We start from the raw sequence: 56,630 nt of genomic DNA, 5'->3' as shown, positions 1-56,630 counted from the left end.
TTCGAGGCGACGAGGGCGCCCCAACCCTCAACCGGTCGTTAACCATAATTGTTTTAACTCCATTAACGATAGTTCCCGCCGATCGGCTGGATGATCGCGAAAGTGTTTGATTTCGTTGGAGTTCTTCCATCGTGGGGTCGTCTCCAGGCACGAGCCGGAGCAAGCGCGCGCATTTTCTGCGCGCGGCTTTGCCGTGCTTTGCGCTGACGGTCCTCGGAAGCGCCCCCGGGGCGGCCCAGAGCCTCACCCCCGATCTGTTCAGTCCTAACCGCGGTGGCTTCGCATCGCCCGACACGCTGCCGACGCGCCGGACCGCGGGCGTGCCGCAGGCACCGTCGGATGCACTGCCGACGCTGCCAGATCCCAATGCCGATTTGCGCAAGCGCCAGCAGGCGCCGGCGCGCCCGGGCCAGAACCCGAACAGCCAAAACCCGACCAACCCAAACCCGACCAACCAGGTCCCGATCTACGGCCTGCCTGCCGCCAATGGCGCCAGCGCCTCCGGCTACGATTCGCTCAACCGCAAGCGACAGCAGCCGAAGCTCTATCCCGGACAGCCGAAGCCGAAGCGCCCGGTCGGCCCCGGCTCGCCGGTGCCGCCGGCAACGCCGGAGCGAACGCTCGGCCCGCCGCGCATCGCGCCGCCGCCCTCCGAGACCGCGCACAAGACACCGGTGCCGCCGGCGCTGGCCGGCAACGTGCCCGGCCAGCCGCTGCGCCGCCGCCTCAAGCTCGACGAGGATGCGTTCGGCGCGGTCGGCGACTATGCCGGCAGCTTCCTGATCAAGGGCGGGCTCGAGCTCTCCACAGGCTACGACACCAACCCGGCGCGCTTGAACAAGCCGGTCGGCTCGCCGGCCTATGTCGTCGCGCCCGACCTGCTCGTGGCGTCCGATTGGGAGCGCCACGCGCTGGTCGCGGATCTGCGCGGCTCGTTCTCGGGCTACACCAACAACATGCCGGCGACGATCGACGGCTTTGCCTCGCCCTCGCCGGTCGAGGTCGACCGCCCCGATTTCACCGGCCATGTCGACGGCCGCATCGACGTCAATCGCGATCTCAAGCTGACCTCGCAGCTGCGCCTGCGGCTCGCCACCGATAATCCCGGCAGCCCGAACGTGCAGGCCGGCCTGCAGAAATTTCCTGTTTATGCCACCTATGGCACGACCGTCGGCTTCGACCAGACCTTCAACCGCTTCCAGGTCGCGGCTGGCGCGACCGTCGATCGCACCGCCTACACCAACTCGAAACTCACCGACGGCTCGACCTTCAGCAACGATGACCGCGACTTCAACCAGTATGGCGGCGTGGGGCGTTTCTCCTACGAATTGAAGCCGGGCTTGAAGCCGTTCGTCGAGATCCAGGGCGACACCCGCGTGCACGACCAAGCCGCCGACCGCAACGGCTTCTTCCGCGATTCGAACGGCGGCTACGCCAAGGTCGGCACGTCCTTCGAGTTCTCGCGCATCCTGACCGGCGAGGTCTCGGTCGGCTATTCCGCACGCAACTATGTCGATCCGCGCCTGAGCCAGCTCTCCGGCTTCCTGACCTCGGGCTCGCTGATCTGGAACGCAAGCGGCCTCACCACGGTGAAATTCGCCACCGACACGCAGATCGCCGAGACCACTATCCCCGGCTCCTCCGGCGTGCTGGTGCATACCTACGCCGCCGAGGTCGATCACGATTTCCGCCGCTGGCTCACGGCAGTCGGCAAATTCACCTACGGCACCTACGACTACCAGGGCCAGAATCGCAACGACAAGACCTACTCGTTCGAAAGCAACCTGATCTACAAGCTCAACCGCAACATCTGGATCAAGGGCACGCTGCGCCACGACATCCTGGATTCGAACCAGGCGGGGTCAAGCTCGCAGGGCACGGTGGCGATGGTCGGGGTGAGGCTGCAGAATTAGCGCGTGTGGCCGTTGCCATTGGCGATACCAAGCCCGAGGTGTCGTCCTGGCGAAAGCCAGGACCCATTACCCCAGGGAGTAGTTTGGCGAAGACTCGTCGTTTGGTACTGCGACCGGCCAACGATCGAGGGATCACGCGGTATGGGTCCTGGCTTTCGCCAGGACGACAGCGGATTTATTGCCTGACTCCGAGCTTGCGCGGCTCGCGCAAAGTTCAGCGCGGCAGATCCGTCTTCCCCATCAGGAACGTATCGATCGACCTGGCGCACAGCCGGCCCTCGCGGATGGCCCAGACCACCAGCGATTGGCCGCGGCGCATGTCGCCGGCGGTGAACACGTTCGGGCGTGAGGTCTGGTAGTCGAGCGTGTTGGCCTTGACGTTGCCGCGCGGGTCGAGCTCGACCGACAGCAGCTTCAAAAGGCCCTCGTGCACGGGATGGACGAAGCCCATCGCGAGCAGGACGAGGTCGGCGTCGAGCTCGAACTCGGTGCCGGCGATCGGCTTGAACTTGTCGTCGACGCGCACGCAATGCAGCTTCTTGACCTTGCCGTTATCGCCCGAAAACTTCTGCGTCAGCACGGCGAATTCGCGGACCGCGCCTTCGGCCTGGCTCGAGGACGTCCGCATCTTCAGCGGCCAGTTCGGCCACGTCAGGCCCTTGTTCTCGTGCTCGGGCGGAGCGGGCATGATCTCGAGCTGGGTCACGGAGAGCGCGCCCTGGCGCAGCGAGGTGCCGATGCAGTCGGATCCCGTGTCGCCGCCGCCGATGACGACGACATGCTTGCCGCCGGCCAGAATCTCCTGGACGCCGTTCAACGGTTCATTGGACACGCGGCGGTTCTGCTGCGGCAGGAAATCCATCGCGTAGTGGATGCCGGCGAGGTCGCGGCCGGGGATCGGCAGGTCGCGCGGGGCTTCGGCGCCGCCGGTCAGCGCGACGGCGTCGTACTCGTTGAGCATCTCGCGCGGATCGACATTGCCGTCGACGCCGACATGGCTGTTGTAGTGGAAGGTGACGCCTTCGCCTTCCATCTGCGTGACGCGGCGGTCGATGACGCCCTTTTCCATCTTGAAGTCGGGGATGCCGTAGCGCAGCAGGCCGCCGGCCTTGGCGAACTTCTCGAACAGATGCACGTCGTGGCCGGCGCGTGCGAGCTGCTGCGCGCAGGCCATGCCGGCCGGACCCGAGCCGATCACCGCGACCTTCTTGCCGGTCTTGTGGGCGGCGACCTCGGGCTTCAGCCAGCCATTGTCCCAGGCGCGGTCGACGATCGCGCATTCGATGGTCTTGATGGTGACGGGGTTGTCGTCGATGTTGAGCGTGCAGGAGGCTTCGCACGGCGCCGGACAGATGCGCCCCGTGAACTCCGGGAAATTGTTGGTCGAGTGCAGATTGCGCGAGGCCTCTTCCCAGTTGCCCTGGTAGACGAGGTCGTTCCAGTCCGGGATCTGGTTGTTGACCGGGCAGCCCGGTGTACCAGGCGAGACCGAGCCGGTGCCGTGGCAATAGGGAATGCCGCAGTTCATGCAGCGCGCGGCCTGGTCGCGCGTTTCCTTTTCGGAGAGGGGAACGACGAACTCGTGGAAATGCTTCACGCGCTCGGCGACCGGGGTGTACTTGCGGTCATGCCGTTCGATTTCGAGAAAACCCGTGATCTTGCCCATTAAACCCGAAGTCCCTGCCGCTTAAATTCGTTTGCTTTCTCTCCCCTCATCCTGAGGAGCGGCGCGCTTGGCGCCGCGTCTCGAAGGATGAAGGCCCCCGCTGTGGTTTCATGGTTCGAGACGCGCTTCGCGCTCCTCACCATGAGGCTTTTCTTAGCTAAGCCCCGATCGCGATTTTCGGCTCGGCGTCCGCGTTGGCGGCCATCTCGCGCAGCGCGCGCCGGTATTCGACCGGCATCACCTTGCGGAATTTGGGCAGCCAGTCCTTCCAGTTGGCCAGGATGTCGGCAGCGCGCCTGGAGCCGGTCGCCTTGGCATGGCGGGTGATCAGGACATGCAGCCGCTCGACGTCGGAGGCGAGCAGGTCCTTGAACACGTCGACCCGGCCGTGCGCCTCGAGGTCACCGGAGTGGTGATAGGTGCCGGCGTTGATCAGCTCTTCCGACAGCACCGGCTCGAGCTCGACCATCGCCATGTTGCACAGCCTGTCGAAGTCGCCGGTCTCGTCCAGCACATAGGCGATGCCGCCGGACATGCCGGCCGCGAAGTTGCGCCCGGTCTTGCCGAGCACGACCACGATGCCGCCGGTCATGTATTCGCAGCAATGGTCGCCCGCGCCCTCGACCACCGCCACGGCGCCGGAATTGCGCACGGCAAAGCGCTCGCCCGCGATGCCGCGGAAGTAGCACTCGCCTTGAATGGCGCCGTACATCACGGTGTTGCCGACGATGATGCTCTCTTCCGGCACGATGCCGCTGTTGGCCGGCGGCTTGACGATGATCTTGCCGCCCGAGAGGCCCTTGCCGACATAATCGTTGGCCTCGCCTTCGAGCTCGAAGGTGACGCCTTGCGCCAGCCACGCGCCGAAGGCCTGGCCGGCGGTGCCCTTGAGGCTGACATGGATGGTCTCATGCGGCAGGCCGGCATGGCCGTAGATCTTGGCGACCGCACCCGACAGCATCGCGCCCGCGGAGCGGTTGGTGCTGTTGATCTTGGCCTCGATCTTCACCGGCGCACCGCGGTCGAGCGCAGGCGTCGCCTGCTCGATCAGCGTGCGGTCGAGCACCGCTTCCAGATGATGGTTCTGGCGCTCGGAGTGATAGATCTTCTGGCCCTTCTCTTCCTTCTGCTTGACGAACAGCTTGGAGAAGTCGAGGCCCTTGGCCTTCCAGTGCGCGACCAGCTTGGTCTGGTCGAGCAGCTGCACCTGGCCGATCATCTCGTTGAAGCTGCGGAAGCCGAGCGAGGCCATGATCTCGCGGACCTCCTCGGCGACGAAGAAGAAGTAGTTGATCACATGCTCGGGCTGGCCGGTGAAGCGCTTGCGCAGGACCGGGTCCTGGGTCGCGACGCCGACTGGGCAGGTGTTGAGGTGGCACTTGCGCATCATGATGCAGCCGGCCGCGATCAAGGGCGCGGTGGCGAAGCCGAACTCGTCGGCACCGAGCAGCGCGCCGATCACGACGTCGCGGCCGGTGCGGAAACCGCCGTCGACCTGGACCACGATGCGGCTGCGCAGCCGCTCGCGCACCAGCGTCTGGTGGGTTTCGGCGAGGCCGATCTCCCACGGTGATCCCGCGTGCTTGATCGAGGTGAGCGGCGAAGCGCCGGTGCCGCCCTCGAAGCCCGCGATGGTGACATGGTCGGCGCGCGCCTTGGCGACGCCCGCGGCCACCGTGCCGACGCCGATCTCCGAGACGAGCTTGACCGAGACCGCGCCGTCGGGATTGACGTTCTTGAGGTCGTAGATGAGCTGCGCCAGATCCTCGATCGAGTAGATGTCGTGGTGCGGCGGCGGCGAGATCAGGCCGACGCCCGGCGTCGAATGCCGGACCTTTGCGATGGTCGCATCGACCTTGTGGCCGGGCAGCTGGCCGCCTTCGCCGGGCTTGGCACCCTGCGCCATCTTGATCTGCATCATGTCGGAGTTGACGAGATACTCCGTGGTGACGCCGAAGCGGCCCGAGGCGACCTGCTTGATCGCCGAGCGCATGGAATCGCCGTTCGGCAGCGGCTTGAAGCGGTCGGCTTCCTCGCCGCCCTCGCCGGTGTTCGACTTGCCGCCGATCCGGTTCATGGCGATCGCGAGCGTGGTGTGCGCCTCGCGCGAGATCGAGCCGAAGCTCATCGCGCCGGTGGCGAAACGCTTGACGATGTCCTTGGCCGGCTCGACCTGGTCGAGCGGCACCGGCTTGCGCTTCTCTTCGTCCGCGTTCTTGATCCGGAACAGGCCGCGCAGCGTCAGGAGACGCTCCGACTGCTCGTTGAGGATCTTGGCGAAAGCGCGGTAGCGTTCCAGCGAATTGCCGCGCGCGGCGTGCTGCAGCAGCCCCACCGACTCGGCGGTCCATGCATGGTCCTCGCCGCGGCTGCGATAGGCATATTCGCCGCCGACATCGAGCGAGGTCTTGTAAACGAGCGCATCGCCGAACGCGTCGGCATGACGGCGCACCGCCTCTTCGGCAATCTCGCCAAGACCGACGCCCTCGACGCGGGTATGCGTGCCGGCGAAGAATTTTCCGACGAATTCCGCCTTCAGGCCGATGGCGTCGAAGATCTGCGCGCCGCAATAGGATTGGTAGGTCGAGATGCCCATCTTGGACATCACCTTGAGCAGGCCCTTGCCGATCGACTTGATGTAGCGCTTGACGATCTCATAGTCGTCGAGCGAGCCGGGCAGGCGGTCCTTCATCGCGATGATGGTCTCGAACGCCAGATACGGATTGATCGCTTCCGCGCCGTAGCCGGCCAGACAGGCGAAGTGATGCACTTCGCGCGGTTCGCCGGATTCGACGACGAGGCCGACCGACGTGCGCAAGCCGGTGCGGATCAGATGATGATGCACGGCGGCGCAGGCCAGCAGCGACGGGATCGGAACCCGGTCGGTGCCGACCATGCGGTCGGACAGGATGATGATGTTGACGCCCTCGCGCACCGCGCTCTCGGCGCGCGCGCAGAGCTCGTCCAGCACCTGGTCCATGCCGGCCGCGCCGAGGCCGGCGTGGAAGGTGGTGTCCAGCGTGCGCGACTTGAAATGCGACTCGGCGACCTCGGAGATCGAGCGGATCTTTTCGAGGTCCGCGTCGGTCAGGATCGGCTGGCGTGCTTCGAGGCGCTTGGTGGTGGCAAGGCCTTGCAGGTCGAACAGGTTCGGCCGCGGTCCGATGATGGAGACGAGGCTCATCACCAGCTCCTCGCGGATCGGGTCGATCGGCGGGTTGGTGACCTGCGCAAAGTTCTGCTTGAAATAGGTGAACAGCGGCTTGGCCTTGGCCGACAGCGCCGAGATCGGCGTGTCGTTGCCCATCGAGCCTGCGGCTTCCTCGCCGGTGGAGGCCATCGGCGTCATCAGGATGGTGATGTCTTCCTGGCTGTAGCCGAACGCCTGCTGGCGATCGAGCAGCGACAGGTTGGAGCGCACGCCGGTGGTCGGCACCTTCGGCAGCTCTTCGAGCACGATCTGGGTCCGCTCCAGCCACTCGGTGTAGGGATGGCTCCTGGCGAGCTCGGCCTTGATCTCGTCGTCGGGGATGAGGCGGCCCTGTTCGAGGTCGACCAGCAGCATCTTGCCGGGCTGCAAGCGCCACTTGGTGATGATCTGGTCCTCGGGAATCGTCAGCACGCCCATCTCGGACGCCATCACGATGCGGTCGTCCTTGGTCACGAGATAGCGCGCGGGACGAAGGCCGTTGCGGTCGAGCGTGGCGCCGATCTGGCGGCCGTCGGTGAAGGCGATCGCGGCGGGGCCGTCCCACGGCTCCATCAGGGCGGCATGATATTCGTAGAAGGCGCGGCGCTTCTCATCCATCAAGGGATTGCCGGCCCACGCCTCCGGAATCATCATCATGACGGCGTGTGGCAGCGAGTAGCCGCCCTGCACCAGGAATTCGAGCGCGTTGTCGAAGCAGGCGGTGTCCGACTGGCCTTCGTAGGAGATCGGCCAGAGCCGGTTGATGTCCTTGCCGTACAACTCGGAGCTCACCGAGGCCTGGCGCGCCGCCATCCAGTTGGTGTTGCCGCGCAGCGTGTTGATCTCGCCGTTATGCGCGATCATGCGGTAGGGATGCGCCAGCGACCACGCCGGGAAGGTATTGGTCGAGAAACGCTGGTGAACGAGCGCCAGCGCGCTCTCGAAATCCTTTTCGTGCAGATCGGGATAGTACTTGCCGAGCTGATCGGCGAGGAACATGCCCTTGTAGATCACGGTGCGGCACGACATCGAGCAAGGATAATAGCCGGCGAGGCCGCGGTCGCGGCGCTGATAGATCGCTTGCGAAATCGACTTGCGCAGGATGTAGAGCCGGCGCTCGAAATCGTCCTCGGTCTTGGCGGTGCCGTTGCGGCCGATGAACACCTGCATGCAGGCGGGCTCGGTCGGCTTCACGGTGACGCCGAGCGAGGAATTGTCGGTCGGCACGTCGCGCCAGCCGAGCAGCGTCAGGCCCTCTTCCTTGATCTGGTCGGCGATGATGCTCTTGATGACGTTGCGCCAGGCGGTGTCGCGCGGCATGAACAGCGCGCCGATGGCGTATTCGCCGGGATTGGGCAGCGCGAAGCCGAGTTCCTTCGCCTTGCGGCTGAAGAAAGCATGCGGGATCTGCACCAGAATGCCGGCGCCGTCACCGGCGCGCGGGTCGGCGCCGACGGCGCCGCGGTGCTCGAGGTTGCACAGGATGCTGAGCGCGTCCGCGACGATCTCGTGCGACTTCTTGCCCCTGATGTTGGCGATGAAGCCGACGCCGCAGGAATCCTTTTCCAGGCTCGGATCGTACAAGCCTACGGCCGGCGGGCGTGAATTGTGTTCCTGAATCGGATCAGTCGTTTTCGAGGCGACCGTCGCCGACAGTTGCTCTGCCACGATGTTTCCGCGCTCGACTTGCGACCCGTTCATGTCCTCGTCCTCTCCATGCGGCAAGCTGCCTCACCGCCATCTTCGGCGCACCTTGGGCGTCCCGCGGCACCCGCTTCTGGGTCACCGCTCGTCCGCTCGCGAGCCGCATTTTCTTAAATTCAGGCCAAGGCGTTCTTCGTCCCCGAGAACGGCTTTGCCTGTTGCCTTCTTGGCGCTCGAAAGCACCGACTTTCGTTGCAATCCCTATGCCGGAACCGCAAGCAAAATTGAGACAGTCTTCCTGTCCTAACCGCCACCTTGCCAAATTTTTGTCTATCACACAAGCGCGCGCAAGTCCCGATTCCCCATAGATCAATCGATCCCTTTGCAAAAGTTGCGCGGCCCCGCTTTTGAAGCAAACGCGCCCTGATCCGGCCCCGCCGACGCCGGAATCCCCAATGAAGCTTCTGATCACCCCTTCGGAAGCCGCGCCACGCCGCAAGAAGCGAAAGAGTGCGATCCATCCGGGGGCCTGACAGGAGCGTCTCGATCATGAAGTTTTTCACAGGATGGATGGCTGCCGCCGCGCTGGCGCTGGCCGCGACCGCCGCACAAGCGCAAGTTCCAGCGCGAGGGGCGATGATCGCGGTCTCGGATTTCGACGGGCCCTATGCGCCGCCGGAGGCCGCGCCGCCCCCGCCGCCGCGCTATGGCTACGAAGAACGCGGGCCGGCCCCGGTGCTGCTGCCATCGACCGAGGTCTACGCGGTGCTGCGCGAAAACGGCTTTTCTCCATTGGGCATCCCGCGCCTGCGCGGCGGCGTCTACACCATCGCGGTGATTGACCGCCGGGGCGAGGACGGCCGGCTGGTGATCGATGCCCGCGACGGAAGGATTTTGCGCTTCATGCCGGCTGCCGACGCCTACGGTATGGCGCCGGGCTACGAGCAGCCTGCGGTTGCGCCTTACCGCCCGCAAAGCGCGCTACCGCCGCCAACCATGATCCGCAATGGTCCGCCACGCCCACCGGCCCCGATCCCACATGTCGCCAGCCGCTCCGTCCCGCTCCCGAAGGCGGCTCCGCCACGCGAGGCGCCGGTCGCCGCCAAGCCAGCCGAACCCGCGGCGGCGCAGGCAGCGCAGGCTCAACCTACCACGCAGACCGTGGCGGCCGTGCCGACAAAGCCCGCTGAGGTCCCACCGCAAGCCGCCGCGCCGACCGTAGGTCAGGCCAAGCCTGCCGCGACGATCCTGCCGACACAGGAGATGCCGGCGGCACAAGGGCTGGACTAAGCGTGGGCGTTTGATGCGGTGGCCCGCATCACACCAACGGTGTCGCCCTGGCGAAGGCCAGGACTCATACCGCGAGGTCCCTCGGTTATTCGTGGTAGGAGTACCGAACGGCAAGTCTTCGCCACACTACTCCCTGTGGTTATGGGTCCCGGCCTTCGCCGGGACGACATAAAAAAACGCCCCGGGGCACCGGGGCGTTTTCGCAACTTGGAAGTGGCCGACGTGATTTACGCGGCTACCGAGTTCTCGATCACCTGTGCGCCTTGCGCACCGGTGTTGATCGCGATCTGGCGTGGCTTCTTCGCTTCGGGAATCTCACGGACGAGGTCGACGTGAAGCAGCCCGTTCTCGAGCGAGGCGTTCTTCACTTGCACGAAGTCGGCAAGCTGGAAGGCGCGCTCGAAGGCACGCGCGGCGATTCCGCGGTACAGCACTTCGGCCTTCGAGTTCTCGTTGGCGACTTTCTCGCCCTTGATCGTCAGCGTGTTTTCCTTCGCGACGATGGAGAGCTCATCCTTGGCAAAGCCCGAAACCGCAACGGTGATGCGGTAGTCGTTCTCGCCGGTGCGCTCGATATTGTAGGGGGGATAACCGGGGCTGCCGTCCGAACCGGCCTGGTCAAGCAGGTTGAAGAGGCGGTCGAAGCCGACGGTGGAACGGTAGAAGGGGGTCAGGTCGTAGGTACGCATGGTCAAGTCCTCCATTGAGCGACTGTTGGTAACCCGCCCGCCAATCGGGCCGGGCTTTCGTCTGTGTGCAGCCTGATGTTCCGGTTCCGAAACACTGGTAGCGGCCTGCACCAAGGTGATATGGGTTGAGGAGAACGGCGTTCAAGAGGGCGGATACTTAGCCTTTTCGGCGCTCCCGCCCCCTGATTTGCAGCACTTCGTGCCCAAGCCCTCCCCATCATGACGCTGGTCTCGATACCATCCAATCCCGTTCCCGAAGACGTCGTCAGCGGTACCATCAAGACCCCCGATGGCGTCGAGCTGCGCTTTGCGCGCTGGGCGCCACCGGCGAACCGCAAGGGCACGGTCTGCGTCTTCACCGGGCGCAGCGAGCAGATCGAGAAATATTTCGAGACCGTGCGCGATTTGCGCGACCGCGGCTTTGCGGTGGCGATGATCGACTGGCGCGGGCAGGGCCACTCCTCGCGCCGCCTGCGCGATCCGCGCAAGGGCTATGTCCGCGACTTCGCCGATTTCGAGATCGACGTCGAGACCTTCGTGCAGCAGGTGGTGCTGCCGGATTGCCCGCCGCCCTTCTTCGCGCTCGCCCACTCCATGGGCGGCACCGTGATGCTGCGGGTGGCGCATGCGGGCAAGCGCTGGTTCGACCGCATGGTGTTGTCGGCGCCGATGATCGACCTACCCGGCCGCGCCACCTCGTTTCCGGCGCGGGCTCTGCTGAAGACAATGCGCGTGTTGGGGATGGGCGGCCGCTATGTCCCCGGCGGCAGCGACCAGATCACCGGGCTCAATCCCTTCATCAACAATCCGCTGACCAGCGATCCCGTGCGCTATGCGCGCAATGCCGCCATCCTGGAGGAGGATCCGACTCTCGGGCTGGCGTCACCGACGGTCGCCTGGGCCGATACCGCTTTCCGCGCGATGAACACCTTCAGGGGCAAAAACTACCCGTCCGAGATCCGTCAGCCGATCCTGATGCTGGCGGCCTCCAGCGACACCGTGGTCTCGATCGCGGCGATCGAGGAGTTCGCCTATCATTTGCGCGCCGGCTCCCATCTCGTGATCGCCGGCGCCAAGCACGAGATCCTCCAGGAGCAGGACCGCTACCGTTCCCAATTCTGGGCCGCCTTCGACGCCTTCGTGCCGGGCACGCCGCTGTTCAAGTGAGGATTTGAAGTGAATGGCTGCTGCGCGCGAGGTGCGCTCCCTCGCCCCGCTTAGTTCGCAAGACCCTCATGGTGAGGAGCGCGGAACGCGCGTCTCGAACCATGAAGGCCCGGCTCTCGCCCGCGGCCATCGTTCGAGACGCCTGCTTTGCGCGGGCTCCTCAGGATGAGGGCGGCCTGCTTAGGACAGAGCTCGACTACAGCGTCTTGAGATACTCGATCAGATCGTAGCGCTCGTTGTCGTCCTTGAACACGCGGCCGATGACGCCGGGACGTTTTTCCTCGCCCGGTTTGCGCTCGAAGGAATGGCCGAGCACGCTGTTGCCCTGGATCGGATCCTTGTCCGACCCCGCCGAGAACTCGGTTTCACCCGTCTTGCACTTCTCGTTGGCGGTGACCGCAAAGCCGACGGTTACGGGATCATAGTCGCGGCGGCCCATGCAGAATTTTTGCGGGCGCTCGCTTGCAGGCTTCAGCAACCAGTAGAGAGAGGGCACCGAACCGTTGTGCAGATAGGGCGCGGTGGCCCAGATGCCGTTCAGCGGCCGTGCCCGATAGCGTGCTCCCCCCACCGGATTGAGGCAGTTCTTGCGCGCGAGATTCCACAATTTCGCCCGCTCGGCGTCCGGTGTCTTCTCATCGTCCATCCATTTGCGGGCAACGAGGTCCACCACCGTCATGAGCCCGAGCGCATACACCATCTCGGTCGGCGAGCTCTCGGTCGAGACGTCGCATTGCCACCATTTCTGGAGGTCGGCCGTATTCACCTTCAGGAAGCCGGGCAAATCGACGATCCTGTTGCTGAGCACGAGCGACTGTTCGGGATCCGTCTTGATCTCGTCGAGGGGGATCGTCACCGCGTTCAGCACCTTGCTGTCGCCGCTCGGCTCCCAATGTCCCGAAGACCAGAAAGCCGGGGTGTCGATCGCCGGCAAATGGCATCCGGAACACATCTCAGCGTAGATCTTGCGGCCATTGTCGACCTTCTTCTGATCGAGCCTCCAATTGTCGCCGAGGATTTGCGAGGGCCATTTCGGCGCCAGCAGGCCGGCGAACTTCGGACCGGTGGAGGGATTTGCCGTCTTGAACGGATCTGGCCCCCTGAGCATGTCCTCGATCCAGCCGAGCGTGTTGATATGAACCGAGGAGCGCCACAACCTGTCCTCCGGGTAGGCGTCGGACAGGTTGAGCAGCGCCGTCACGCCGAGGGCTTCGCCCGCGTTGCGGATCAGCGGCTGCTCGATCGAGGCGTCGTATTGGGCGAACTTGAACCAGGGCACGGTCCAGATCGGGGGATAGCTGACCGGGGCGTCCTGGGCGTGCAGGTTCTTTTCGAATCCCTTGATCCCGCTCAGCGCGAGATCCTGTGAAAAGACCTGATTGCCGATGCGATTGAGGGCGTCGAGGCGACCAAACCCTTCCTCGGTGTCACTCTGCTGTCTGCCGTTCCAGGTCTTCTTGCCTTCAATCGTCTTTTGCTGAGTTTGCGCCCAGTCGATCAGGAAGTTGCCGATCGCGCTGAGCTTCTGCTTGAGCGCGGCGCGGTCAGCCTTGCTGGCATCGGGGCCGAGCACGCGATCAGCGAAGCGCTGGAAGCGGAACGGCACGTAAAGCGTGTAGGCGATCGACAGGCCGGTGGAGAGTTCGAGCTTCTTCAGATCGGTCATGGCCGGACCGCCGTCGAAACGCACGTCCACGCCCTGGTAGTGGATCTGGCCGGTATGGCAGGCCGCGCAGGTCAGTCCGATCTTGTCCTCTTCGCGACGGCCCGTCGCGGGATCGCTGACCCCGGTCATTCGTGCGAAGCCGACCGGCAGGCCGTCGACGTTCTCCGCCGGCGTCCACCTCGTCGACCAGTCCGGCACCTGCGTCGTCTCGTAGACATTGGCGTAGCCGAAGCGGCGCAGTGACGTCGCGTCGGTCTGGATCGACTGCGGGCTCGGGATGAACCCGAAGCGCTCGAGATAGGCGCTGTCCGTCATCATGCCCGGCCGCGAGAACAGATGCAGGCGCGGCTGCTCCAGGGCCATGAACCATTCATAGGGCACCGGGAAGGTCGCGGTGCCCTGGCTGGCATGGTGAAACCAGTGCCTGTCCTTCAGCGACCAGTTCTGTTCGAGCCAAAAGGCCGCCTTGGTCTCGGGGACCGCGGGCAAGGGCGGCGGCAGGAGATTCACGAGAATTCCCTTTTGCGGCAGCATGGCGCGCACCTGGTCGGGGAATTCGGCGACCGCAACGAGCAAGGCGAGACCGAGGGCGACGAGCAGGGCCGCAACCTTGAGGGCGCCCCGCACCACGCGCTGGCAGATCGACAGCACCGGCTGCGAGACGAGCCGCTGATTGATGCGAGCAGGGAATTGCCGCTCGTTGAACAGAGTGCGCACGTCGGCCACGCTGAGATAGCGGTCCTCACCCGCGCCCTTGCCCACGATCTTCAGGAGGATCGGCCATTCGAACTTCATCAGCAGGGGGTAGTACCAGCGCGCGGCGCTGCCGGCGCGCTTGAGGTTGTCGCGCATGAAGACGCCGATTTCCGAGGCGTTGAGACCGGGCTCAGAGCCGCCGCCGTTCGGATCCTGGTAGGTCCGGCCGAAGCTCGCAAACCGCGCGAGCTCGTCCTCATCGACCGTGCCGTCGACGCCGAGGACGCGTGAGCCGGCACCGCGCTTGTCGAGAGGGCCGCCACGCAACGCGTCGAGCTGCGCGCCGGAAAATATGCTCTTCAGGATGTGACCAAGACCGTTGGCGATAAGCGCGACGCCGCGGACCTGGATGCGGGCCGAGACCTTCTTCAGCCCGGTCTCGCCGCTTGCATTCGCGATCGTTTGCGACAGCGTGCCGAGCGGGACGGTTCCGCCGTCAACAAACCCTTCGCCGACGAGGCCGCGGAGGAATGGACACGGATTGTTCGGCGAGACCTGGATCGAGGGGGCGAAGGGGGGCTTCGGAGCGGAGTCATGCATGGCCCAAAATCCTGAAAACGGCGAATCGTGAAATACAGACGCGGCGATAGAGCGCGGAAAGTCCTGACAAACCGACAACACGTTATACTACTTCAGCGTGTAGCGGAGTGTGGCTGAATTCACTGTCGTGTCAATAAAGGCGGAGGGGACATTGCCGCGTGGCCGCGGCTGGCCCTCAGGATTCGGCGACGCGTTTGACGTCACTCGAGACCAGGGTCAGTTTCCCGAGCGGCACGCCCGCATTCAAGAGTCCGGCGCGGTAATGGGCGAGGTCCTCGGGCCGCTTCCAGTGGAAATTGCGCAAATGGCGGTCGACATTGAGTGTCGGGTAATTAGCCATGAGCACGCGGGTCGCCTCGACCGCCTCGTCGCCCCGCCCCAATTGCGCCAGCGCCGCGGCGCGGATTGCCAGCGCCTGCAAATGGTTCGGGTTGATGTAGAGTTGCTCTCGAGCCCATGACAGGGTCGCGTCATATTGGCCCAGCAAATAATGGCTGAAGGCGTTCAGTGCGGCCCATTGGTAGCGCGGATCGCTGTTGTCGCGCTGTGCGGCCATCGAGAACAGCTCGATCGCCTCGCGGTGCTCGCCGACGGCGAAATGGCAGATGCCGAGCACGCCGCGCGCGCCGTTGTCGTAGGGGTTGAGCGCGACGGCGCGTTTGGCGGCATCCATCGCGGCCTCGTAATGGCCCTCCAGCGCGTGGGTCCAGGACAGGATCGAGAACGCAAATGACGAGCGCGGGTCGAGCCGGACGCTGGTTTCGGCAAGCTTCATCGCCTCGGCCCACATCTCGCGCGTGCCCTTGACCCAGCCGAAATGGATACTCTGGATCTGGATCGTGGCGAGATAGGCATGCGCAATCGACAGCTTGGGCTCGAGCCTGATGGCCTCCCGGAACAGGTCGACGGCGATGGCCAGGTCTTCCTTGGTTTGCCGATAATAGTGCGACAGCCCTTTGAGGAAGCGGTCCCAGGCGGTGACGTCGGTCGACAGCCGCGCCGGCGCCGAGGCCTCGGCCCGGACGATCTCGGTGGCGATGGCGGCGGACAGGTTGGTAGTGATCTCGTCCTGCATCGCGAAGAGATCGCCGATGTCGCGGTCGTAGCGGCCAGTCCAGAGCTGCTCGCCGGTCTCCGGCGCGATCAGCTCTGCGGTGACGCGGATCTTGGCTCCGGCACGCCGCACCGAACCCTGGATCAGATAGCTAGCGTCGATCTCCCGCGCGATCAGGCGGGTGCTGACGTTGTTGCCCTTGAACACGAACGTCGAGTTGCGGCTCAGCACGCGATAGAAGGATTGCAGCGACAGCGCGTGAATCAAATCTTCGGTCAGGCCATCGGAGAAATACTCGTCCTGGGCGTCGCTGAGATTGGCAAAAGGCAGCACGCCGACGATCGCGGTGCGGTACTGCTGCGAGAGGGCGGATGCCTCCCTCAGCGCGGGCGCAAGCGCCGGTGCACCCTCAGGCGTCCAGGTCCAGACCCCGATCGGATCCTTGATGTTCTTGAAGCGGTGGTTGCCGGCATCGACCAGCGGCACGGTGAGATGCTTGCCGGCCTCCTTGTAGGCCTTGGCCGAGATCGCGAAGCCGCCGGGGCTCGCCACGGCTTCGAGGCGGACGGCAATGTTGACATCGTCACCGAAGACCTCGTCCTCGTCGGCGATGACATCACCCATATGGATCCCGAGGCGGAACTGCATGGCGCGATCGGCGGGCAGATGGTGATTGCGCTCCGCCATCAGCGTCTGCATCGCGATCGCGGCCTCGGTGGCGCCGACGATCGAGGGGAATTCCAGCAGGAAGCCGTCGCCGGTGTTTTTGACGACGCGGCCGCCGTGATTGAGGATGATGGGGTGGATCGCGCTGCGATGGGCCTTGAAGGCGGCATGGGTGCCGGCCTCATCGGTGCCCATCATGCGCGAATAGCCGGCGACATCGGCGCAGACGATGGCGGCCAGACGTCTTTCCATATTCCGGAGCTCCAAGAGACTTGGAAGAGATCGAGGACCGGCCACGGCGTGGCCGTCGCCTCGAATCCCGCGTTCAAAGAACCCGTTCCTTATAGAGCAGATGAGGCCGAGCGAAAGTACGAACCGCATTGCAAATTCGAGGTAAATCCTCGGCAATCCCGGCAGTGGACGGGGACGAGCGAACCCACTAAGCCGGCCTCTTGGGCCACGGTTGGGCGGCGGAGGTACGTCACACATGCTGGGCATTCACGAAATCTGGCTCTTCGTCCTGTCGGGCGTGCTGCTCAACATCACGCCGGGGCCCGATACGGTCTATGTGATCGGCCGCAGCATGCAGCTGGGCTGGCGAGGTGGCGCCGCGGCCGCGCTGGGCATCAGTTGCGGCTGCTTTTTCCATGTCGCGGGCGCCGCGATCGGGCTTTCGGCCCTGCTGACGGCCTCATCGACCGCGTTCTCGATCCTGAAGCTGGTTGGAGCGGCCTATCTCGTCGTGACCGGGCTTCAGATGCTGTGGTCGCGCCCGGTGCCGGCCTCGGCCATCGACGAGCCGGTGCAGAGCTCGCTGCGGAGGGTATTCCTCCAGGGCGTCTTCACCAACGCGCTCAATCCCAAGGTCGCGCTGTTCTTCCTGGCCTTCCTGCCGCAATTCGTCGCAGCCGACTCGGCGCACAAGCCGCTCGCCTTCCTGACGCTCGGCCTGATCTTCATCTGCACGGGAACGCTGTGGTGCCTGGTGCTGGCGGCGTTCGCGGCAAGGGCCGCCCACCGCCTGCGGAGCTCCGAAGGCGCGATCGCCTGGGTCAACTGTGCCCTCGGCGGCCTCTTCATCTATCTCGGCGTCCGCGTCGCCATGCTGGAGACGCGGTAACTTCTTTTACGCGAATTCCTTCAGCAGCGCGCTGCCGGCGAGATAGAGGCCGAGCAGGATCATCGCGATCAGGAACCAGCGGCGAAACGCTTCCGCCGGCATCCGCGCCCGCACCGTTTGGCCGATGTACATGCCGGCAAACGCGCACGCCATGCCGACGGCGCCCGGCACCGCATTGGCCGGCGTCAGCAATCCGCCCGCGGTGAGGTTGAAGGCGAGCGCCAATGTCGCCGTCGTGAAGAACACGCCGAGCGCCTGCACCAGCTCGTCCTTCTCCATGCCGATCGCCTGCATGAACGGCATCGAGGGGATCACCTGCACGCCGGTCGAGGCCGAGATCACGCCGGTGACCACACCGACGACGCCACCGACCCATTTCTCGTTCTTTGGCGCAACGTGAAACTGGAATTTGTTCAGCCCGATGATCGCGTAGATGACGAGCAGGACGCCGAGCACGATCGTGCCGTAGCGCGCATGCGGGCCGGTGAGCGCGCCGGCATTGAGCCAGCACCCGATCACGGTGCCGATCATCAGCGGCCACAGCCGCCGCAGGATGTCGCGCAAATGGGGGCCGACGAAAGTCTGCCAGATGTTGGTGACGATGGCGGGCACGATCACGATGGCGATCGCGCGGCTCGGCGCCATGCTCACGGCGAGCAGTCCCATGGACACCGTCGGCAGGCCAAGCCCGACCACGCCCTTGACGAAGCCGGCGAGCAGGAAGATGGCGGCGATGAGAATGAGGAGCGGGTCGATCATATCTGCACATTGACCGATGCCGCGCGTCGGCACAATCTGTAGCTTACGGAGAAAGCCTTCGTCTGGAGCGAAGGCTGGAGGGACCCGGGATGCGCTTCGACCTCGTCGACCTCCAGCTGTTTATCGCGGTCGCCGACCAGCGCAGCATCACCCGCGGCGCGGAGCGGTCGCATCTGGCGCTAGCCTCAGCCAGCGCGCGCATCAAGGGGCTGGAGGATGCGCTCGGCGTCGCGCTGCTCAAGCGCGGGCGCCGCGGCGTTGAGTTGACCTCGGCCGGCGAGAGCCTGCTCGATCACGCCCGTCTCGTCATTCACCAGATCGACGCCATGCGGGGCGATCTCGCCGGCTTTGCCAGCGGCGTGCGCGCGAGCGTGCATTTCCTCGCGAATACCTCCGGCCTCTCGGAGCATCTGCCGAAGGCGCTTGCCGGCTTCCTGCGCGAGCATCGCGACGTCGCCATCGACATCGAGGAGCGCGAGAGCACCGACATCGCGGCCGCGATCACTGCGGGCGCGGCCGATCTCGGCTTCGCAGCCGAGCACGCGCTGCCCGATCATATCGAGCGATTCGCCTTCAGCGAGGATCGCCTGACGCTGGTGACGTCCAGGCGCGGCCCGTTCGCCGGCCGCCGCGCGATCGATTTCCAGGAGGCGGGCGCTTGCGACTTCGTCGGGCTCACCAGCGCCACCGCGCTTCAGGTGCATATTTCGAAGCACGCCGCTCGGCTCGGCATGCGGCCGCATTACCGCGCACGCCTGCGCGATTTCGACGCGATCTGCCAGATGGTCGCCGCCGATGTCGGCGTTGCCCTGGTGCCCGAAGCCGCGGCCCGCCGCTGCGCGAAACTGATGCCGCTTGCCATGGTCCGCCTGCGCGATACCTGGGCCAACCGCAAACTCGTGATCTGCGCGCGAAGCTTCAAGACGCTGCCGCGCCCGGCAAAGATGCTGGTGGAGCATTTGCGGTCTGCGGCAGTGTGAGCTCTGCGCTACCTCGCGGTCTCCACGCCAGCGTCCTTGATCACCTTCGCCCATTTCTTGGTCTCGTCCGCGATGAAGCTGCGAAAATGCTCCGGCTCATCGCCGACAAGCGTCGCGCCCTGGGCGGCGAGCTTTTCCTTCACCGCGGGATCCGCCATCGCCTTCGTGGCGAGGGCATGCAGCGCCGCGACGATCTCCTTCGGCGTGCCCTTCGGCGCCACCATGCCGTACCAGTTCTCGATGCGCAGATCGGCAAAGCCGGCTTCCGCCGTGGTCGGCACGTCAGGCGCCGTCGGCGAACGCTCGGCGGAGCCCACCGCGATCGGCCGCAGGGCGCCCGCCTTGACCTGCGGCAGCAGCACGGGGAGATCCAGGAACGTCATCTGCACCTGCTGGCCCAGCAGATCGTTCACGGCGGGCGCCGCGCCGCGATAGGGCACGTGCACGATGCCGATCTTCGCCGTCAGCTTGAACAATTCGCCGGCGAGATGCGGCAGGCTGCCGGGGCCGGAGGAGGCGAAGTTGAGCTTTCCGGGCTGCGCCTTGGCGAGCGCGATCAATTCCGCGATGTCCTTTGCGGGAACGTTGGTGGCGACAACGAGCATTTCCGGCACGGTCGCCACCAGCGTCACTGGTGTGCGGTCGTTGAGCGTATCGTAGGCGACCCTCTCCATGCTCGGGCTGATCGCCAGCGCGCCGGCGCTGGAGATCGCGATGGTGTAGCCGTCGGGTGCAGCCTTGGAGACGGCATCGGTGCCGAGCACGCCGCCCTGGCCGCCGCGATTGTCGATCAGCACCGGCTGTCCTGACAGCTCCGACATGCGCTGGCCGATCACCCGCGCGATGATGTCGTTGGGGCCGCCGGCCGGGAACGGCACGATCAGCTTGATCGGCTTGGCCGGGAAGTTCTGGGCGCAGGCCAGTGTCGGAACCAGAAGCAAGGCGGCGAGAAGGAGCGTGCGCCGGTTGGTCATGCAGGCTCCTATATCGCCTATCCGTTGAGCAGTTTCAGTGCTTCTTCGTGAACCCTGGCGTCGCCGGCCGCGACGATACGGCCGCCGCCCTGCGCCGGCTTGCCTTCCCAGGTGGTGACGACGCCGCCGGCGCCGGTCACGATCGGGATCAGGGCTGCGATGTCGTAAGGCTTCAGCTCGGTCTCAACCACGAGATCGACGTGACCTGCCGCCAGCATGCAATAGCAGTAGCAGTCGCCGCCATAGCGCGACAGCCGCGCGCCCTGCTCGATGCGGCCGAAGATGGCGCGGTCGCGCTCGTTCATCAGCAGCGGGCTGGTGGTGTAGGTCGTCGCCTCCGACAGCGAAGCACAGCGCCGGACCTGGAGCCGGCGCTCGCCGGAGGGGCCTTTATAATGAGCGGAGCCGCTGTCGCCGGAAAAGCGTTCGCCGATGAAGGGCTGGTGCATCATGCCGTAGACCGGCGTGCCCTTGTGCAGGAGCGCGATCAGGGTGCCCCAGATCGGAAAGCCGCCGATGAAGGATTTGGTGCCGTCGATGGGGTCGAGCACCCAGACATAGTCCGAATCCTCGCGCTCGTTGCCGAATTCCTCGCCAACGATGCCGTGCTGGGGAAAGTTGGCCTTGATCAGACGCCGCATCACCGCCTCCGCAGCGCGATCGGCCTCGGTCACGGGGTCGAATTCCCTAGTCTTGCTCTTGTCCTCGATCGACAGCGAGGTGCGGAAGAACGGCAGGATGGTTTCGCCGGAGGCGGTGGCGAGCCGTCCGATGAAGGCGGAGAAATCGATCACCGTCACGGCGTATCCTCAAAAAGCGAAAGTCGGGTGAAGCTCACTCCTGCCTAGCTCAAATCGGAAGAATCGTGCAGCGCTGTCTTGCTTTTGCACCCTGGTATTTTGGATGCGGGAAGCATTCGCCTCGTCGAAGACACCCGCTGGGCAAATATCGATCATTGAGTTGAAACCTTAGTTCCGGGCCTGCCTTGTTCGTATGCAAATGACTATCAACCCATTGAATTTCCTTATCAAAGGAACTGAATCTGGGTTTCTCTGGAAGCAACCGAGCTATGTCCTCATTGCATGGGAAATCGCTCGAAAGCCCTTGCACTTTGTGCGTCGCGGCCGCATATTGTTGCGGTGCGGTAGCGCTTCTCGCGTTACTGCTGCCCTCCTTGGGCGTTTCCTCCCTAGACTTGGGCCGCTTCTTCATTAGAAGCGGCCCTTTTTTCTTTCAGCCTCTGCTTTCTCTCAGCATCGGCTTTCATTTCAATGCGCGCCGCGAAACGCGTTCGCGCTGATCGCACCCAACACAATCGTTAGAAGAAAAACGTTGCGCCTATTCCGCCGCGGCCTGGAACGGGCCGAGATCGCCGAACGGGACCGTAGTCGCCAGCACGTCGGCGAGCACGCCGAAGTCCGACGCCACTTGCGCAAAGCGTGGACTGCGCTCGCGCCGCCGCTCGTCCATGTAGATTGCGCGGTTGAGCTCGAGCTGCACGGCGTGCAGGCCACTGGCCGGGTTGCCGTAATGCTCGGTGATGAAGCCGCCGGCATAGGGCTTGTTGCGGCCGATCGAATAGCCGAGGCCGGCCATGGTCTCCTCGACCCGGTCGGGCAATAGCGGCGTGCAGCTCGTGCCGTAGCGGTCGCCGATCACGATGTCGGGCCGGCGCGGCTCGTCGCGGGAGACGCCGACCGAGGGCATCGAATGGCAGTCGACCAGCACGACGGTGCCGAACATCTGGTGCACCCTGTTGATCAGCCGGCGCAGCGCGCGATGATAGGGCTTGTACAACGTCTCGATCCGCCCCAGCGCGTCGTCGACCAGGATGCGCTCGCGATAGATCTCCTGGCCGTCGCCGACCACGCGCGGAATGGTGCCAAGTCCGCCGGCAACCCGCATCGAGCGGGTGTTGGCAAAGCTCGGCAGGCGCCCGGTGAACATCCGGGGATCGAGCTCGTAGGGCTCGCGGTTGACGTCGACATAGGAGCGCGGAAAGTTGACCCGCACGGTCGGAAAGCCGCGCTCGCTGAGATGGCCGATCAGCTCGTCCATGAAGGAATCTTCGGAACGCCGCAGCGTCGGCAGGTCGATCCTGGAGGCGCTGAGAAATTCGTCCGGATAGGTCGAGCCGGAATGGGGCGAGTTGAAGATTACCGGCGCGCGCCATTGCGCGGGCTCAACGATCTCGAAGGCTGGCGACTTGTCGCCGTCAAACCGGGTCATCTTCTCAGGCTTCGTCCCTTGGTGTCAGGCTTCGTCCCTTGGCAATCAGGCTTTGCCCGTTGGTATCAGGCTTCACCCTTGGCGCCGCACGATCCAACAAGCCCGGCACCGGCCTCAACGCATTGATTCGGCCGATCGGGCGGCTCTTATGTGTCGTCATTGTCCGGAATCGCAACCATCCTGCCAAGCGAAAAGATGAGATCTGTGCTGGAACATGTCTTAACCCTGCGGGCAGCGAGGTGGGGACCGGCAGGTACGGCTCGATTGCTTCGAACTGCTTTCAGGTTCACAAGGGGCCGGCAAGCACAGCCGGCTGAGGGTAAAGATTTTCACCCCAAATTTACCCTCCGTCGGGCTTAGTGACCTCTGCTGATATCCTCTGGGGATTCGACATTTCCGCCATGCCAAAGATCCTGCTCGCCGAAGACGACAACGACATGCGCCGTTTCCTGGTCAAGGCGCTGGAAAACGCCGGTTTTCAGGTCTCGTCCCACGATAACGGCATGGCCGCCTATCAGCGGCTGCGGGAAGAGCCGTTCGAAATGCTGCTCACAGACATCGTGATGCCGGAGATGGACGGCATCGAGCTCGCCCGCCGGGCCTCGGAACTCGACCCCGACATCAAGATCATGTTCATCACCGGCTTCGCCGCGGTCGCCCTGAACTCGGATTCGGACGCCCCCAAGAACGCCAAGGTGCTGTCCAAGCCTGTGCATTTGCGCGAATTGGTCAGCGAAGTGAACAAGATGCTGGCGGCCTAAATCGGCCGCCTTCCGTCCTTGCACCGGCTCCCCTGAGCCGTTATAGGGACCCGACCCGATCTAGACGACATCTAGGGCGCGTAGCTCAGCGGGAGAGCACTACCTTGACATGGTAGGGGTCACAGGTTCGATCCCTGTCGCGCCCACCACGCTTCGCCTTCGGCTTCGCGTGGCACAGCCTGGAAAATCACGGCGAAGCGTGTCCGGCGTAGCTCGAAGAGCGGAGACGGACTGGAGCGGCAGCCTCCTTAGCCGACATACCGCCGCTAAATCCCCCTATTTCAGTTCCGTATTCGCGACCGGAAGGATGGAGGCGACGTGCCAGCCGTCCGCATCCTGAACGTAGGTCTGGCTGATCAGAAACGTATTTTGTTGTGGCGGCTTGCCCGGAAGGCCGCGCGTAAAGACGATCGGCACGAGGACCTGCATGACCTCGTTCGAGATCACGGCGACGTGGAATTTCGACATGTCGGGCTCGAGGTGCCAGGTGCCTTCGTAATACGCCTTGAAGCGGTCGGCGACCGCATCGCGCCCTCTCGTCTCTATGCCTCTCGCAAACAACAGCGTGCTCGGCGAATTCCAGAGCATGGCTTTCACATCGTTTGCGCTATGCGCATTCTGCGCGGCAATGAACTTGTCGAAGATGGCTCGCGCCTCGGCATCATTTGCGGCAGCGCGCGCAGGTCCGGCTGGCCAGAACGTTGCGGCGAAAAACAGCGCTGCGGTCATCACGGCAAGATGGGGGCGTCGCGCAATCGGTCGTGACCCGGCGCTGGCCAAAAACTTCCTGGGAAGGATCATGTTCACCTCGTTGTTTGCCGGCTGGCGTTTTGAATGCTGGTTGTCATACCATTGATCGCTTCGCTGATTTTTCAGGATCGCGCGATCAGAGCTCACAGCTGCATCACAGATGCGTTGGATCAGGCTGTCGGATGCCGCGGGACGTAACCGGCAAGCTCTCGCCGCCGGCGTCAAGTTGAGTTATCGTCTTGCAGTGTCATTAGCTCGGATGACATCCGGGCCACGATGCCGCCTGGCGCGATCCGGCCACATCACGGTGAAGGGAATGCGCACCATGCGAGGGAGCTGTCTTGCCGTGGCGATATTGTCGCTGATGGCGTCGCGGGCCGACGCAGCCATCATCGACTGGCAGGCTGAGCTCCAGCGCTGCCGCGCGCTGCGCGAAAACGTGGCGCCACTGCTGCAGGCCGGCCAAGGAATATCCGCAGTCGGCCGCTCCAATACGGCCGTGCGCCGTTGCATCTGGATCCAGCGCCGGGCGGTGCGCAAGAAAATCCCCGGCGCGGAGACCTGGTAGCTACGCAGACCGGGATCTGCCCATCTCTGAACAGACGTGTCCGAAAAGACGTGTCTGCAAAAAACTTGCCTGAAATAGACTTGCCTCAAATAGACTTGGACCCGCGCACGATCGTCTCCATAATCGACGCGGAAAGTGCATTGCTGCGGCAATCAACCCGCCAACAAAAATGCGGCACACTGCAAGGGAACTGGAGACGCCGATGTTCAAAACCCCGAGTCCGAAATTCGTGATGGCGCTCGCCGTCGTCACAGGCCTCGCGATGGCGCAAGCCCACGCGGATTCGTCGCTGCCGGTGGGACCGAAAGTCGGCGATCAGGACCTGTCCGGCTTTTATCGCTGGCTCCAAGCCCTCCCAGAAAGCCCCGGCGTGATGCTGCGCAGGGAGGCGATGCTTGCGCAGCCGGAGATCACGAGCGCCGGTGTCGCCGAGCGCATCCTCTACACGTCCACGGATGTGCGCTGGCACGCCGGTATCGTGCCGGTGAGCGGTACGGTCTATCTGCCCAAGGGCGAGCCGCCGGCCGGAGGCTGGCCGCTGGTCGCGTGGGCGCACGGCACGCTCGGCGTGTCGGATTCCTGTGCGCCGTCCTGGACCGGGCACAAGCCGCGCGATGCCACCTACATCCAGCGCTGGCTCGAGAACGGGTTTGCGGTGGTGGCGACCGATTATCAGGGGCTCGGCGGCGCGGGGCCGCATCCTTATCTGATCTGGGAGGCGGAAGGGCGCTCCGTGCTCGACGGCGCGCGTGCTGCGCTCGCCGCGTATCGCGACAAGCTCGCTTCAAAGGTTTTCGTCACCGGACAATCGCAAGGCTCGGGCGCGGCAATGGGCGCGACTGTGATCGCGGAAAGCTACGCGCCCGACGTGCCGCTGATCGCCACCGTGGCGACGGGCCTGGTGTCCACGTTCCCCGATGGCCCCTATAAGCCGCCGCAGACGACCGCGATCGCTTCGCCGATCTATACGTCGCTGATGATGCTCGGCGGCTCGTTGCCGGATGGCGCGCCGTCCGCCGACGATCTCGTCTCCGACAAGGGCAAGCCGGTCCTGAAAGCGGCGCGTGAAAGCTGCACGCCTGAGATGCGCGAGGTCGCGCGCAAGGACGGCATTACCGCCGAGAACGTCTATGTCGAGCCCATCGCCAATGTGCTGGCGCGGTTGACGCCGATCACGGACATGAAGGCCGTGCGGCTGAAGGTGCCGGTGCTGCTCGGGACCGGTCTTGCCGATTCCACGCTGGTCCCGACACGGCAATATGCCGAAGTCGCGGCGCTGTGCGCGGCCGGCAACGAGGTGGTCTGGAAGACTTATCCCGGCGCGACGCACAATGGCGGCCTGAACGCGGCCTTCCCGGATGCGCTCGCGTTCTTCCGCGGCATGCTCGCCGGACAAAAGCCGCAGGCCAATTGCGCGGGAATTGCCGAGCCCGGCGCTCCGGGCGAGGCCGCGAAGGGCATCGCTTTCAACGATTAGCTCACGAGATACTTCTTCACCGCCGCCTCGTCCCACACAATTCCGTTGCCGGGCTCCTCGCCCGGCAGGGCAAAGCCGTCCTTGACGATCAGCCGCGTTGAAAGCACCGCGTCGGCCCAGTCGACATATTCGAGCCAGTGCGCGGTGGGCGTTACGCACAAAAGATGCGCGCTGACTTCCGAGAACAGATGCGTCGACATCTCGATGCCGGCGGCGTGCGCCAGCGCGGCGGCGCGCAGCCAGCCGGTGACGCCGCCGATGCGCTGCACGTCGGGCATCACGAAGTCGCAGGCCTCGGCGGAGAGCGCGGATTGCATCGCGAACGCGCTGTCGAAATTCTCGCCGATCTGGACCGGCGTGCGCAGCGCGTCCGCGATACGGGCGTTGCCCTCATAATCGTCGTGACGGATCGGCTCCTCGATCCAGGTCAGCCCCTCGTCGTCGAGCATCTCGCCGCGGCGGGTCGCCTCGGTCACCGTCAGCGCCTGGTTGTAGTCGCACATCAGCGTCACGTCGTCGCCGACGGCCTTGCGCACCGCGCGCACCACCTTGAGGTCTTCCCGCGCATCGGGACGGCCGACTCGGATCTTTGCGGCCTGAAAGCCCTCGGCCAGCAGCTTGTGGGCTTCCTCCACCGCGGCATCCGCCGGCATGATGCCGAGCCCCTTCGAATTGTAGGCCCTGACCGGTTTTGGCGCGCCGCCGAGCAGCCGCGCCAGCGGCAGGCCGCGTGCGCGTGCCAACGCGTCCCACGCCGCCATGTCGATGCCGGATTGCGCCAGCCGCTGCAGGCCGGCGAGGCCGAGCAGGGTGAAGCGCTGGGTCAGCTTGCGCTCGATCTCGAACGGCAGCAGCTCGTCGCCCGCAAGCAGCTCCGACATTTCCGCGACCATTGCCGTCAACGGCTTCAAGGCCGACGGCGTGATCGAGAACAGATAGGCGTGCCCTACGGCACCCTTGTCGGTCTCGCAGTCGATCAGCACCAGCGGCGCCTTGGCAACCGCACCGGTCGAGGTCTGGAGCGGCAGTTTCATCGGCACGATCACGGCGCGGGCAGTGAAGCGCCTGATGCGGATGGTCTCGGTCATTCGGATGATCTCCGGAAGTGAATGCAGGTTCGTGCCGATCTTAAACGTCTGTGATGAAACGAAAAGCCGCCGACCGCGACCACCATAAAATGGGGTTGCGCGGGAGTTGAAGCCGGCGTGAGAAGCCGAATTCAGTCCGGGCGTGCCCGGATGTTGCCAAGACGCAGGTGCGTCGCCTCTCCCGCTTGCGTGAGAGGTCGGCGCCGTCCGGGCGATGCGAAGCATCGTCCCGCGCGCCGGGTGAGGGCTTTCTCCTCTTGGGGGCTCTCGATTGCGGATGCACCGTCTCCCCAACCCTCCCCCGCAAGCGGGGGAGGGAGCGCACCTCTCCCTTCGATGCGATAAACGCCGACGCTCCCTCAAGCGGGCAACTGCCCTGCCCGAGTCAGCTCACCGCGCCGCGCCTTCCGTGAAGGCCGTCTCGATCACATCGCCGAAGGGTTGCCAGGAGCGGCCGTCGAACTGGACCAGCCGCATCTGCCTGATCGGCAGGTAGCTGTTCGGCGAGGTGTTCATCCTGATGTTGGGCAGCGCGACCGAGGGTTGATAATTCCTCAGCGAAGCCGCCTGACGCATGATGTTCTCGCGCGAGAGGTCATCGCCGCATTGCTTCAGCACCTGCGTCAGCGCCTCGGCCGCGGCATAGCCATAGAGCGCCGCGCTGCTGTTGGTGCTTTCGTCGTGATGGTATTTGTCCATGAAGGCGAACCAGTCCTTCATGGCGGGATCGTCCTTCCATGCGGGATCGCTAGGATCCTTCAGGAAGGCCGCCGAGATCACGCCGGAGGAATTCTCGAGGCCTGCGGGCGCCATCGCGTTGGCGATCGAGGCCGAGGCGTCGTTGACGATGAAGACCGGGCGCCATTTCATTGACGCTGCCAGCTTGATCACCTTGGACGCCGTCGACGGTACGCCGAGAAAGACGAAAATATCGGCACCGGCGCGCTTGAGGATCGAGACGTGTCCGTCGAGATGCTCGTCGGCAATGTCGAAGGCGATGTCGACGAGGACGAGACGGTTCAGATCGCCAAGGCCTTCCTCCATGCCCTTGAGAAGCGCACGCCCGAACTGGTCGTTCTGCCAGAGCACCACGATCTTCTTCCTGGGATAATAGGCCTGGAGATAGTTGGCGTAGATGCGCCCCTCCGACCGGAACGACGGCTGCCAGCCCATGGTCCAGGGAAACGCCTTGGCCTGGCTCAGCTCCTCGTCGCCGGAGGCGACGAACAGCTGCGGAATCTTCTTCGCGTTCAGATACCAGCGCGCGGCGAGATTGCCCGGCGTGCCGAACGAGCCGAACATCAAATGCACGTCGTCCGTCTCGACCAGCTTGCGGGTCAGCTCCAGCGCGGTCGTGGGGTCGGAATTGTCGTCGCGGGTGATGAAGCGGATCTTGCGGCCGTTGATGCCGCCGCGCGCGTTGACCATGTCGAAATAGGCAGCTTCCGCCTGGCCGATAGCGCCGAACTCCGAGAGCGGTCCCGAATACGGCATGACATTGCCGATGCGGATTTCGTTGTCGGCGGTGGGTTGATCGGCGCGCTCCCGCGACATCGCCCCGAGCGAGGCGTAGGAGATGATCAGAACGAACAGCAGCCTGCCGGTGACGCGCATGCTCGACACCTTGTCGTTGGCCCCCAACGAGGTCGGCTCAGTCCGCAGCAAGGCGATTGATCTACGTCAAGCGTTTGTCAAAGCTGTGGCCGGACGGCGGGCTTCTTGCCGGCCGAACGGAATGGCAAGCGTATTGACGTGCCGACCGTGGCGGGCCGTCCGCGGACCTCGAACTCGATCTCGACCCCGCGGTCGCGAAACCGGACGATACAGTGCAGGTTGCCGATGAAAAATGATTCTATCTGTGAAAGTTCACATTTGGGATAGCGGGCCTTAGTTTGGCTGGTGGTCAATATTGACCGGTGGCAGCAGAGCTTGCCGTTCCATCATGTTCCATCACCGCTCCCATTGGCATCCATCGATGACAGAGAGTATTGCGCTCCCGCCGGATCCAGGCAAGCCTCATGACCATTCAACGACCGCCTTGTCCTAAATGCCAGACGACAATGATGCTGGCGCGCATCACGCCCGGCTCCGCCGGTTTTGACATTCGTACCTTCGAATGTTCCGCTTGCGATTTCGTCGATCAGATCGCGGTCGATCTGGTCGACCCGATGAGATCGGCCCATACCTTGGCTTGGTTTCACAGCGAATTGCGGGCGCCTACGTAGGAACGCGCCCTACCCGGAACGATCGAGCGCCGAAAGCCTGGACGTGGGCGTTGGTTGAGAACAACCGATTGCAGCGCTCGGCTTGGCAGGTGCGGTGACGTGCTCAGTATGGATCGGTCCGACCTTGAGTGTTCCGCTCAGCGCTATTCTTCAGCGATCTTAGTGCTGCGCTTTGACAAACATGTCGAAGGAGGGTTTCCGAAAGACGGACGACCAATTCTTTCAAGTCCTTGTTCTCCTTTTCGAGAGAGTGGAGGGCGCGCTCCATTCGCAGTTCGTCTTCGAGACTCCGGGGCCAAAGGGTTGGCTGTCTTCGCTCGGTGATCATCCCTTCCTCCCAACAGCGCTACGTATCTCTTCGCGCTCTTTGGCATGACGCCCCCCAAAAAAACTACGTGCTCTCAACGACGATTCGCAGCTCAATATTGCTCAGCTTCGGCGGTTATCGCATTGGGTATCCGAAGGCTCGATTTGCCGGGGCGCTCTCAGTCGCCGCACTCGGATACGATGCTCCTTGCTACGAATCTCCTCGCTGTGAGGAAATGAGGCCTGCTAGGACAGCCATGTTGTCCAACCCTTCTACCTGCCGCCGGTGGTAGACGTAGTCACCCGAATATCCGCATCAATAATGCTTTGCCGACGGGAGCGGCGCGTATGCCGGTGAATGCACTGACGTAGTCACCGGAATAGAAAGCGCGAATGAGATCGATGCGCGTGTTCAGGGTTTCATCAAACCGGACCGCAAATCCATCCCCAGTTCGTCGCACGACCAGGGCAGCTACTTTTCTTTCCTGGAGGGTGCAATGAACCGCGGTCCCGACTGGCGGTGGCTTGTCGCTCACGAAGCGGGCGCCCGTGATCGACATGTCTGCCAAACGGTAGATGAACTGCCGGCCACCGAGATTGAAAAGAACCGGCTCATCTCGCTCGAACCGCTCGGCCTTCCGTCGCCGCGGCTGCTCGATCGACACCAAGCAGACGATCATCAGAATGATCGCGTTGTACAAACTCCAGGCGAGCGCCAGGCTGCCATAGGCGATCATGTCGCCTTGCACATGAAGCACGAAGGCATAGACGATACCCGCGAGCGTAATCGCCAGTGCGGTGCCGTATACCCTGAGCAGTGGCCACTCGATGAAGCGTTGATCGCGATCCCCGCCCTTTGCGGTGACCTTGAATTTGTGCCCCTGCGTCTTGAGCAGCCCCGCCGCCACGGCCTTGAGAACCGCCGGCAGTGCAATGTATTGAGCGACATCCGACATCACCGCCATGGAGCGTCCGCGGGAAATCCAGGCCATGGTGAGCGAATACCAGACATAGAAGGGTAGGAAATATCCGAGGAGTTCGAAAAGATCCGCCTGGACGGCTTTGACGCCGAAGAGAAGATAAAGGCTCGGAACGACGAGACCGAATACCTTGACGACATAGGTCGAGGTCCAACTCATGAATGCTTCGATGAGAGACAGCCTGTCGATAACATCCAGCTGCGATCTTCGGGAAAAAGGGCCACTTCGCCCGCGAAAGATCTGCATGAAGCCAAGACACCATCGGCTGCGCTGGGTGATGTACTCCTTGAGGCCCTCCGGGGCCAGCCCCAAGGTCAGACGTTCGTTCAGGTACACCGTGCCCGCGCCAATTTCCTTCAGCCGCAGCGTCAGCAAGTAGTCCTCCGTCACGGAGTCGGTCGGAAAGCCGCCAATTTTCACGAGGGATGAGAATCTGATGACCGACGACGTGCCGCAACAAAAAGCCACGCCCCAAGCGTCTTTCGATGGCATCAGAATATCGAAGAAGAAACGCTGCTCGTCCGGCCAGACCTTGGTCGCGGCCAGGTTGGTTTGGATCGGATCCGCATTGATGAAATGCTGAGGCGTTTGCACCACGCCTACGCGCTGATCGCCGAACAAGCACATCGCGCGGGCGAGGAATTCGGGCATCGGAACGAAATCGGCGTCGAGGATCGAAATGAAGTCAGGGGGATCGGCGAGCTCCGCCACATGCCGCAGGGCGTGATTGATGTTGCCAGCCTTGGCGTCGGTGTTGTCGGGGCGCGCCAGATAGCGGCAGCCGAGCTGGCCGGCAAGCTTTTCGAGCCAGTCACGCCGCCCGTCGTCCAGAACCCAGACACGGTAGTTGGGATAGTTCATTCCCGTGGCGCCGATGATTGTGCGCTCCAGGATCGACGTTTCCTCGTTGTAGGTGCAAACGAATACGTCGATCAGCGGAGCTTGCCGCCCGGCAAGCCACCGCCTGTTGGCTTCGACTTGCGGCGTACGATCGGTCGTGCGGCTGAGAAATACCAGCGACAGTGCACCCGCTGCAAGCGATGCAGCCTCGACGATGAGGAACAGAAATCCCACGGCGAAATCGGCGGTCCAGCCGACGGGCGGGACCGTTGCCGTCATGCGCCATCCAAAATAACGGAGCATGAGCAGCAACACGATTGAAATCATCAGCGAACGCGCCGCGGAGTTTTCGTGCCTGAGCCAGGGAAGGACGGCAACGCAGAACCCGAGCGCAATAAGGCCCGGCGTCAGCGCGGCGATCATGGCTTTCTCGCCGTGTCTGCCGAGAAGATGACGCGTCCGGTTCGCCCGACCGGACAATCGTTGGAGCCATCGTTGAGGTCGGGGACAGAAATCGTCGCGCGATACGGTTCCTTGCTCAGCGCATCGGGATTAATGGCGAGGTTCGCTGCGGCCCCTGCGGAGCCGGTGAGATTGACGACGGTGCCAGCCAATTCGGGCCCGCCGGCGCTCGGCCGGAAATGTGCGAGAGATCCCAGTTTCAGCCCGTTATACACGCTCTCAGTGACGTTCGCCGTCACCACGGCACCGGAACAATCGAGTAGACGGACGAGCGGTTGTCCGGCCCGGACGTCCTCTCCAGGCGCCGTCATGACCTCCCATATTCGGCCGGCGATGGGGAATTTGATGTCCGCCTCGGAGCGGCTGATGTAACGAGATCGTTCGGATTCAATCTCGCCGACGAGCCACGAGATTTGCGCATCAGCATGCGCTACGTCCGCGGTGAGCCCTTCAGCCCGCTGCCGCATTTCCTCCTCACGCTGCACCGAGCTCGGACGATCGTTGTAGCTGTCGCCGAGGAACGTGCCCTCGCGCGCGGCGGTGAGCTCAACCTGGGTTGCATCCAGGCGGCGGCGCGCGCCGATTTCGGTTTGCTGGGCAATGGTTTGATCCCGCGTCAAGCGCCCAAGCTCGACAGACGAAACGCTGCCCGATTTGATAAGCGATGAAGCTCGTTCCACCGCGGCCGCCGCCTCCTCGCGACGCGCTGCGGCGGCTTCGATTGATGTTTGGATTTCTGCGATGCGCGCCTCGAGCTGACGGATGCGCCCCGCTGTGAACAGGGCCGCCTGACGCGCCAGATCCTTCTGCGCCGCCTGGGCTGAAGCTATCTTCGAAACGAGGCTCGGCCTTTCGTTTTCGAGGCGAGACATCTGACTGCGTAGATCATCGAGCCGCACGCGGTCTCCGCGCGGATTGACGACACGAAGGATGAAAGTGCCCTCGCCGACGATGCCTAAATCGCCTGCCAGACTGGCCCCCGCTGAAATCTTCCCGTCGATCGGCGACCTCAATGTCACGAGCCTGGAATTGACGACGGCTTCGACGCTTGACGTCTGGAAAAGCGCCCTGAGCGGCAGCCAGCCGAATACTGCGACGATGGCGATGCCCGCTGCGGCCTTCACAAATCGGCGAAGCGTCCGGCTCGGCTTGGATTGCGCCAGATCCGCGGCCGCAGCGCCGCCAGTTGCCGGGGCATCGGTATTGCCGGGACTGAGACGCGCATCCAACGCGCGTTGCAAACCGTGCGCGTCATGGTTTCCGTCCATCGCGAGAGGCTTCGCGATATCTGGACCGCCGCTTTCGAGCGTCGAACCGAAACGCGTTTTGTTTTGCATCATACACCTGACAGCTAACGCGCAACCTCAGAGCGAGATGCCGTCGGCCGGACCCAAATGCAATCTTGGTGTTGAAACAGTTAGTTGAAACAAGAGAACTGTCTGCAATAGAGAGCCGCCAAGAGCCGCGTTGGCCGAACGGGAACAGGGTCGGTGCTACCGTTCGGCTGATAAGTTGACGAGGTGCAGCTTGGTGGCTTGGGCCGGCGCGGGCGAAGCCGGTGGCATTGCCTTCTCAAAGTCCGCGAGAATGCTGGCGCCGAGCTCCGAGGCGGGGATCGGCCGGCCGAAGAAGAAGCCTTGCACCTGATCACCCTCGGCCGCCTCGAGAAAAGCTGCCTGGTTGGCGGTTTCGACGCCTTCGACCGTGACGCGCATGTGCAGTTCCCGTCCGAGCGCGATGATCGCTTTCACTACTGTCCCGACCTGACAATGGGGGCCGTTGAGGCTCTGCATGAAGGCTCGATCGATCTTGATCTTGTCGAACGGAAAGCGCCACAGATAGCTGAGGCTCGAATAGCCAGCCCCGAAATCGTCCATCACGATGGCAACGCCCATCGTCTTGAGCGTCCGGAGTTGCGCCATGATCGTTTCGGTGTTGCCGAGCAGCAGGCTTTCGGTGATCTCCAGTTCGAGCCGGTGCGCCGCGAGTCCAGCCTCTGTTAGTGCGGTGGCGACGATGTCACCGATGTTGCCCGCCACGAACTGCGCGGGTGACAGGTTCACTGCAACGGTCAGGTGCGCCGGCCAGGTCGCGGCCGTGCGGCATGCCTCCCGCAATACCCACGCCCCGATCTTGTCGATAAGCCGCAAGTCCTCGGCGACCGGAATGAAGGTCAATGGCGGAATGAGGGTTCCGTCCGCCGCAGGCATCCGGATCAGCGCTTCGAACCCGGCAAGGCGGCGCCGGGATACTTCGAAGAGCGGCTGGTAATGCAATTCGAAGCGATCATTCAGCACCGCCTCGCGAATCGCCCTCTCAAGCTCGATGCGCGCTTGCAGCTCGGTGTCCATTTCGGGCAGGAAAAACCGGATGCAGTTGCGGCCGGCGGCCTTGGCCGCGTAGAGCGCGAGGTCAGCACTCTTGAGCAACCCCTCGGGGCTGGTGTCTTCCCCCGTCGCCAGCGCCACGCCGATGCTAGCGGTGGTGAGGATCTCGTGCTGCTTGAATTTCACGGTCGCATTTATCGCGGCGGCGAGATGGCTCGCAAACGACTCGGCCTGAGCTTTGCCGGCGATGCCGCACTGCACGACCACGAATTCGTCGCCGCCGAGCCGCGCCACCACGTCGTCGATCCTGACCGCGGCGCGAAGACGCTTGGCGATGGACTTGAGCAGAAAATCGCCGCCGTCGTGACCAAGCGAATCGTTGACCTCCTTGAAACGGTCGATGTCGATGAAGTGTACGGCAAGGCTGCTGCCCCGCATCGGCAGGCGAGCGATGGCGCTCTCCAGTTTTTCGATCAGCTGCGGGCGATTGGTCAGCCCGGTCAACGCGTCATGATGGGCGAGAAACCGGATGCGCCGGTCAGCGTGCTTCACCTTTGTTTCCCGATACCAGGCAATTGCGGGAATGGAGAAGGCGAGACCTGACAGCAGGCAAAGAAACACGGCTGCGGTCAGGAACGTATTGTGGACATTCTTGCGTTGCTCGGTTTCATCCACGTAGGCCGCAACGACAGCGGTGAGGCGACCGTCGGTCTGGATCGGGACATAGGCGCGGGCGAAGAATGCCGGTCGGTCGGGCGAATTTCCCTCCCCGACGTCGATGATCGGTTGACCGTCAACCGCTGATCGCGCTGCATCGGGGCTATATTCAGACAAGTCGACGAGCGCGATCTTTTCGCGGGTCGAAACGAACTGGGAGTAGCCATTACGGTTGAACTCGTAGTGAAAGACCTCGCCGGAATTTCGCGCCGACCGGAAGAACGCCATGCTCGCGGCGGAAGGCTGCTCGCCGCCGGCGATCTGCTCGAGATCGGCGACACTGGCCGCAAGGAACCTCGCCCAGCTACGAGCGGTCGACGTCGCATCTTGACGGAGAAGATGTTCGGTCGTGATTTTCAGGGTGGTCCCGGCGCCCAGCAACAGAATGGCGAGCGCGGCGACGATGGTGACGATGTTTCGCTGAGGCCGGATCCTGGCGAGTGACGGCATCAGTGCTACCGCGTCGATCGCATTTTCGTGAGCTCGGCCCGAGCGGTTTTCAGCAGCTCGGCATTGCGCTCACTTTTCGAAGCCCAATCGTCGGCAACGGCCGCGAACACGGCATTGGCCGCATCGAGGTCCGACGGCGAGGGTATGGTCACCTGGCGTTTGGGATCGGTCTTCAGCTCACCCATGATGCTGTTTTCCACGGCTTCGTAGGTATCCATGAAGCGCCCGGCAGACCATGCACCACTGTATTTGAGGATGATCGCCTGCGCCGATTTCGGCAGCCGGTTGAACGTCTTCCGATTCATCAAGACCATCAGCGGCGCGCCGCCGACACCAAGAAGGTAATGATAAGTCGCAACGCGTTTGATGCCGTAATCGACCACTGAAGCAGGGTTCACGAGGGCGCCATCGATGCTGCCGTTGCCGATGGCTTCGGAGATCTTGTTGACCGGCAGGAGCACAGGCCGCGCCCCGAGCTTTTCGAGCGCTGCGGCTTCGCCAGGATTGTTGACGCGAATTCTCTTGTCCTTGAGATCGTTCAACGACGTGATCGCGATATTGCTGTGGATCGTCTCAGGCTCGCTGACATAAGCGCCGATCACGATGTAGTCATCGTATCCTTGCAGCGCGTTGGCGGCCATCAGCCGGCCGAACACCGCAACGGACTCCCGCATGCTCGCAAACAGGCCGGGCATTTCGATGATTGCGTTATCCGCAAACCGGTTGCGCGTCAGCCCCGTCACGACGTAGGCGATGTCGGCCCTACCGTCGAGCACGAGCTGGGGCTGCTCAGCCGGATCCTTGCCAAGCGCGCCGCTGAAATAGGTTTCAATTTCGATCTGGCCTCTGGCCTCGGTGTTGACCGCCTCGACGAACGGCTTGACCGCGGCGAGATAACTCGTCGAGCGGTCGGAGCTGAAGAAGGCCAATTTGAGCTTGACCGGTTCGGCGGCTGAGGTCGAAATCAACGCAAACGAGATCACCGCGCATCGTGCCAGCAACGTAAGCATCGGTTTTCCGATCGTGGCAGCGACGGGTCACACAGTTGTGCGAAACGCCGATTTTCTCGGTCTGTAGCGGACCCTCATAGATTGAACTACTTCAAGTAACTCTCCTAGATAGCACGCGGTGCTCCAGGCGGCGACCAGGATCGCGAATCGTGGTTTAAGGCGTGCTAACGTCGGCGAGGCGTGGCCGGTATCGGCGTGCTCCCGGCACGCCGCTACGGCAGCCCGCGCGCCTCGAGCTGATGCACCAGCAGCAGCGTCGGCTCGGCGAGGCTGTCGCCGGAGCCGTCGAGACCGAAGGCGCTCGCGATGCCGTCGCGGCTCCGCAGCAGCGCGCTGCGCGGACAATGGCCGGCGCCGCAGAGCGTCGTCTTCAGGGTCTCGCCCTGCGCCGTGACGCCGGCGGAATCATCCGCGGCCCAGGCCAGCACGATCGGGACGTCGACATTGAGGATGCCGGGGAAGACCGAGCGCTTGTTGTACTGGCTGGCGTCGCTGCCGAGATAGGCCTTCTCGCTGTCGCTCGCGTCCTTGCCGGCGCGGTAGACCCCGGACACCAGCACGACTGCCGCAACATCGGCGCGGTCGGTCTGGAGTTCGGGATGGGCCAGCAGGGTGGCGACATGGAAGGCGCCGGCGCCGTAGCCGACTGCGACGATCTCGCGGGCATCGCCGTTGAACAGGTCGATATTGCCGTGGACCCAGGACAGCGCCGCCGCTACGTCGGTCGCACCCGCCGGCCACGTCGCCGAGGGCGCCAGCCGATAGTTGACGCGCACGCCGACCATGTCGTTGCGTGCGGCAAAGCACATGGCTTGGTCCTGGATCTGGCGCGACAGCTCCGGCGCGGCGCGGTCGCCGGTGAAGGTGTCGCCGGTCACGAACAGCAGCACCGGCCGCGGCGTATCCGCCTTGGTCGTGGCGGTGGCGACATCGAGCACATTGGCTTCGCTCTCGCCGTAGCGCAGGCCGCGCGAGAAGGTGACCTGCTCGCACAGCCGCGCGGTGCCGCCCGCGGTGGTGTCGTTGTCGGTGAGGCCCACCCGGACGAGATCGGACGGCGCGTCCGGCCGCATCGGTAGGGGACCTTGTGCGGAGGCTGCCGTCAGGCCCAGAGTCAGAAAAAATGCGAGAAAATTCTTCATGTCGGTGTTGGCCCTGCGTGCCCGATATGGGCTCGCGCGTTTGGCCCGTCTTTTCAATTCGCCTTATTAGTTAGCTGGTCATGAGGCGATTTCACGGCACCCATGGTTCTCTCGGCTCGTCCTCCGCGCGTGGTTCAATTCCCCGGCTGAAACGTGCACTCCGCCCCGCTGCCGTCCTTCCGGCGGATTGCGTTGGGGTCGATCGTGCAGCTCAGCTTGGTCAGGCTCTCGAAATTCGATCCCGCGGCGCCGTCGGACGGAATGCCGGCCAGTGCTTCGGTGGCGAAGATCTCGCTGGCCGTGGAGCCGTTCACCGTCCTGGTCTTCTTGCCGAAGGTGACCTCGCAGTTCCGCACGGTGATGTCGACATTGCCGGCGCGACAAACGATTCGATCGGCGGTCACCACGATCGGCTTCTTGTAGGGAATGTCGCTGTTGGCGGCGAACAGCATCGCCATCGCCTTCTTCTCGGCGCCGGACAGGACCGACGACAGCGGCGCGATCACCCCCGCGAGCGCCAGCGCCGTCGAGCCCGAGACTTTTGCGGGCGTCGCGTCGGAGGCATCGGCGACGCCGGAGGCGGTAGCGACAACGAGGGTGCAGGCGAGGATCAATCGACCGGGCTTCATCTTGGCTCCCTGGACCTGCAGTCGCGGCTTCCTCCCGCGCGGCGCGTGGAACCAGTTTAGCATGTAAACGCGAATTGGAAGGCAAGTTCGCCGGGCCTTGCGCCTTTGCGCGGTGCGGCTGTTTTGCCCCGAGGTGTCAAACGGTTATGCCGCGGGGCCGAGCCTCGCGCCGACACGGCCGTTCTACTGTGCATGGGGTTGTTTTCGCGTTTTTTTGTTTTGGCCCGCTCTTCAGGCCTGCTTCATCGTCCGGAAGGTGATGGAATAGCGGCGCGCCTCGACCGGCGGGATGCTGTGCTCCCATTGCGACCGCGCCTCCCCGTCCATCATGTAAAGCGAGCGCGGCAGAGCTTCGAGCGTGTGGCGCTCCCATTTGTCGCCGCCGCGGCGGCGGAAGCGGAATTTGCAGGACGAGCCGAGCGACAGGCCGAGGATTTTGTCGAAATGCGGCTTGTCGCGATGCCAGCCGATGCCGACGCCGGCGTCGTATTCGGTGCAGAGCACTTGCCGCACGCTGCCGGCGGCAAGCCCCGCCCATGCCTCGACCTGCCGTGCGGCGGGGACGACCCAGTCCGGGATCGGCTCGGCCTCGGCCAGCCGCTGCAATGTGTAGTCATAGCGATAGCCGAAGGACGCCACCCGGCGGTTGCCCTCGAAGGCGCCGAACTGGAAGCGCTGGAGCGGCAATGCTGCGATGCGGCCGATGAGCGCCTGCTCGGCGGCGGCCTCGACGAAGTCATCGGTGTAGCGAAGGCCGGCAGGCCCTGCTTGCGGATCGGCGAACAAACCAAGCTGCGTCCTTCCTCGCATTTCCGTGATGGAACCTAATGGTGGCTGATGCGACTTACATATGACGCGGAAAGTAACGTGCGAGGCTGTCATGGCAGAGAAGCATACCGCCGATCCGGCAGAGATCATGCGGGCGACCGGTCATCCTGAGCTGGAATACGCCGCCGGCTGGACCATCGCCGGTCTGGTCACGATCGGCACCATCGTCGCCGCCTGGGTGTTCGCGATCTAGCCCATTGGAAACTGGAGCTCGAATGCCGCGCCGTCCTCGGTCGGCTTGAGCCTGATCGAGCCGCCATGGCTCGCCATCACCGCGCGCGCGATCGCGAGCCCCATCCCGGTGCCGCCCTGGTCGCGGCGGGTGGTGAAGAACGCGTCGAAGATCCTGTCGCGGTTCGGCGACGAGATCGGCTCCCCGTCATTGCTCACAGTCAGAAGCAGGGTCGTGCGCTCGTCGATCGCCTCCAGCCTGATTGTCCCGGCGTTGTGCCGCATCGCATTGTCCGCGAGGTGCGACAGCACGATCAGCGCCTTCTCAGCCGACATGCCGATCATCAGGTCAAGGCTGCCGCTGGCCTCGATTGAGCTCGCTGGAAACCGGCTCCTGAGGTCGGCAATCACGGGCGCCAATTCGGTGCGTTCGTTTTGCGGCAGGCTTTCGGCACGCGCGAGTTCGCGCAGCCGCTGCGCCATCGCTTCCAGCCGCTTTGTGTCGGACAGGATATTGGCGATGAACGTCTCCTGCTCGGTGGGCGTCAGGCTTCCCGCTTTGCCCTGAACCGAATCCTGCAACAGCTCGGCGGCGCCCTTGATCGAGGTCAGCGGCGATTTCAGTTCGTGGGTGAGGTGGGCCGAGAAGGTCGCGATATAGTCCGAGCGCCTTGCGAGCTGCTCGGCCATGCCGAGAAAGCTGTGCGAGAGTTGCGCGAACTCGCGTGTGCCGTAATGTCGGAGCGGCCTGAACGCCTCGCGGTCGCCGCGGCCTATTCTGGTGGCGCGATCGATCAGCTCGCGCATCGGCAGCGTGATGGTGCGCGAGAATACGAGGCCGATCGCGATGGTGCCGAGAATCACGGCAAGCCCCGCCAGCACGAACTTGGCCCGCTCCTGGTAGAGATGGTCGAAGATGTTGCTTGGGGTCCGCGTCGTGTAGATCACCCCCGCGACGCGGTTGTTGACGATGACAGGCATCGCCGAAAACACGTGGACGCCGAGGCCGCGGCTGAAGGAATAGATCGACGGCGGCGGCTTGTCCGGCACGCGGTTGCGCAAGGTGGCGCGGTATTGGCCGTGCAGCGCGTCGGCGACCTCCTCGATATGGGCGAGCGATTGCCCGACCTCCTGCCGCCCGGCGATCACCACGCCTTGGGGATCGAGGATGCGAAAGCCTGCCAGCGTCACCTTCTGGGTCTCGCGGATGATCGGCGTCAGCTTCGCGCCGATCTCGACATAGGCGGGTTGCGCCGGCTGGGCCGCCGCCAGCGCCTCGGGTCGCCGCCGCAGCAAGTCATTGGCGGTGAGGTCGAGCGCGGGGCGGATCGGGGTGACCTGGTCGCCGGGGTCAGGCAGCACGTTCGGCGGCACCTCGGCGCCGAGCGTGAGGCCACTGTCGAGCCTTGCCGTGACCTCCTGCGCATAGATCGTCGCGAGCACGCGGCTCTGCGCGATCAGCTCGGCCTGGGTCTGGCGGATGAGCTGGTTGTCGTAGAGACGGAAGAAGAACAGGCCGACCAGCGGCAGCACGCCGACGGTCGCCAGCACCGTGAAGATCACCAGGGTAAGCGACGGCCGCCATTTGTCGGGCGCCGCGCTCATGCGTCCTTCTCGCAGCGGCCGAGCTTGAAGCCGACGCCGTGAATGGTCTCGATGACGTTGTCACAGGCCAGCGCCGCGAGCTTGGCGCGGATGTTGCGGATGTGGCTGTCGATGGTGCGGTCGGAGACCTGGATGTTGAGCTGATAGGCGGCCCGCATCAGCTGCTCGCGGTTGAACACTGAGGTCGGCCGAGTCAGGAACGCGCGCAAAATGCCGAACTCGATCGCGGTCAGCTTCAGCGGCGTGCTGGCGAAGGACGCGACATGCTGCTCGGGATCGACCAGAAGGCCGCCTTGCGCGAGGGCCGACGGCCCCGCCTTGGCCTCGCCATTGCGCGGGCCGAGACGGCGCAGGATGACGTTGACCCTCGCCACCAGCTCGCGCGGGCTGAACGGTTTCGTCACGTAGTCGTCGCCGCCGATCTCGAGGCCGAGGATGCGGTCGATCTCCTCGTCGCGGGCCGACAGAAACAGGATCGGCACGTCGGAGGCTTTGCGCACCTCGCGGCAGACGTCGAGGCCGTCGAACTCGGGCATGCCGATGTCGAGTACGATCAGGTCGGGCTTGTCGGCGGCAAAGCGGCTCAGCGCCTCCTTGCCGTCGCGCGCCTCGATCACGTCCATGCCGGCTTTCTTCAAGGCAACGCGGATGACCTCGCGGATGTGACCCTCGTCGTCGACGATGAGAATGCGGTGCGCCAAGAATCTCTCCGCTGCCTCGTTAGCCCGTCGGCCGAGCTTTCGCCAGCGCGTCCAGCCTGCGCTGGAGTCGCCAATTCCGGAAGCCCCAGCTCCGCCAGGCCAGATCCTGAAGCTGGACTTCTACAAGCCGATCGCGCCGCGACACAAGGCAGTTGTCGTCCGACCGATGAGCGATGACCTTGTCGAGGGCAGGCAGCGCCTGCGGTCCAAGTGTGAAGAGGTAGTTGGCATCGATGTTCAAGCCCTTACCCGACATTTCGTTGCTGTGGCTCAGATTATAGTCGGCGATGAACGCATCGAAGTTCACCAGCGAGCAGCCATACAGCGTGATCGTTAACGCGATCAGATTGGCGCCGACGAGCCATTGGTTTGACCTGTCGAGCACGATGCGGGCGACGATCAGGATCAGTCCGAGCGCCACCAGCCCCATCCAGATGAAGGCCGCGATGCGCCAATAGGTCAGCATGTAGATGTCGACGTACAGATCGAGGCGAAGGATGGAGGAGGCGACGAGAAGAACGTTCTGCCCCACCCAGAGATAAACCAGCGGCCGCATGATCTTCGATTTCTCCGCCGGCCCGCCCGGACGCATCGCGACCAGCACAAAGGCGGCGGCAAGCAGCGCGGTGGCGATCAGCGGGTAGGCGCCGCGATGGGCGTAGGCCGCATAAGTCATGTTGGCCGGCAGCGCGACATGGCCCCAGAGGTAGATGCCGTCGAGAATGGACTGTGCCGCGAACAGCAGATTGAACAGGATCAGCGAGCGCAGGATGGTGGAGGGGCCCAGGAACTCAGCCGAGACTTGGGACGGCAGTGGCGGCGGCACGGGGCCATCGACGATCGTCGTTGTGGCAATCGTCTTGCGCCGCCAGCGCACATGGATGGACGGCCAGACCAGCGCCAGCATCATGGTCCAGAACAGCACGCGCGGGATGCTGACATAGTCGAGGATGAGCTTTGGATTGAGCAGAGACACCCACTGCTCGATCACCGGATTGGCGGCCGCGAACAGCGCGACGAAGACGGTGCTCAGCACAGCAGGCATCAGCCAGAGTGCGATGCCGCGGGTGAACCCCGACATGCTGAAGATATGCAGCGCGTCGAGGAAGAACCTGAAGGGCCCGAGCAGGAAGAGGTTGCGCAGCGCGCGGGCACGTTCAGGGAGCCCGGTCGTTTCCGGATTGGTCGCGAGCAGGAGCGCAATCATTAGTGACGCGAGCAGGATCAGGAAGGACAGCGTGTTGACCTCCTCGATGGCCGGGACGAGGCCGGCGACGAGAATACTCCCGCCGATCGTGGCGCGCCGCAAATCCAGGGTCGTATGATTGAAGAGCGCCGATACCAAAGCCGTCGCGATCGCAAAGAGCGTCAGCGATAGCCCGATCCGCTGGCCGTAGAACAGCCAGTCGGCGAGCGCGGCGAGAACCAGCGCGAGGCCGACTTTGGGCGGAATCGAGGAAGGCCTGATCGGCTGGAGGTCCGAGGTGATCGTCGTAGCCAGGCTCGTCATGTCCGGAAGACCTTTCGTGATGGGCGGCATCACGAAGTTTGAACGTCGTTTGTGCAGAAGGCGGGATCGTCGTCTGCACGATTTCAGGAGTCTTTTGCAGATTATGTGCAGGCGCCCTTTTGGTCCTTACGCGGCGCGAATCACTTTGATAGGTGCGTTCATCACCTTGGGCGTGACGCATCATGCAATTCCTCAATCGCATCGGTCTCATCCTGCTCTGGTTGGCCGCGCCTCTCGTCGCATTTGCGGCCGCGAACAAGAACGATCCTTATCTGCTCGTGCTGCGGGGCGCCGGAAACATCGCGCTTGTCCTCACAAGCATCGTGATTGTGCTCATCCTGCTGCGTAGCGGGCGTTGGCGCACGATCGCCGGCCGGCTCCTTGTCATAGTCTGGTGCGTACCGCCGCTCCTGATGTCGGCGGCGCACCTGAAATTCGAACTGCGCAAGTACGATGTTCTTGCCGTCAGTGCGGCCGAGGCGCGTCAGCTCGGACCTCACTTCATGGTCGGTTATTCCTCCTTCCCGGAGATCGCGCGCCTTGCCGAGCAAGGATTGATCGGCGGCATCTACGTCACCCGGCACAACATCCGGGGGCGGACCGTGGAGGCGCTGCGTGCCGAGATCGCGGCGCTCCAGGACAAGCGGCGAGCCGCCGGCCTGCCGGCGCTGGTCGTCGCCGCGGACCAGGAGGGCGGCATCGTCGGGCATCTTGCGCCGCCGTTGACGAAGCTGCCGGCGCTGGCGACGCTTGCCGGGCTTGCCCCCGATGACCAGCAGGCCAAAGCGGCAGGGTTCGGCCGCATCCACGGACGTGAACTCGCCGGGCTCGGCGTCAACCTCAATCTTGCACCAGTGCTCGATCTCAAACCGCCGGTCCGGCGCAATCGCCTCGACTTTCACACACTCATCGGTCAGCGCGCGATTGCGACCGATCCGGCCGTCGTCGGCGCGATCGCGAGCGCTTATGTGCGTGGGCTGGAAGAATCCGGCGTCGGTGCCACGCTCAAGCATTTTCCCGGCATCGGCCGCGTTCGCACCGACACGCATCATTTCAGCGCCAATCTCGACACGCCGGTGAAGGAGTTGGAAGCAACCGACTGGCTTCCGTTCCGCGAGGTGCTGTCGCATTCGCGCAGCGCGCTCATGGTCGGGCACGTCACGCTCACGGCCGTCGATCCCGACCGAGCTGCCTCGCATTCGAAGCGCGTCGTCGAGGGGATCATTCGCGACAAATGGGGCTACCAGGGCGTCGTCATGACCGACGATTTCGTGATGGGGGCGATCTACCAGAACGACGTCTGCCGGGCCGTTGTCGAGGCCATCAACGCGGGCGTCGATCTGCTGCTGGTCGCCTATGACGGCGCGCAATTCTACCGGATTTTCGCTTGCGCCCTGGATGGATCGCGGCAGGGCAAGCTCGATACGGCGATGCTGCGCGCGAGCCACGCGCGGCTCGCGCGGGGTTTCCCGTCCGAGCAGGCGCGAGCCGCCTCACGCCCCGTGAGCGTCGCCCGCCAAAACTAGCCCTTCGCGAACTGACGGTAGTCCGGCTCGCGATGAAACCAGAACTCGTAACCGGTGATGGCCTTCTGCATGGCGACATCGTGGATCGGCTGGTTGAGCGGAATGACGGGAACATCGCGCATGCAGAGCGCGATGAAATCCTTCACAGCCTTTTCGTACTCGGCAGCATCCGTGGTGAACCGTGCCTTGTCGATCAGCGCGTCCATTTCCTTGTTCTGGTAGGAGGAGATGTTGAAGATCGAATTGTTGCCGTGGAAATTCCAGTAGAAGTAGTATTCGGGATAATCGAGCCAGCCGCTGAAGCGGTTGAGCGCCAGAGGCAGCTCTTTCTTGTTCAGCGTCGTGCGCCAGTTCGCGCCGGGGATCTTCTCGATCGCCGCCTTGATGCCGATCTTGGCGAGACTTTCCTGGATCAGGATCGCGGTCGGCTCGCCGACCGTGGCGGTGCCGGTGTCGAGCGACAACGTTGTCTCCAAGCCGCTTTCGAATCCCGCCTCCTTCATCAACGCTTTGGCCTTGTCGAGATCGGTGACGTAGGGAAACGCCTGCGGCCAGACCGGCTTTGAGACGTCTGCTGCTCCGCCATACATGGGAACGGCACGCCCGAAGAACGCGCTGTTCTGGATCTGCTCATACGGCATCGCCCAGGCGACGGCTTGGCGCAGCTTCACATTGTCGAACGGCGGCTTTGCCGTGTTGAGCGCGACGGACCAGAGCGCGTTCGGGATCGGCACGCCCGAAACCTTGACCTTACCCTCCTTGATGATCTGCTCGAAGTCACGCGGTGCAAAGCCGCTGGAAATGTCCGCATCACCCCGCTCCAGCATGGCGCGGCGGGTGCCGGCGGAAGGGACGTCGCGCGCGATCACGCGCCGGAGCTTCGGGAGAGGTCCGCTCTTCCAATCGTCGAAGCGCGCCAGCACGGTCTCGCTGCCCGGTTTCCAGCTTTCGATCCTGTAAGCGCCGCCGCCGGCCTCGTTGTTCCTGAGCCACGCCAGTGCCCACGGGTCTTCCGCCGTCGCGTTCTTTTTCGCAAGCTCCGAGTTGATGATGAAGGGCACGACCACCGCGACGTTGAACAGCAGCATCTTGTCCTTGCGCACATAGTCGATGCGGAAGGTGTGATCGTCGACCACGACAAACTGCTCGGGTTTTTCCAGCGATCCCGCCGACATCTGGAAGGTCGGAAAGCCGCCGACCTTCACCGCGCGGTCGAACGACCATTTGACGTCTTTCGCGGTGACCGCCGTGCCGTCGTGGAATTTCGCGTCCTTTCGCAATTTGAAAGTGCAGGACATGCCGTCGGCCGCAACCTCGAAGCTCTCGGCGAGTTCAGGCGCGAGCGTTTCGCGGTCATAGGACAGCGTGCCGTCGGGGAGCGTCTTGGAGGCGTAGCTCAGCAGGCGATCGTAGCAATTCCAGGACAGCCCGTTCACGGTTTGGTTGGAGCCGACGCCCTGCATGTCGAGCGAGTTCGGCCCGAGTTCCTGCACCACCAGCAGCGTCTCGCTGCGCCCTTGCGCCGTGGCAAAGCGCGGAGCGAGGGCGGTCATTCCGGCGAGGCCGAGGCCGCCGAGCACGCCGCGACGGTTTAGTTCGAATGATGATGCGCTCATGGGTGCCCCACTCTTGAGAAATTTGCACCATAAAGAGGCAAGGCGCATGCCATCGGCCGCGCTTCACGGCGTCGCATCCCGTGCGGATCTCAGTCCTACGGCGTCACCGCTCCGCGGCGCACGGCGCGCGGGGCGGTCAGCTCTTTCCAAGTGGAATTGGCGACATGCACCGGCGAGAACGCCGGGCGCTCGACATAATGGCCGTCACCGGCCTCGGCGCGCAGATCGCCATCCTTCCAGACGATTCGGCCGCGCGACAGCGTCGCCGCCGGTCCGCCGGTGCAGGAAAAGCCCTCGAACACGTTGTAGTCGATCCGGCTCATCTGCCGCTTCGCGCTGATGGTCCTGCTCGCCTTGGGGTCCCAAACCACGACATCCGCGTCCGATCCGACGGCGACCGCGCCTTTGCGCGGATAGATGTTGAGGATGCGGGCGATGTTCGCCGAGGTCACCGCGACGAACTCTTCCTTGGTCAGCCGTCCTGTTGCAACGCCCGCTGTCCACAGCAGCGCAAGACGATCTTCGAGGCCGCCGGTGCCGTTCGGGATCTTTCTGAAATCGCCGAGCCCGAATCGTTTCTGCTCGGTAGTGAAGGCGCAGTGGTCGGTCGCGACCACTTGCAGCGAGCCGGCTTGGAGACCGGCCCAAAGACTATCCTGATGCGACCTGTCGCGGAACGGCGGCGACATCACGCGCTGCGCGGAATGATCCCAATCCTTGTTCTGATATTCACCGGCGTCCAGCAGCAAGTGCTGGATCAGCGGCTCGCCATAGACGCGCTTGCCAGCTGCGCGTGCCCGCGCGATCGCCTCATGCGCTTCGCGGCAGCTCGTGTGTACGATGTAGACTGGCGTCCCCGTCATGTCGGCGATCATGATGGCGCGGTTGGTGGCTTCGCCCTCGACCTCCGGTGGCCGTGAATACGCGTGTCCCTCTGGCCCGGTGACACCGCGCGCGATCAGCGCCTCCTGCATCAGGGCGACGACGTCGCCGTTCTCCGCATGCACGACGGGCATGGCGCCGAGATGGGCGCAGCGGGCGAACGAGTTGTAGAGCTCGTCGTCGTTCACCATCAGCGCGCCCTTGTAGGCCATGAAGTGCTTGAAGGTGTTGATGCCGTAGGTTTTGACCACGGTCTCCATCTCGTCATGGATCTGCTTCGACCAGGATGTTACGGCCATGTGGAAGCCGTAGTCGGAGGCCGCCTTCTCGGATTTGTGCCGCCACTCCTGATAGGCCGCGAGCATCGACTGGCCGGGATCGGGCAGACAGAAATCCACCACCATGGTGGTGCCACCGGCCAGCGCCGCCTTAGTCCCTGATTCGAAATCGTCCGCGGTGACAGTGCCCATGAACGGCATTTCGAGATGGGTGTGCGGATCGATGCCGCCCGGGATGACGTAGGCGCCGCCGGCATCGATGATCTCGCTGCCGGTGGGCGCGTCGAGCGATTGCCCGACCGCGACGACGGTCGCGCCGTCGATTAGCACGTCCGCGCGGCGCGAATGATCATGATTGACGACGGTGCCGCCGCGGATGAGGAGGGGCATTGGATGCTCCGGAGAGGGAAGTGGACCTCGCGAAGCTAAGCGCGCTGCATGGGATGTGACAGGTGAAATTTTAGCCAGTCGCCGCCGACAGTTGAGCTGTGCGCTCTCAGCCTCTACGCCGCCCGCGCGATCAGCCCGTCGATCATCGCGCGCACCAAGCCCGCGATTTCCGCCCGAAGCGCCGGTAGCGGTACCGCGACCAGCTTCTGCTCCAGCCCCAGCGCCACCATGCCATGCACCGCCGAGAACAGGCTGCGCGCAGTGATGCCGAGCTCCTCCCGACCGCGTTTTGGAAACAGCGCGGCCAGCGGCTCGTGGACGTGGCGGAACAGCTGCATCTGGTCGTCGATGGACCAATCAGGAAGGGGCTTGTCGGCGTCCATGCGGTGCTCGAACAGAGCGCGCCACAGTTCGAGATTTTCCGCGGCGAAATCGCAATAGGCGAGGGCGATGCGGACCAGCCTCCCCTGCGGCGACGGCTCGCCCGCGCTTTCCGCCGTGCTCAGGGCCTGGTCGAGCCGAAGCAAAGTGCGCGAGCCCACGCGCAGGATCAGCTCGTCCACATCGGCGACGAGATTGTAGACCGCGCCGTTGGCGCAGCCGATCTCGCGGGCGAGATCGCGGGTTTTCAGGCCCGCCAATCCCTTCTCGGCGATCATTCGTTCCGCCGCCAAGATCAGATCGGATCGAAGTTTCTCTCTGCGTTCCAATGCCTTAGCCATTTGCAATCAAATTTCTGAGCGCTGCTCAAACATTTCTTGAACGAAGTTCAAGTTTCTTGCTACAAACAAACGTGAGCAGCGCTCATAACAGGGAGCCAACAATGTTCAAGACCGTAGTGACACTTTTCCGCGGCAGCGTGGCCGCCGCCGGCGAGGAGCTGGAAGACCGGACGGCCCTTCTGATCCTCGATCAACAGATGCGCGACGCGGCAGCCGCCCTCGAGCGTGGCAAACGGACCTTGGCGCTGGCGATCGCGCAGGACCAGCAAGAAGGTCGCAAGCTCGAGGCGACCGTCGCCCGCATCGCCGATCTCGAGACGCGCGCGGTTGCGGCGCTCGACGGCGGCCGCGAGGATCTCGCCAACGATGCCGCCGAAGTCATCGCAGGCCTGGAGGCCGATCGCGATGCAGCGCTGACGGCACGCGCCTTGTTCGCAACCGAGATTGCGCGGCTGAAGCGGCACGTCGCAAGCGCGCAAGCCCGCATCACCGAGCTCGACCGCGGCCGCCGCGTCGCCCGTGCCTCGGAAGCGGTGCGCTCGCTTCGCCGCAGCGGCATCGAGGCGGCACGCCCCTACGAATCCACGCTGCCGGAGGCGGAGAGCACTTTGAGGCGTCTTCGTGAGCGGCAGATGGAAGCCCAGGCCGCTGACGACGCGCTGGTCGAGCTCGACGCGGCCACCGGCCCGCGCGCCACCGCCGAAAAACTCGCCGAGCAGGGTTTTGGCCCCCGGCTCAAGACGACCGCAGACGACGTGCTGGCGCGGTTGAAGTCCAAGCGCACGCCGACTGTCTGATCCCAATCCCCATCATCATTCGAACCAACAGGAGACCATCATGAACCAGAATGGCCAGCCCCACAGCGGCGCCTGGGTGACCTTCACTTACGTGTCCTTTGCAGCCTCCGCCTTCCTCGTCGCCATCGGCATCTTCTTCCTGCCGATCGATTTCTGGATGAAGGGCTATCTCACCATGGGGGTTGTGATGCTGATCCAGACCTGCGTCACCCTGACCAAGACCATCCGCGACAATCACGAAAGCAGCCGGATGGTGAACCGCATCGAGGATGCCAAGGCGGAACGTCTGCTGATGGAAGTCTCCAAGGCCGCTTGACGGGCATAGACAATCCGCAAGGAAGCAGCGGAGCAATGCGCTCCGCGGCTTCGGCGCCGGAACGCAGTTCGCGACACCTCATATCGCGCCTGCGAAATGCAACAGAGCCATGACGATCGCGCGGGCGTGCGCTCTTGCGCAACCGCACGGGCAGGGGCAGTCTTCACAGGCGGCGCACAAGAACGCCGCCAATAAGATGTGCTTACAAGATCTCGGCGAGGAACCTCATGGCAGCGACGCGGATCGACTGCGACATCCACCCGGCGGTTGGTGGCACGCGCACGACGCTACTGCCCTATCTCAGCGATCACTGGAAAGAGCAGGTCGTGAGCCGCGCCATCGACGGGCTCGATCTCACCTCCTATCCGCCCAGCATGCCGCTAAGCGGCCGCGCCGACTGGCGTCCGGCGAACGGCACAAAGCCCGGTTCCGATCTCGCGATGGTGCAGAAGGGCGCGTTCGAGCAGTTGGGTGCCAGTCACGCGATCATCAACGTGCTCTATGGCGCGCAGGCCGTGTTCGACCCCTACATGGCGGCCGACTTCTGCAAGGCGATCAACGACTGGATCGCCACTGAGTGGCTGTCGCGCGATCCGCGCTTGCGTGCCTCGATCGTGGTGCCGATGCAGGACCCGGATCTGGCGGTCGAGGAGATCGAGCGCCGCGCCGGCGATCACCGCTTCGTCTCTATCCTCGTGCTGGCGCAGGGCGAGACGCTCTTGGGACGGCGGCATTTCTGGCCGGTCTATCGGCTCGCGGAAAAGTACAAGCTGCCGCTCGCGATCCACGCCGGCACGCAATATCGGCAGGCGCCGAGCTCGGCCGGATGGCCGTCGCACCGCTACGAATATTACTTCGTCGAGGCACAGGCATTTCAGGCGCAGATCTTGAGCCTGATCTATGAGGGCGTGTTCGGCAAGTTTCCGAATCTCAAAGTCGTGCTGATGGAATCCGGCGTGAGCTGGCTGCCGGCCTTCATGTGGCGAGCCAACAAGACCTGGCGCGGGGTGCGCGTCGAGGTGCCCTGGGTCGAGCGCGAGCCGGCTGCGATTATTCGCGACAATTTTCGCGTCACCATGCAGCCGTTCGATGCGCCGGGTGACGTCAGAAGCGTTGAGGAGATCATCGACCAGATCGGTTCTGAGAAGATGTTCCTGTTCGCGTCCGACTATCCGCATTGGCAGTTCGACGGCGACGATCCGATCCCGCCGAACCTGCCGAACAGCATCATCTCGAAGATGTGCGTGGACAACCCGCTGGAGACGTTTCCGCGGCTGTCGCTCGCTAACTGACCTTGGAGGTTTGCATGAGTGAGGTCATCGACCGCCCGCTGCGGGAAGACGAGAAGCCCGCCGCTTCGCGGCTGCGCATCGTCGATTGCGACGTCCATCCGAGTCTGCATTCGTTCGACGATCTCAACGAGTTCCTGCCAAAGCGCTGGCAGCAGCATCTGAAGGAATATGGCAGCCATTTGCGCACGCCCTATCTGTTCACCACGCCCTATCCGCGCTCTTCGCCGCTGATCGCGCGCCGCGATGCGTGGCCGCCGACGGGCGGGCCGCCCGGTTCGGATCTCGCCTTCATGCAGAAGCAGCATCTCGATCCGCTCGACGTTGAGTTCGGGATTTTGCAGGTGCTCGATCTCTTCATCTTCTCGCAGCAGAACCTCGAATTCGGCGCCGCAATCCAGCGTGCCATCAACGATTGGCAGCTGGCGTTCTGGTCGCATCGCGACCCGCGCCTGAAGGCTTCGATCCTGGTCGGGCAGGACGGTGTTGATCTCGCCATCGCCGAGATCGAACGCTGCGCGAAAATCGGCGAATACGTCCAGATCAACGTCTCGCCGCGCGCCAACGAGCCGCTGGGCCGTCGCCGCTACTGGCCGATCTACGAGCGTGCCCAGGAACTAGGTCTGCCGCTCGGCATCCATGTCGGCGGCTATGGCGGGCATGCGCCGACCGGTGGCGGCTGGCCGTCCTATTACGTCGAGGAACACCAGTCCAACGCGCACACCATTGCGGCGCAGCTTGCCAGTCTCGTGATCGAGGGTGTGCCGGAGCGTTTTCCGAAATTGAAGTTTGTCTTCATCGAGGGCGGCTTCGGTTGGATTCCGTCCGCGGTGTGGCGAATGGACCAGCATTTCGAGCGCTTCCGCAGCGAGGTGCCGCATCTCAAGCGCAAGCCGTCGGAATATGTCCGCGGGCATTTCTGGTTCACGACGCAACCGATCGACGAGCCTGACGAAGCCCGCCACCTGCGCTCTCTGATCGAATGGGTTGGCATCGATCGTCTCCTGTTCTCGTCGGACTATCCGCACTGGGATTTCGACGATCCGCGCTTCGCCTTCAAGACGCCGCTGACGGAGGCCGAGCGAAAGAAGATCTTCAGCACCAATGCCCGCGCGGTCTACAAGTTCTGAGAAGGTCTGCACGGTATGGCCCGTCACATCGTCGCGTCCACCTCGGAGATCCCACCCGGTGGCAACAAGGTGGTCGATGTCGCGGGCCGCGACATCGTCGTGTTCCACGTCCATGGCGAGTTCTTCGCGCTGCTGAACCGCTGCCCGCACGAAGGCGCGCCGCTGGAGAAAGCGGCGTGCGTGGCGCGGCTGACCTCGCCCGAGCCCGGCATCTATCAGCGCTCGCGCGTCGGCGAGATGCTGCGCTGTCCCTGGCACGGCTGGGAGTTCGACATGCGCAACGGCCAGTCGTGGTTCGATCCGAAGCGCGTCAAGATAAGGTCATATCCGGTCGCTGTGGAGCGCGGCGAGGAACTCCAGAAAGGCCCGTATGTTGCCGAGACCTTTCCGGTGCATGTCGAGGACAGCTACGTGATTGTGGAGGTCTGAGCAGCCGTTTCGGATTGTGATTTTGCCGCAGGTGGGATAAGCCTCGCCCGCATTTATGGCGGAGACGAGCTTTGTCGAAACAATCCCTGCGTGAGGAGGCTGAGCGCCTGATCCGCGAATCGATGGAAAAGAAAACCGTCGTCGTCAAGCAGGGTGATACCCGCATCGAGGCCGTCTGCGCTAAATGCGGCGCCCCGAACCGTGTGCAGGCGCCAAAGGGCCAGACCCGCATCAAGTTCGCCTGCAAGAATTGCGGGCATCAGCAAGAGACGCTGTAGAGCGCCCCCTGTGTAAACCCTCATCCTGAGGAGCCCGCCGGAAGCGGGCGTCTCGAAGGGTCGAGGGCCCCAACCGGGCCTGCATCGTTCGAGACGCGCGTTCCGCGCTCCTCACCATGAGGATCAAACAGCCTAATTCCCCTTCACGAACTTCGCGAATGCATCCGCATGGTCCGGATGCCAGCGTGACAGCGGCGGGCGGTTCTCCACGATGTCACCGGCGGCCCACAGCATGCGCTTTTCGTCGAGCGCGCGCGGGACGTCGTTGTCCGGGCACAGGATGTAGAAATCGCCGGCCTCCAGCCGCGCCAACATGAAATCCACGGTCTGCTCGGCCGTCCAGGCGCCGGCCGGCTTCTCTGTCCGGCCCTTCGCGGTAAGGGCCGTGAAGACGAAGCCGGGAATCAGCAGATGCGCGGTGATGCGGCAACCCGCAGTGTTCCGCAACTCGTGCTGCAGCGCTTCCGTAAAGGCCTTCACGCCGGCCTTGGAGACGTTGTAGGCGGGATCGCCGGGCGGGGTGGTGATGCCCTGCTTCGAGCCGGTGTTGATGATGAGCCCCGCCCTGCCGCGCGCGATCATGTTGGGCGCGAAGATGCGCGAGCCAGTGATGATGCCCCACATGTTGACGCCGATAATGCGCTGCCAATTGTCGGGTTCGCCGAACAACGTGCTGCCGGGCTGGATGCCCGCATTGTTCATGAGGATGTCGGTGCCGCCGAAGCGCTCGCGCACGGCGCGCTCGAGTTCCGCCACGCTCTCGGCCTTGCTGACGTCGATCGCGAAGGGCATCACATGTGTGGCGGACGTCAGGGATGAGAGTCTTGTTGCGGCGTCCGCCAGCCGCGTTTGATCCACATCGGCGATACACACTTTCATGCCGTTCCGCGCGAAGGCTGCTGCGGCGGCGAATCCGATGCCGGACGCACCGCCGGTGATCACGGCTACATTGTCTTTGACGATCGCGGGATGCGGCATGGTTCGGTCTCCGGGGGAGGGGCTCGGTCGTGACATAACACGACACTTGCGCGACCCTGCACAAGTCGGCATGGGAGGTCTTCGTTCCGCACCGACTTTGCGCCTCTCCTTTACGCCTGTCCGGCACCGCAGTATTCTATCGACCTAACGATCCCGCCCAGATCGAACCAATCAATCATTGACAGGGAGTTCAGCCATGGCTGTGTCGCAGGCTATTCCAATCACGCGCCACCCGTTCGCCAACGGGTCCTACAAGCAGATGCTGATCGACGGGAAGTGGGTCGATGCTGCCTCCGGCAAGCGCTTCGAGACCCATAACCCCGCGACCGGCGAACTGCTCGCAACCGTTGCCGAGGGCGACAAGGAAGATATCGACCGTGCGGTCGCTGCCGCTCGCCGCGCCTTCGAAGGGCCCTGGAGCAAGGTCAAGCCGTTCGAGCGGCAGAACCTGCTGCTGAAGCTTGCCGACCTCGTCGAGAAGAATTTCGACGAATTGTCGCAGCTCGACACGCTCGACATGGGCGCGCCGCTCAGCCGTACCCGCGCCTATCGTCTGCGCGCCGTCGGCATGTTGCGCTATTATGCCGGCCAGACCACAGCGATCCATGGCGAGACCATCGAGAACTCGCTGCCCGGCGAAATCTTCTCCTACACACTGAAGGAGCCGATCGGCGTCGTCGGCGCCATCATTCCCTGGAATGGTCCGCTGACCGCGACGATCTGGAAGATCGGCCCGGCGATCGCGACCGGCTGCACCGTCGTGCTCAAGCCCGCCGAAGAAGCGCCGCTGACGTCGCTGCGCATCGCCGAGCTCGCGATGGAAGCGGGCGTCCCGCCCGGCGTCATCAATGTCGTGCCTGGCTTTGGCGAGACCGCGGGCGCGGCGCTTGCCGCACATCACGACGTCGACAAGGTTGCCTTCACCGGCTCGCATGTCACGGGCCAGTCGATCATTCGCGCCTCGGCCGGCAACCTCAAGCGTGTCTCGCTCGAGCTCGGCGGCAAGTCGCCGGACATCGTGTTCGCGGACGCCGATCTCGATGCCGCCGTGCCGGGCGCCGCGATGGCGGTGTTCGCCAATTCGGGGCAAATCTGCAGCGCCGGCACCCGGCTGTTCGTCGAGCAGTCGATCTACGAGGAGTTCGTCGGCCGCGTCGCCGAGTTCGGCAAGAAGCTGCAAGTGGGCAACGGTCTCGACCCCAACACCCAGATCGGACCGCTGGTGTCCGAGCAGCAGCTCGAGCGCGTCACCAGCTATCTCGACATCGGCCAGAAGGAAGGCGCCAAGGCGCTCGCCGGCGGTGGCCGCGTCACCGAAGGCGCGCTTTCAAAAGGCTTCTTCGTCTCGCCGACGGTGTTCGCGGGCGTCCAGGACAATATGCGGATCGCGCAGGAGGAGATCTTTGGACCCGTCATCTCCGCGATCGCATTCAAGGACATGGACGAGCTGGTCAAGCGCGCCAACGCCACCACGTTCGGTCTTGGCTCGGGCCTGTGGACACGGGACGTCAGCAAGGCGCATGCGGTTGCGAAGCGCCTGCGCGCCGGCTCGGTGTGGGTGAATTGCTACCAGGCGATGGACCCTGCAGTCCCCTTCGGCGGCTACAAGATGAGCGGCTACGGCCGCGAATCCGGCAAGCAGCACGTCGAGGAATATCTCAACGTGAAGGCGGTGTGGATCAAGACGGGCTGAGGCCTGTTCTCTTCGCGGATTCCGTGGCAGGGAATATCTGCTTTTGTGGGGGCGGCGCCTTTTCGGGTGGCCGCCCCTCGCTATATGACGCGCATCCTTCCTTAGCCATTCTGGAACCAGCATGAAATTCGAGGCGTTGTTTCAACCGTTGCAGGTCGGTCCGTACAAGCTCGCGCATCGCGTCGCGATGGCGCCATTGACGCGCATGCGGGCCGAGCGCGAGAGCTTTTCGCCGCGGCCGCTCAACGCCGAATATTACGGTCAGCGCGCCACTCAAGGCGGCCTGATCATCGCCGAGGCCTCGCCCGTGCTCTCGCACGGCCGCGGCAATCCGGCGACGCCTGGCATCTATTCGGAGACGCAGATCGCGGGCTGGCGCAAGGTGGTCGACACCGTGCACGCCAAGGGCGGCATCATCTTTCTCCAGCTCTGGCATGTCGGCCGCGTCTCGCATTCCTCCTTCCACGGCGGGGAGCTGCCGGTCTCGGCCTCGGCGATCCCGATCAGGGCCGAAGGCATGAAGGCAATGACCGCCGACGGCAAGATCTCCGACTACGAGACGCCGCGCGCGCTGGACACGGACGAGGTCAAGGGCATCGTCGAGGCGTTCAGGCAGGGCGCGAAGAACGCGTTGGCCGCCGGGTTCGACGGTGTCGAGATCCACGGCGCCAACGGCTATCTGCTCGAGCAATTCCTGCAATCACGCAGCAACCAGCGCACCGATCAATATGGCGGTTCGATCGAGAACCGCGCGCGGCTTCTGCTCGAAGTGACCGAGGCCGCGATCGAGGTCTGGGGCGCGGGCCGCGTCGGCGTGCGGCTGTCGCCCCACGGCATTGCCAATGATTCCGGCGAGCCCGATCCGATGCCGCTCTACACGCACGTGGTCAAGGCGCTTGACAAGCTCGGTCTAGCCTATCTGCATTTCATCGAACCGCGCTCCAGCGGCTCGGGGCGCGCAGAAGTCAATTGGCAGAACGTGCCCTCGGCGATGCTGCTGTTCCGGCCGCTCTACGGCGGCGTGCTGATGACGGCCGGTGGCTTCAGCGGCGAAACCGCGAATGCGGCGATCGCCGATGGCCACGCCGACCTCATCGCCTTCGGCCGCATCTTCATCTCCAACCCCGATCTGCCGCGGCGCCTGCAGCACGATTACCCTCTCACGCCGTATAACCGTACGACATTCTATGGTGGCGAGGAGAAGGGCTATACGGATTATCCCGTGTATGACGAACTGACGCCGGTCTGACACTGCTGTAGCCCGGATGAGCGAAGCGATATCCGGGGTCTTCACCCAAGCTCTGGTCTTCCCGGATGTCGCTTCGCTCATCCGGGCTACGGAGTTATTGTGTTGCCCCGACGGACACCACGAATTTCGTCATTGCGAGCGATGGGGGAAGTGCTATGGCCAAAGCCGCAGCCGCCGCAGGTATAGCCACCGGGCAATGCCTCTGCG

General features: G+C 63.9%; 46 protein-coding genes and 1 tRNA gene (1 of these 47 cut by a window edge). 21 read left to right on the top strand and 26 right to left on the bottom strand.

All coding sequences use genetic code 11. From position 1 onward, the window contains the following. Window positions 1–131: 131 nt before the first annotated feature. Window positions 132–1,913: an outer membrane beta-barrel protein gene (locus BRA1253DRAFT_RS19495; protein WP_007597142.1), complete on the top strand. Its 1,782-nt coding sequence runs from the start codon at window positions 132–134 to the stop codon at window positions 1,911–1,913. A 214-nt stretch (window positions 1,914–2,127) separates the two neighbouring features. Here BRA1253DRAFT_RS19495 and BRA1253DRAFT_RS19490 read toward each other — a convergent pair whose 3' ends face one another. Further along, window positions 2,128–3,579: a glutamate synthase subunit beta gene (locus BRA1253DRAFT_RS19490; RefSeq protein WP_007597139.1), complete on the bottom strand. Its 1,452-nt coding sequence runs from the start codon at window positions 3,577–3,579 to the stop codon at window positions 2,128–2,130. Between the two features lie 157 nt (window positions 3,580–3,736). After that, the gene (gene gltB / locus BRA1253DRAFT_RS19485) at window positions 3,737–8,470 is read right to left on the bottom strand and encodes a glutamate synthase large subunit (RefSeq protein WP_007597137.1); all 4,734 of its coding nucleotides are present in this window, start codon (window positions 8,468–8,470) and stop codon (window positions 3,737–3,739) included. Between the two features lie 492 nt (window positions 8,471–8,962). Between gltB and BRA1253DRAFT_RS19480 the strand changes: the two genes are divergently transcribed. After that, window positions 8,963–9,703 carry a hypothetical protein gene (locus tag BRA1253DRAFT_RS19480; RefSeq protein ID WP_007597129.1) on the top strand — a complete coding sequence of 247 codons (741 nt, stop codon included), beginning with the start codon at window positions 8,963–8,965 and terminating at the stop codon, window positions 9,701–9,703. Window positions 9,704–9,930: 227 nt separating this feature from the next. Here BRA1253DRAFT_RS19480 and BRA1253DRAFT_RS19475 read toward each other — a convergent pair whose 3' ends face one another. After that, the gene (locus BRA1253DRAFT_RS19475) at window positions 9,931–10,392 is read right to left on the bottom strand and encodes an Hsp20 family protein (RefSeq protein ID WP_007597127.1); all 462 of its coding nucleotides are present in this window, start codon (window positions 10,390–10,392) and stop codon (window positions 9,931–9,933) included. Window positions 10,393–10,611: 219 nt separating this feature from the next. Here BRA1253DRAFT_RS19475 and BRA1253DRAFT_RS19470 point away from each other — a divergent pair, with 219 nt between their 5' ends. After that, on the top strand, window positions 10,612–11,559 hold the full coding sequence (locus BRA1253DRAFT_RS19470) for an alpha/beta fold hydrolase (RefSeq protein ID WP_007597126.1): 948 nt from the start codon (window positions 10,612–10,614) through the stop codon (window positions 11,557–11,559). A gap of 196 nt (window positions 11,560–11,755) precedes the next feature. On the opposite strand, the gene BRA1253DRAFT_RS19465 is transcribed toward BRA1253DRAFT_RS19470, so the two are convergent. Together BRA1253DRAFT_RS19465 and BRA1253DRAFT_RS19460 are read right to left on the bottom strand one after the other, a co-directional pair. After that, complete coding sequence (locus tag BRA1253DRAFT_RS19465) at window positions 11,756–14,521, bottom strand: di-heme-cytochrome C peroxidase (RefSeq protein WP_007597124.1); 2,766 nt, start codon at window positions 14,519–14,521, stop codon at window positions 11,756–11,758. Window positions 14,522–14,696: 175 nt separating this feature from the next. After that, on the bottom strand, window positions 14,697–16,493 hold the full coding sequence (locus tag BRA1253DRAFT_RS19460; protein WP_007597122.1) for an adenylate/guanylate cyclase domain-containing protein: 1,797 nt from the start codon (window positions 16,491–16,493) through the stop codon (window positions 14,697–14,699). Between the two features lie 235 nt (window positions 16,494–16,728). Here BRA1253DRAFT_RS19460 and BRA1253DRAFT_RS19455 point away from each other — a divergent pair, with 235 nt between their 5' ends. Then, window positions 16,729–17,361: a LysE family translocator gene (locus BRA1253DRAFT_RS19455; RefSeq protein ID WP_007597116.1), complete on the top strand. Its 633-nt coding sequence runs from the start codon at window positions 16,729–16,731 to the stop codon at window positions 17,359–17,361. A gap of 6 nt (window positions 17,362–17,367) precedes the next feature. Here the strand turns inward: BRA1253DRAFT_RS19455 and BRA1253DRAFT_RS19450 are convergent, their stop codons facing one another. Continuing rightward, entirely contained in the window at window positions 17,368–18,120 is a 753-nt protein-coding gene (locus BRA1253DRAFT_RS19450) for a sulfite exporter TauE/SafE family protein (RefSeq protein ID WP_007597114.1), read from the bottom strand. Between the two features lie 89 nt (window positions 18,121–18,209). Between BRA1253DRAFT_RS19450 and BRA1253DRAFT_RS19445 the strand changes: the two genes are divergently transcribed. After that, window positions 18,210–19,100 (top strand): LysR substrate-binding domain-containing protein, encoded by an 891-nt coding sequence (locus tag BRA1253DRAFT_RS19445; RefSeq protein ID WP_007597112.1) that lies wholly within the window; start codon window positions 18,210–18,212, stop codon window positions 19,098–19,100. An 8-nt stretch (window positions 19,101–19,108) separates the two neighbouring features. Here the strand turns inward: BRA1253DRAFT_RS19445 and BRA1253DRAFT_RS19440 are convergent, their stop codons facing one another. The 3 genes from BRA1253DRAFT_RS19440 to BRA1253DRAFT_RS19430 form a co-directional block, all read right to left on the bottom strand. Then, window positions 19,109–20,074: a tripartite tricarboxylate transporter substrate binding protein gene (locus tag BRA1253DRAFT_RS19440; RefSeq protein ID WP_007597111.1), complete on the bottom strand. Its 966-nt coding sequence runs from the start codon at window positions 20,072–20,074 to the stop codon at window positions 19,109–19,111. Between the two features lie 17 nt (window positions 20,075–20,091). After that, entirely contained in the window at window positions 20,092–20,874 is a 783-nt protein-coding gene (gene hisN, locus BRA1253DRAFT_RS19435; RefSeq protein ID WP_007597108.1) for a histidinol-phosphatase, read from the bottom strand. Between the two features lie 538 nt (window positions 20,875–21,412). Then, window positions 21,413–22,303, bottom strand: a complete 891-nt coding sequence (locus tag BRA1253DRAFT_RS19430) for an N-formylglutamate amidohydrolase (RefSeq protein ID WP_007597106.1) — start codon at window positions 22,301–22,303, stop codon at window positions 21,413–21,415. Window positions 22,304–22,704: 401 nt separating this feature from the next. Between BRA1253DRAFT_RS19430 and cpdR the strand changes: the two genes are divergently transcribed. Both cpdR and BRA1253DRAFT_RS19420 read left to right on the top strand, forming a co-directional pair. Continuing rightward, window positions 22,705–23,064 (top strand): cell cycle two-component system response regulator CpdR, encoded by a 360-nt coding sequence (gene cpdR, locus BRA1253DRAFT_RS19425; protein ID WP_007597092.1) that lies wholly within the window; start codon window positions 22,705–22,707, stop codon window positions 23,062–23,064. 74 nt (window positions 23,065–23,138) lie between these two features. Then, a tRNA-Val gene (locus BRA1253DRAFT_RS19420) sits at window positions 23,139–23,213 on the top strand. Between the two features lie 127 nt (window positions 23,214–23,340). On the opposite strand, the gene BRA1253DRAFT_RS19415 is transcribed toward BRA1253DRAFT_RS19420, so the two are convergent. Beyond that, window positions 23,341–24,039 (bottom strand): DUF4440 domain-containing protein, encoded by a 699-nt coding sequence (locus BRA1253DRAFT_RS19415; protein ID WP_245285945.1) that lies wholly within the window; start codon window positions 24,037–24,039, stop codon window positions 23,341–23,343. 100 nt (window positions 24,040–24,139) lie between these two features. On the opposite strand from BRA1253DRAFT_RS19415, the gene BRA1253DRAFT_RS19410 reads away from it, so the two are divergent. Together BRA1253DRAFT_RS19410 and BRA1253DRAFT_RS19405 are read left to right on the top strand one after the other, a co-directional pair. Continuing rightward, complete coding sequence (locus tag BRA1253DRAFT_RS19410) at window positions 24,140–24,382, top strand: hypothetical protein (RefSeq protein ID WP_035995285.1); 243 nt, start codon at window positions 24,140–24,142, stop codon at window positions 24,380–24,382. 202 nt (window positions 24,383–24,584) lie between these two features. Beyond that, window positions 24,585–25,859 (top strand): lipase family protein, encoded by a 1,275-nt coding sequence (locus BRA1253DRAFT_RS19405; RefSeq protein WP_007597086.1) that lies wholly within the window; start codon window positions 24,585–24,587, stop codon window positions 25,857–25,859. Here the strand turns inward: BRA1253DRAFT_RS19405 and BRA1253DRAFT_RS19400 are convergent. Beyond that, the gene (locus tag BRA1253DRAFT_RS19400; RefSeq protein ID WP_007597084.1) at window positions 25,856–26,947 is read right to left on the bottom strand and encodes an enolase C-terminal domain-like protein; all 1,092 of its coding nucleotides are present in this window, start codon (window positions 26,945–26,947) and stop codon (window positions 25,856–25,858) included. The genes BRA1253DRAFT_RS19405 and BRA1253DRAFT_RS19400 overlap by 4 nt on opposite strands. Window positions 26,948–27,337: 390 nt before the next feature. Continuing rightward, the gene (locus tag BRA1253DRAFT_RS19395; RefSeq protein ID WP_007597082.1) at window positions 27,338–28,561 is read right to left on the bottom strand and encodes an ABC transporter substrate-binding protein; all 1,224 of its coding nucleotides are present in this window, start codon (window positions 28,559–28,561) and stop codon (window positions 27,338–27,340) included. Window positions 28,562–28,965: 404 nt separating this feature from the next. On the opposite strand from BRA1253DRAFT_RS19395, the gene BRA1253DRAFT_RS42875 reads away from it, so the two are divergent. Continuing rightward, window positions 28,966–29,172 (top strand): hypothetical protein, encoded by a 207-nt coding sequence (locus tag BRA1253DRAFT_RS42875; protein WP_035993660.1) that lies wholly within the window; start codon window positions 28,966–28,968, stop codon window positions 29,170–29,172. A gap of 605 nt (window positions 29,173–29,777) precedes the next feature. Here BRA1253DRAFT_RS42875 and BRA1253DRAFT_RS19380 read toward each other — a convergent pair. The 7 genes from BRA1253DRAFT_RS19380 to BRA1253DRAFT_RS19350 form a co-directional block, all read right to left on the bottom strand. Then, on the bottom strand, window positions 29,778–31,721 hold the full coding sequence (locus BRA1253DRAFT_RS19380) for a glycosyltransferase (protein ID WP_007597078.1): 1,944 nt from the start codon (window positions 31,719–31,721) through the stop codon (window positions 29,778–29,780). Then, entirely contained in the window at window positions 31,718–33,100 is a 1,383-nt protein-coding gene (locus tag BRA1253DRAFT_RS19375; protein ID WP_035993653.1) for an HlyD family efflux transporter periplasmic adaptor subunit, read from the bottom strand. The genes BRA1253DRAFT_RS19380 and BRA1253DRAFT_RS19375 overlap by 4 nt, the downstream gene beginning before the upstream one ends. A 153-nt stretch (window positions 33,101–33,253) precedes the next feature. Next, a complete protein-coding gene (locus tag BRA1253DRAFT_RS19370) occupies window positions 33,254–35,254 on the bottom strand; it encodes a bifunctional diguanylate cyclase/phosphodiesterase (protein WP_007597076.1) in 2,001 nt (666 codons plus the stop codon). Between the two features lie 5 nt (window positions 35,255–35,259). After that, the gene (locus BRA1253DRAFT_RS19365) at window positions 35,260–36,264 is read right to left on the bottom strand and encodes a TRAP transporter substrate-binding protein (RefSeq protein ID WP_007597075.1); all 1,005 of its coding nucleotides are present in this window, start codon (window positions 36,262–36,264) and stop codon (window positions 35,260–35,262) included. 212 nt (window positions 36,265–36,476) lie between these two features. Next, a complete protein-coding gene (locus tag BRA1253DRAFT_RS19360; protein WP_007597074.1) occupies window positions 36,477–37,406 on the bottom strand; it encodes an alpha/beta hydrolase in 930 nt (309 codons plus the stop codon). A 134-nt stretch (window positions 37,407–37,540) separates the two neighbouring features. After that, window positions 37,541–38,035 carry a hypothetical protein gene (locus tag BRA1253DRAFT_RS19355; RefSeq protein ID WP_007597073.1) on the bottom strand — a complete coding sequence of 165 codons (495 nt, stop codon included), beginning with the start codon at window positions 38,033–38,035 and terminating at the stop codon, window positions 37,541–37,543. A 231-nt stretch (window positions 38,036–38,266) separates the two neighbouring features. Beyond that, window positions 38,267–38,845 carry an alpha-ketoglutarate-dependent dioxygenase AlkB gene (locus BRA1253DRAFT_RS19350; protein WP_007597072.1) on the bottom strand — a complete coding sequence of 193 codons (579 nt, stop codon included), beginning with the start codon at window positions 38,843–38,845 and terminating at the stop codon, window positions 38,267–38,269. Window positions 38,846–38,915: 70 nt separating this feature from the next. Here BRA1253DRAFT_RS19350 and BRA1253DRAFT_RS44535 point away from each other — a divergent pair, with 70 nt between their 5' ends. After that, entirely contained in the window at window positions 38,916–39,056 is a 141-nt protein-coding gene (locus BRA1253DRAFT_RS44535; RefSeq protein ID WP_007597071.1) for a hypothetical protein, read from the top strand. Here the strand turns inward: BRA1253DRAFT_RS44535 and BRA1253DRAFT_RS19345 are convergent. From BRA1253DRAFT_RS19345 to BRA1253DRAFT_RS19335, 3 genes are read right to left on the bottom strand one after another with little or no spacing between them, the layout of a single operon-like run. Next, on the bottom strand, window positions 39,053–40,639 hold the full coding sequence (locus BRA1253DRAFT_RS19345) for an ATP-binding protein (RefSeq protein ID WP_007597069.1): 1,587 nt from the start codon (window positions 40,637–40,639) through the stop codon (window positions 39,053–39,055). The genes BRA1253DRAFT_RS44535 and BRA1253DRAFT_RS19345 overlap by 4 nt on opposite strands. Next, window positions 40,636–41,340, bottom strand: coding sequence for a response regulator (locus BRA1253DRAFT_RS19340; RefSeq protein WP_007597067.1), 705 nt, complete (start codon window positions 41,338–41,340; stop codon window positions 40,636–40,638). The genes BRA1253DRAFT_RS19345 and BRA1253DRAFT_RS19340 overlap by 4 nt, the downstream gene beginning before the upstream one ends. Window positions 41,341–41,359: 19 nt before the next feature. Next, window positions 41,360–42,850 (bottom strand): DUF4153 domain-containing protein, encoded by a 1,491-nt coding sequence (locus tag BRA1253DRAFT_RS19335; RefSeq protein ID WP_007597065.1) that lies wholly within the window; start codon window positions 42,848–42,850, stop codon window positions 41,360–41,362. A 182-nt stretch (window positions 42,851–43,032) separates the two neighbouring features. Between BRA1253DRAFT_RS19335 and BRA1253DRAFT_RS19330 the strand changes: the two genes are divergently transcribed. After that, complete coding sequence (locus tag BRA1253DRAFT_RS19330) at window positions 43,033–44,376, top strand: glycoside hydrolase family 3 N-terminal domain-containing protein (RefSeq protein ID WP_007597063.1); 1,344 nt, start codon at window positions 43,033–43,035, stop codon at window positions 44,374–44,376. On the opposite strand, the gene BRA1253DRAFT_RS19325 is transcribed toward BRA1253DRAFT_RS19330, so the two are convergent. The 3 genes from BRA1253DRAFT_RS19325 to BRA1253DRAFT_RS19315 form a co-directional block, all read right to left on the bottom strand. Next, window positions 44,373–45,992: an ABC transporter substrate-binding protein gene (locus tag BRA1253DRAFT_RS19325; protein WP_007597062.1), complete on the bottom strand. Its 1,620-nt coding sequence runs from the start codon at window positions 45,990–45,992 to the stop codon at window positions 44,373–44,375. The two genes, BRA1253DRAFT_RS19330 and BRA1253DRAFT_RS19325, sit on opposite strands and share 4 nt — an antisense overlap. Before the next feature lie 95 nt (window positions 45,993–46,087). Then, entirely contained in the window at window positions 46,088–47,542 is a 1,455-nt protein-coding gene (gene hydA / locus BRA1253DRAFT_RS19320) for a dihydropyrimidinase (protein ID WP_007597060.1), read from the bottom strand. A gap of 113 nt (window positions 47,543–47,655) precedes the next feature. Further along, the gene (locus BRA1253DRAFT_RS19315; protein ID WP_007597053.1) at window positions 47,656–48,264 is read right to left on the bottom strand and encodes a TetR/AcrR family transcriptional regulator; all 609 of its coding nucleotides are present in this window, start codon (window positions 48,262–48,264) and stop codon (window positions 47,656–47,658) included. A gap of 101 nt (window positions 48,265–48,365) precedes the next feature. Between BRA1253DRAFT_RS19315 and BRA1253DRAFT_RS19310 the strand changes: the two genes are divergently transcribed. From BRA1253DRAFT_RS19310 to BRA1253DRAFT_RS19285, 6 genes are all read left to right on the top strand, one after another. Then, entirely contained in the window at window positions 48,366–49,061 is a 696-nt protein-coding gene (locus tag BRA1253DRAFT_RS19310) for a PspA/IM30 family protein (RefSeq protein ID WP_007597052.1), read from the top strand. A 40-nt stretch (window positions 49,062–49,101) separates the two neighbouring features. Then, window positions 49,102–49,377, top strand: coding sequence for a YiaA/YiaB family inner membrane protein (locus BRA1253DRAFT_RS19305; RefSeq protein ID WP_007597050.1), 276 nt, complete (start codon window positions 49,102–49,104; stop codon window positions 49,375–49,377). Between the two features lie 227 nt (window positions 49,378–49,604). After that, window positions 49,605–50,669 carry an amidohydrolase family protein gene (locus BRA1253DRAFT_RS19300; RefSeq protein WP_007597048.1) on the top strand — a complete coding sequence of 355 codons (1,065 nt, stop codon included), beginning with the start codon at window positions 49,605–49,607 and terminating at the stop codon, window positions 50,667–50,669. Between the two features lie 14 nt (window positions 50,670–50,683). Continuing rightward, a complete protein-coding gene (locus BRA1253DRAFT_RS19295; RefSeq protein ID WP_007597047.1) occupies window positions 50,684–51,796 on the top strand; it encodes an amidohydrolase family protein in 1,113 nt (370 codons plus the stop codon). A gap of 15 nt (window positions 51,797–51,811) precedes the next feature. Next, window positions 51,812–52,225, top strand: a complete 414-nt coding sequence (locus tag BRA1253DRAFT_RS19290) for a Rieske (2Fe-2S) protein (RefSeq protein WP_007597046.1) — start codon at window positions 51,812–51,814, stop codon at window positions 52,223–52,225. A gap of 71 nt (window positions 52,226–52,296) precedes the next feature. Beyond that, window positions 52,297–52,503, top strand: coding sequence for a zinc ribbon domain-containing protein (locus tag BRA1253DRAFT_RS19285; RefSeq protein WP_007597045.1), 207 nt, complete (start codon window positions 52,297–52,299; stop codon window positions 52,501–52,503). A 132-nt stretch (window positions 52,504–52,635) separates the two neighbouring features. Here BRA1253DRAFT_RS19285 and BRA1253DRAFT_RS19280 read toward each other — a convergent pair whose 3' ends face one another. After that, window positions 52,636–53,481: an SDR family NAD(P)-dependent oxidoreductase gene (locus BRA1253DRAFT_RS19280; RefSeq protein WP_007597044.1), complete on the bottom strand. Its 846-nt coding sequence runs from the start codon at window positions 53,479–53,481 to the stop codon at window positions 52,636–52,638. Window positions 53,482–53,677: 196 nt separating this feature from the next. On the opposite strand from BRA1253DRAFT_RS19280, the gene BRA1253DRAFT_RS19275 reads away from it, so the two are divergent. The 3 genes from BRA1253DRAFT_RS19275 to BRA1253DRAFT_RS19265 form a co-directional block, all read left to right on the top strand. Next, window positions 53,678–55,174, top strand: a complete 1,497-nt coding sequence (locus tag BRA1253DRAFT_RS19275; protein WP_007597043.1) for an aldehyde dehydrogenase family protein — start codon at window positions 53,678–53,680, stop codon at window positions 55,172–55,174. Between the two features lie 121 nt (window positions 55,175–55,295). Then, window positions 55,296–56,423 carry an alkene reductase gene (locus BRA1253DRAFT_RS19270; protein ID WP_007597041.1) on the top strand — a complete coding sequence of 376 codons (1,128 nt, stop codon included), beginning with the start codon at window positions 55,296–55,298 and terminating at the stop codon, window positions 56,421–56,423. A 155-nt stretch (window positions 56,424–56,578) separates the two neighbouring features. After that, a protein-coding gene (locus BRA1253DRAFT_RS19265) for a GFA family protein (protein WP_007597039.1) crosses the window boundary here: on the top strand, window positions 56,579–56,630 show its start. The gene runs 452 nt beyond the window's last position; only the first 52 of its 504 coding nucleotides appear in the window; it begins with the start codon at window positions 56,579–56,581; its stop codon lies beyond the right edge, outside the window.

Origin of the sequence: Bradyrhizobium sp. WSM1253 (assembly GCF_000244935.1) — a bacterium.
In the GTDB taxonomy this organism is placed as follows: domain Bacteria; phylum Pseudomonadota; class Alphaproteobacteria; order Rhizobiales; family Xanthobacteraceae; genus Bradyrhizobium; species Bradyrhizobium canariense.
The sequence above is the reverse complement of the archived record's forward strand: the minus strand, read 5'-3'. Positions and strand labels throughout refer to the sequence as shown.

Excerpts from the sequence above, each read along its gene's own strand:
- BRA1253DRAFT_RS19490 (WP_007597139.1), bottom strand. The coding sequence starts at position 3,579 with ATGGGCAAGATCACGGGTTTTCTCGAAATCGAACGGCATGACCGCAAG.
- gltB (WP_007597137.1), bottom strand. The coding sequence starts at position 8,470 with ATGAACGGGTCGCAAGTCGAGCGCGGAAACATCGTGGCAGAGCAACTG.
- BRA1253DRAFT_RS19480 (WP_007597129.1), top strand. The coding sequence starts at position 8,963 with ATGAAGTTTTTCACAGGATGGATGGCTGCCGCCGCGCTGGCGCTGGCC.
- BRA1253DRAFT_RS19475 (WP_007597127.1), bottom strand. The coding sequence starts at position 10,392 with ATGCGTACCTACGACCTGACCCCCTTCTACCGTTCCACCGTCGGCTTC.
- BRA1253DRAFT_RS19470 (WP_007597126.1), top strand. The coding sequence starts at position 10,612 with ATGACGCTGGTCTCGATACCATCCAATCCCGTTCCCGAAGACGTCGTC.
- BRA1253DRAFT_RS19465 (WP_007597124.1), bottom strand. The coding sequence starts at position 14,521 with ATGCATGACTCCGCTCCGAAGCCCCCCTTCGCCCCCTCGATCCAGGTC.
- BRA1253DRAFT_RS19460 (WP_007597122.1), bottom strand. The coding sequence starts at position 16,493 with ATGGAAAGACGTCTGGCCGCCATCGTCTGCGCCGATGTCGCCGGCTAT.
- BRA1253DRAFT_RS19455 (WP_007597116.1), top strand. The coding sequence starts at position 16,729 with ATGCTGGGCATTCACGAAATCTGGCTCTTCGTCCTGTCGGGCGTGCTG.
- BRA1253DRAFT_RS19450 (WP_007597114.1), bottom strand. The coding sequence starts at position 18,120 with ATGATCGACCCGCTCCTCATTCTCATCGCCGCCATCTTCCTGCTCGCC.
- BRA1253DRAFT_RS19445 (WP_007597112.1), top strand. The coding sequence starts at position 18,210 with ATGCGCTTCGACCTCGTCGACCTCCAGCTGTTTATCGCGGTCGCCGAC.
- BRA1253DRAFT_RS19440 (WP_007597111.1), bottom strand. The coding sequence starts at position 20,074 with ATGACCAACCGGCGCACGCTCCTTCTCGCCGCCTTGCTTCTGGTTCCG.
- BRA1253DRAFT_RS19430 (WP_007597106.1), bottom strand. The coding sequence starts at position 22,303 with ATGACCCGGTTTGACGGCGACAAGTCGCCAGCCTTCGAGATCGTTGAG.
- cpdR (WP_007597092.1), top strand. The coding sequence starts at position 22,705 with ATGCCAAAGATCCTGCTCGCCGAAGACGACAACGACATGCGCCGTTTC.
- BRA1253DRAFT_RS19410 (WP_035995285.1), top strand. The coding sequence starts at position 24,140 with ATGCGAGGGAGCTGTCTTGCCGTGGCGATATTGTCGCTGATGGCGTCG.
- BRA1253DRAFT_RS19405 (WP_007597086.1), top strand. The coding sequence starts at position 24,585 with ATGTTCAAAACCCCGAGTCCGAAATTCGTGATGGCGCTCGCCGTCGTC.
- BRA1253DRAFT_RS19400 (WP_007597084.1), bottom strand. The coding sequence starts at position 26,947 with ATGACCGAGACCATCCGCATCAGGCGCTTCACTGCCCGCGCCGTGATC.
- BRA1253DRAFT_RS19395 (WP_007597082.1), bottom strand. The coding sequence starts at position 28,561 with ATGCGCGTCACCGGCAGGCTGCTGTTCGTTCTGATCATCTCCTACGCC.
- BRA1253DRAFT_RS42875 (WP_035993660.1), top strand. The coding sequence starts at position 28,966 with ATGACCATTCAACGACCGCCTTGTCCTAAATGCCAGACGACAATGATG.
- BRA1253DRAFT_RS19380 (WP_007597078.1), bottom strand. The coding sequence starts at position 31,721 with ATGATCGCCGCGCTGACGCCGGGCCTTATTGCGCTCGGGTTCTGCGTT.
- BRA1253DRAFT_RS19375 (WP_035993653.1), bottom strand. The coding sequence starts at position 33,100 with ATGATGCAAAACAAAACGCGTTTCGGTTCGACGCTCGAAAGCGGCGGT.
- BRA1253DRAFT_RS19370 (WP_007597076.1), bottom strand. The coding sequence starts at position 35,254 with ATGCCGTCACTCGCCAGGATCCGGCCTCAGCGAAACATCGTCACCATC.
- BRA1253DRAFT_RS19365 (WP_007597075.1), bottom strand. The coding sequence starts at position 36,264 with ATGCTTACGTTGCTGGCACGATGCGCGGTGATCTCGTTTGCGTTGATT.
- BRA1253DRAFT_RS19360 (WP_007597074.1), bottom strand. The coding sequence starts at position 37,406 with ATGAAGAATTTTCTCGCATTTTTTCTGACTCTGGGCCTGACGGCAGCC.
- BRA1253DRAFT_RS19355 (WP_007597073.1), bottom strand. The coding sequence starts at position 38,035 with ATGAAGCCCGGTCGATTGATCCTCGCCTGCACCCTCGTTGTCGCTACC.
- BRA1253DRAFT_RS19350 (WP_007597072.1), bottom strand. The coding sequence starts at position 38,845 with ATGCGAGGAAGGACGCAGCTTGGTTTGTTCGCCGATCCGCAAGCAGGG.
- BRA1253DRAFT_RS44535 (WP_007597071.1), top strand. The coding sequence starts at position 38,916 with ATGGCAGAGAAGCATACCGCCGATCCGGCAGAGATCATGCGGGCGACC.
- BRA1253DRAFT_RS19345 (WP_007597069.1), bottom strand. The coding sequence starts at position 40,639 with ATGAGCGCGGCGCCCGACAAATGGCGGCCGTCGCTTACCCTGGTGATC.
- BRA1253DRAFT_RS19335 (WP_007597065.1), bottom strand. The coding sequence starts at position 42,850 with ATGACGAGCCTGGCTACGACGATCACCTCGGACCTCCAGCCGATCAGG.
- BRA1253DRAFT_RS19330 (WP_007597063.1), top strand. The coding sequence starts at position 43,033 with ATGCAATTCCTCAATCGCATCGGTCTCATCCTGCTCTGGTTGGCCGCG.
- BRA1253DRAFT_RS19325 (WP_007597062.1), bottom strand. The coding sequence starts at position 45,992 with ATGAGCGCATCATCATTCGAACTAAACCGTCGCGGCGTGCTCGGCGGC.
- hydA (WP_007597060.1), bottom strand. The coding sequence starts at position 47,542 with ATGCCCCTCCTCATCCGCGGCGGCACCGTCGTCAATCATGATCATTCG.
- BRA1253DRAFT_RS19315 (WP_007597053.1), bottom strand. The coding sequence starts at position 48,264 with ATGGCTAAGGCATTGGAACGCAGAGAGAAACTTCGATCCGATCTGATC.
- BRA1253DRAFT_RS19310 (WP_007597052.1), top strand. The coding sequence starts at position 48,366 with ATGTTCAAGACCGTAGTGACACTTTTCCGCGGCAGCGTGGCCGCCGCC.
- BRA1253DRAFT_RS19305 (WP_007597050.1), top strand. The coding sequence starts at position 49,102 with ATGAACCAGAATGGCCAGCCCCACAGCGGCGCCTGGGTGACCTTCACT.
- BRA1253DRAFT_RS19300 (WP_007597048.1), top strand. The coding sequence starts at position 49,605 with ATGGCAGCGACGCGGATCGACTGCGACATCCACCCGGCGGTTGGTGGC.
- BRA1253DRAFT_RS19295 (WP_007597047.1), top strand. The coding sequence starts at position 50,684 with ATGAGTGAGGTCATCGACCGCCCGCTGCGGGAAGACGAGAAGCCCGCC.
- BRA1253DRAFT_RS19290 (WP_007597046.1), top strand. The coding sequence starts at position 51,812 with ATGGCCCGTCACATCGTCGCGTCCACCTCGGAGATCCCACCCGGTGGC.
- BRA1253DRAFT_RS19280 (WP_007597044.1), bottom strand. The coding sequence starts at position 53,481 with ATGCCGCATCCCGCGATCGTCAAAGACAATGTAGCCGTGATCACCGGC.
- BRA1253DRAFT_RS19275 (WP_007597043.1), top strand. The coding sequence starts at position 53,678 with ATGGCTGTGTCGCAGGCTATTCCAATCACGCGCCACCCGTTCGCCAAC.
- BRA1253DRAFT_RS19270 (WP_007597041.1), top strand. The coding sequence starts at position 55,296 with ATGAAATTCGAGGCGTTGTTTCAACCGTTGCAGGTCGGTCCGTACAAG.